At 60.5% G+C, this 56,128-nt stretch carries 51 protein-coding genes (1 of these 51 cut by a window edge); 23 read left to right on the top strand and 28 right to left on the bottom strand.

From position 1 onward, the window contains the following. The 9 genes from ACIOYV_RS20195 to ACIOYV_RS20155 all read left to right on the top strand — a co-directional run. A protein-coding gene (locus ACIOYV_RS20195) for a MotA/TolQ/ExbB proton channel family protein (protein ID WP_054047869.1) crosses the window boundary here: on the top strand, window positions 1-507 show its 3' portion. 219 nt of this gene lie to the left of the window's left edge; 507 of the gene's 726 nt are visible here — the last part of the coding sequence; the start codon falls outside the window, past its left edge; it ends in the stop codon at window positions 505-507. 1 nt (window position 508) lies between these two features. Further along, the gene (locus tag ACIOYV_RS20190) at window positions 509-910 is read left to right on the top strand and encodes a biopolymer transporter ExbD (protein ID WP_003220570.1); all 402 of its coding nucleotides are present in this window, start codon (window positions 509-511) and stop codon (window positions 908-910) included. Window positions 911-1,200: 290 nt separating this feature from the next. After that, the gene (locus ACIOYV_RS20185) at window positions 1,201-1,782 is read left to right on the top strand and encodes an alpha/beta hydrolase (protein ID WP_054047867.1); all 582 of its coding nucleotides are present in this window, start codon (window positions 1,201-1,203) and stop codon (window positions 1,780-1,782) included. Between the two features lie 51 nt (window positions 1,783-1,833). Further along, window positions 1,834-2,763 carry a sigma 54-interacting transcriptional regulator gene (locus ACIOYV_RS20180; protein ID WP_163907702.1) on the top strand — a complete coding sequence of 310 codons (930 nt, stop codon included), beginning with the start codon at window positions 1,834-1,836 and terminating at the stop codon, window positions 2,761-2,763. Between the two features lie 377 nt (window positions 2,764-3,140). Next, window positions 3,141-3,923: a MetQ/NlpA family ABC transporter substrate-binding protein gene (locus ACIOYV_RS20175; protein WP_054047863.1), complete on the top strand. Its 783-nt coding sequence runs from the start codon at window positions 3,141-3,143 to the stop codon at window positions 3,921-3,923. Window positions 3,924-4,484: 561 nt separating this feature from the next. After that, window positions 4,485-5,150: an amino acid ABC transporter permease gene (locus ACIOYV_RS20170; RefSeq protein WP_054047861.1), complete on the top strand. Its 666-nt coding sequence runs from the start codon at window positions 4,485-4,487 to the stop codon at window positions 5,148-5,150. After that, window positions 5,131-5,790, top strand: coding sequence for an amino acid ABC transporter permease (locus ACIOYV_RS20165; protein ID WP_054047859.1), 660 nt, complete (start codon window positions 5,131-5,133; stop codon window positions 5,788-5,790). Before ACIOYV_RS20170 ends, ACIOYV_RS20165 begins: the two co-directional genes overlap by 20 nt. Continuing rightward, on the top strand, window positions 5,787-6,569 hold the full coding sequence (locus ACIOYV_RS20160) for an amino acid ABC transporter ATP-binding protein (protein ID WP_401326398.1): 783 nt from the start codon (window positions 5,787-5,789) through the stop codon (window positions 6,567-6,569). The genes ACIOYV_RS20165 and ACIOYV_RS20160 overlap by 4 nt, the downstream gene beginning before the upstream one ends. Further along, complete coding sequence (locus tag ACIOYV_RS20155; protein ID WP_401326395.1) at window positions 6,566-7,447, top strand: transporter substrate-binding domain-containing protein; 882 nt, start codon at window positions 6,566-6,568, stop codon at window positions 7,445-7,447. The genes ACIOYV_RS20160 and ACIOYV_RS20155 overlap by 4 nt, the downstream gene beginning before the upstream one ends. A gap of 108 nt (window positions 7,448-7,555) precedes the next feature. On the opposite strand, the gene ACIOYV_RS20150 is transcribed toward ACIOYV_RS20155, so the two are convergent. Further along, complete coding sequence (locus ACIOYV_RS20150; RefSeq protein ID WP_054047852.1) at window positions 7,556-8,716, bottom strand: AAA family ATPase; 1,161 nt, start codon at window positions 8,714-8,716, stop codon at window positions 7,556-7,558. A gap of 309 nt (window positions 8,717-9,025) precedes the next feature. Here ACIOYV_RS20150 and ACIOYV_RS20145 point away from each other — a divergent pair, with 309 nt between their 5' ends. The 3 genes from ACIOYV_RS20145 to ACIOYV_RS20135 are packed head-to-tail and all read left to right on the top strand — an operon-like array spanning window position 9,026 to window position 14,243. After that, on the top strand, window positions 9,026-10,129 hold the full coding sequence (locus ACIOYV_RS20145) for an efflux RND transporter periplasmic adaptor subunit (protein WP_054047851.1): 1,104 nt from the start codon (window positions 9,026-9,028) through the stop codon (window positions 10,127-10,129). Further along, window positions 10,126-11,193, top strand: coding sequence for an efflux RND transporter periplasmic adaptor subunit (locus ACIOYV_RS20140; protein WP_401326391.1), 1,068 nt, complete (start codon window positions 10,126-10,128; stop codon window positions 11,191-11,193). Before ACIOYV_RS20145 ends, ACIOYV_RS20140 begins: the two co-directional genes overlap by 4 nt. Then, entirely contained in the window at window positions 11,190-14,243 is a 3,054-nt protein-coding gene (locus ACIOYV_RS20135; RefSeq protein WP_401326388.1) for an efflux RND transporter permease subunit, read from the top strand. Before ACIOYV_RS20140 ends, ACIOYV_RS20135 begins: the two co-directional genes overlap by 4 nt. Window positions 14,244-14,341: 98 nt before the next feature. Here the strand turns inward: ACIOYV_RS20135 and ACIOYV_RS20130 are convergent, their stop codons facing one another. The 12 genes from ACIOYV_RS20130 to ACIOYV_RS20075 all read right to left on the bottom strand — a co-directional run bounded on the left by ACIOYV_RS20130 (window position 14,342) and on the right by ACIOYV_RS20075 (window position 26,886). Continuing rightward, window positions 14,342-14,971, bottom strand: coding sequence for a class I SAM-dependent methyltransferase (locus ACIOYV_RS20130; RefSeq protein ID WP_401326386.1), 630 nt, complete (start codon window positions 14,969-14,971; stop codon window positions 14,342-14,344). Between the two features lie 167 nt (window positions 14,972-15,138). Further along, window positions 15,139-15,783, bottom strand: a complete 645-nt coding sequence (locus ACIOYV_RS20125) for a methionine ABC transporter permease (RefSeq protein ID WP_054047844.1) — start codon at window positions 15,781-15,783, stop codon at window positions 15,139-15,141. Next, on the bottom strand, window positions 15,773-16,894 hold the full coding sequence (locus tag ACIOYV_RS20120) for a methionine ABC transporter ATP-binding protein (RefSeq protein ID WP_401326383.1): 1,122 nt from the start codon (window positions 16,892-16,894) through the stop codon (window positions 15,773-15,775). Before ACIOYV_RS20120 ends, ACIOYV_RS20125 begins: the two co-directional genes overlap by 11 nt. 2 nt (window positions 16,895-16,896) lie before the next feature. Then, entirely contained in the window at window positions 16,897-17,706 is an 810-nt protein-coding gene (locus ACIOYV_RS20115) for a MetQ/NlpA family ABC transporter substrate-binding protein (RefSeq protein WP_401326380.1), read from the bottom strand. 121 nt (window positions 17,707-17,827) lie between these two features. Next, window positions 17,828-19,186 (bottom strand): LLM class flavin-dependent oxidoreductase, encoded by a 1,359-nt coding sequence (locus ACIOYV_RS20110; protein ID WP_401326377.1) that lies wholly within the window; start codon window positions 19,184-19,186, stop codon window positions 17,828-17,830. Then, on the bottom strand, window positions 19,186-20,379 hold the full coding sequence (locus ACIOYV_RS20105; RefSeq protein WP_401326375.1) for an SfnB family sulfur acquisition oxidoreductase: 1,194 nt from the start codon (window positions 20,377-20,379) through the stop codon (window positions 19,186-19,188). The genes ACIOYV_RS20110 and ACIOYV_RS20105 overlap by 1 nt, the downstream gene beginning before the upstream one ends. Window positions 20,380-20,399: 20 nt before the next feature. Further along, on the bottom strand, window positions 20,400-21,641 hold the full coding sequence (locus tag ACIOYV_RS20100) for an SfnB family sulfur acquisition oxidoreductase (RefSeq protein WP_054616551.1): 1,242 nt from the start codon (window positions 21,639-21,641) through the stop codon (window positions 20,400-20,402). A gap of 417 nt (window positions 21,642-22,058) precedes the next feature. After that, a complete protein-coding gene (locus ACIOYV_RS20095) occupies window positions 22,059-22,823 on the bottom strand; it encodes a hypothetical protein (RefSeq protein ID WP_401326373.1) in 765 nt (254 codons plus the stop codon). A gap of 502 nt (window positions 22,824-23,325) precedes the next feature. Continuing rightward, window positions 23,326-24,081, bottom strand: a complete 756-nt coding sequence (tcyN, locus tag ACIOYV_RS20090; protein ID WP_054047829.1) for an L-cystine ABC transporter ATP-binding protein TcyN — start codon at window positions 24,079-24,081, stop codon at window positions 23,326-23,328. A gap of 4 nt (window positions 24,082-24,085) precedes the next feature. Continuing rightward, entirely contained in the window at window positions 24,086-24,751 is a 666-nt protein-coding gene (tcyL, locus tag ACIOYV_RS20085) for a cystine ABC transporter permease (protein WP_054047827.1), read from the bottom strand. Next, window positions 24,751-25,551, bottom strand: a complete 801-nt coding sequence (gene tcyJ / locus ACIOYV_RS20080; RefSeq protein WP_054616549.1) for a cystine ABC transporter substrate-binding protein — start codon at window positions 25,549-25,551, stop codon at window positions 24,751-24,753. Before tcyJ ends, tcyL begins: the two co-directional genes overlap by 1 nt. A 342-nt stretch (window positions 25,552-25,893) precedes the next feature. Continuing rightward, window positions 25,894-26,886, bottom strand: a complete 993-nt coding sequence (locus ACIOYV_RS20075; RefSeq protein ID WP_401326369.1) for a D-cysteine desulfhydrase — start codon at window positions 26,884-26,886, stop codon at window positions 25,894-25,896. 191 nt (window positions 26,887-27,077) lie between these two features. On the opposite strand from ACIOYV_RS20075, the gene epsC reads away from it, so the two are divergent. Together epsC and betT are read left to right on the top strand one after the other, a co-directional pair. Continuing rightward, window positions 27,078-28,004, top strand: coding sequence for a serine O-acetyltransferase EpsC (gene epsC / locus ACIOYV_RS20070; RefSeq protein ID WP_054047822.1), 927 nt, complete (start codon window positions 27,078-27,080; stop codon window positions 28,002-28,004). A 418-nt stretch (window positions 28,005-28,422) separates the two neighbouring features. After that, a complete protein-coding gene (gene betT, locus ACIOYV_RS20065; RefSeq protein WP_177331475.1) occupies window positions 28,423-30,378 on the top strand; it encodes a choline transporter BetT in 1,956 nt (651 codons plus the stop codon). 17 nt (window positions 30,379-30,395) lie between these two features. Here betT and ACIOYV_RS20060 read toward each other — a convergent pair whose 3' ends face one another. The 3 genes from ACIOYV_RS20060 to ACIOYV_RS20050 form a co-directional block, all read right to left on the bottom strand. Beyond that, on the bottom strand, window positions 30,396-30,653 hold the full coding sequence (locus ACIOYV_RS20060; RefSeq protein WP_401326366.1) for a hypothetical protein: 258 nt from the start codon (window positions 30,651-30,653) through the stop codon (window positions 30,396-30,398). Window positions 30,654-30,768: 115 nt separating this feature from the next. Continuing rightward, complete coding sequence (locus ACIOYV_RS20055; protein WP_401326364.1) at window positions 30,769-31,656, bottom strand: SDR family oxidoreductase; 888 nt, start codon at window positions 31,654-31,656, stop codon at window positions 30,769-30,771. Between the two features lie 24 nt (window positions 31,657-31,680). Then, entirely contained in the window at window positions 31,681-32,421 is a 741-nt protein-coding gene (locus tag ACIOYV_RS20050) for an SDR family oxidoreductase (RefSeq protein WP_163907720.1), read from the bottom strand. A 129-nt stretch (window positions 32,422-32,550) separates the two neighbouring features. Between ACIOYV_RS20050 and ACIOYV_RS20045 the strand changes: the two genes are divergently transcribed. Further along, window positions 32,551-33,441, top strand: coding sequence for a LysR family transcriptional regulator (locus ACIOYV_RS20045; RefSeq protein ID WP_401326360.1), 891 nt, complete (start codon window positions 32,551-32,553; stop codon window positions 33,439-33,441). A 136-nt stretch (window positions 33,442-33,577) separates the two neighbouring features. On the opposite strand, the gene ACIOYV_RS20040 is transcribed toward ACIOYV_RS20045, so the two are convergent. Continuing rightward, window positions 33,578-34,618, bottom strand: coding sequence for a LacI family DNA-binding transcriptional regulator (locus tag ACIOYV_RS20040; RefSeq protein WP_401326357.1), 1,041 nt, complete (start codon window positions 34,616-34,618; stop codon window positions 33,578-33,580). 207 nt (window positions 34,619-34,825) lie between these two features. Here ACIOYV_RS20040 and ACIOYV_RS20035 point away from each other — a divergent pair, with 207 nt between their 5' ends. The 3 genes from ACIOYV_RS20035 to mgrA all read left to right on the top strand — a co-directional run bounded on the left by ACIOYV_RS20035 (window position 34,826) and on the right by mgrA (window position 39,537). Further along, window positions 34,826-37,072 carry a TonB-dependent receptor gene (locus tag ACIOYV_RS20035; RefSeq protein ID WP_401326354.1) on the top strand — a complete coding sequence of 749 codons (2,247 nt, stop codon included), beginning with the start codon at window positions 34,826-34,828 and terminating at the stop codon, window positions 37,070-37,072. A gap of 2 nt (window positions 37,073-37,074) precedes the next feature. Beyond that, complete coding sequence (locus ACIOYV_RS20030) at window positions 37,075-38,394, top strand: LLM class flavin-dependent oxidoreductase (protein WP_401326351.1); 1,320 nt, start codon at window positions 37,075-37,077, stop codon at window positions 38,392-38,394. Between the two features lie 105 nt (window positions 38,395-38,499). Beyond that, on the top strand, window positions 38,500-39,537 hold the full coding sequence (gene mgrA / locus ACIOYV_RS20025; protein ID WP_054047800.1) for an L-glyceraldehyde 3-phosphate reductase: 1,038 nt from the start codon (window positions 38,500-38,502) through the stop codon (window positions 39,535-39,537). Window positions 39,538-39,680: 143 nt separating this feature from the next. On the opposite strand, the gene tauD is transcribed toward mgrA, so the two are convergent. From tauD to ACIOYV_RS19990, 7 genes are all read right to left on the bottom strand, one after another. Next, window positions 39,681-40,523, bottom strand: a complete 843-nt coding sequence (gene tauD / locus ACIOYV_RS20020) for a taurine dioxygenase (RefSeq protein ID WP_054047798.1) — start codon at window positions 40,521-40,523, stop codon at window positions 39,681-39,683. Between the two features lie 55 nt (window positions 40,524-40,578). Further along, entirely contained in the window at window positions 40,579-41,412 is an 834-nt protein-coding gene (gene tauC, locus ACIOYV_RS20015) for a taurine ABC transporter permease TauC (protein WP_401326347.1), read from the bottom strand. After that, window positions 41,409-42,203 carry a taurine ABC transporter ATP-binding subunit gene (tauB, locus tag ACIOYV_RS20010; protein WP_401326345.1) on the bottom strand — a complete coding sequence of 265 codons (795 nt, stop codon included), beginning with the start codon at window positions 42,201-42,203 and terminating at the stop codon, window positions 41,409-41,411. Before tauB ends, tauC begins: the two co-directional genes overlap by 4 nt. A 15-nt stretch (window positions 42,204-42,218) precedes the next feature. Continuing rightward, on the bottom strand, window positions 42,219-43,196 hold the full coding sequence (tauA, locus tag ACIOYV_RS20005; protein ID WP_054047792.1) for a taurine ABC transporter substrate-binding protein: 978 nt from the start codon (window positions 43,194-43,196) through the stop codon (window positions 42,219-42,221). Between the two features lie 306 nt (window positions 43,197-43,502). Then, window positions 43,503-45,086 carry a glutamate--cysteine ligase gene (gene gshA, locus ACIOYV_RS20000; RefSeq protein WP_163907727.1) on the bottom strand — a complete coding sequence of 528 codons (1,584 nt, stop codon included), beginning with the start codon at window positions 45,084-45,086 and terminating at the stop codon, window positions 43,503-43,505. A 277-nt stretch (window positions 45,087-45,363) separates the two neighbouring features. Beyond that, the gene (locus ACIOYV_RS19995) at window positions 45,364-45,747 is read right to left on the bottom strand and encodes a PaaI family thioesterase (RefSeq protein ID WP_054047788.1); all 384 of its coding nucleotides are present in this window, start codon (window positions 45,745-45,747) and stop codon (window positions 45,364-45,366) included. Beyond that, window positions 45,747-48,071 carry a Tex family protein gene (locus ACIOYV_RS19990; RefSeq protein WP_401326341.1) on the bottom strand — a complete coding sequence of 775 codons (2,325 nt, stop codon included), beginning with the start codon at window positions 48,069-48,071 and terminating at the stop codon, window positions 45,747-45,749. Before ACIOYV_RS19990 ends, ACIOYV_RS19995 begins: the two co-directional genes overlap by 1 nt. 360 nt (window positions 48,072-48,431) lie before the next feature. Between ACIOYV_RS19990 and ompR the strand changes: the two genes are divergently transcribed. Both ompR and ACIOYV_RS19980 read left to right on the top strand, forming a co-directional pair. Beyond that, the gene (gene ompR, locus ACIOYV_RS19985; RefSeq protein ID WP_054047784.1) at window positions 48,432-49,172 is read left to right on the top strand and encodes a two-component system response regulator OmpR; all 741 of its coding nucleotides are present in this window, start codon (window positions 48,432-48,434) and stop codon (window positions 49,170-49,172) included. A gap of 103 nt (window positions 49,173-49,275) precedes the next feature. Next, window positions 49,276-50,589 (top strand): ATP-binding protein, encoded by a 1,314-nt coding sequence (locus tag ACIOYV_RS19980; protein WP_401326337.1) that lies wholly within the window; start codon window positions 49,276-49,278, stop codon window positions 50,587-50,589. A gap of 130 nt (window positions 50,590-50,719) precedes the next feature. Here the strand turns inward: ACIOYV_RS19980 and rimK are convergent, their stop codons facing one another. Genes rimK through ACIOYV_RS19965 form a run of 3 tightly spaced genes read right to left on the bottom strand, consistent with a single transcriptional unit; the run spans window position 50,720 to window position 52,898 of the window. Further along, entirely contained in the window at window positions 50,720-51,625 is a 906-nt protein-coding gene (gene rimK / locus ACIOYV_RS19975) for a 30S ribosomal protein S6--L-glutamate ligase (RefSeq protein WP_054047778.1), read from the bottom strand. Next, window positions 51,622-52,083, bottom strand: coding sequence for an ATP-dependent zinc protease (locus ACIOYV_RS19970; RefSeq protein ID WP_177331474.1), 462 nt, complete (start codon window positions 52,081-52,083; stop codon window positions 51,622-51,624). The genes rimK and ACIOYV_RS19970 overlap by 4 nt, the downstream gene beginning before the upstream one ends. A 35-nt stretch (window positions 52,084-52,118) precedes the next feature. Continuing rightward, window positions 52,119-52,898 carry an EAL domain-containing protein gene (locus tag ACIOYV_RS19965; protein WP_054047775.1) on the bottom strand — a complete coding sequence of 260 codons (780 nt, stop codon included), beginning with the start codon at window positions 52,896-52,898 and terminating at the stop codon, window positions 52,119-52,121. 116 nt (window positions 52,899-53,014) lie between these two features. Here ACIOYV_RS19965 and ACIOYV_RS19960 point away from each other — a divergent pair, with 116 nt between their 5' ends. Next, complete coding sequence (locus tag ACIOYV_RS19960) at window positions 53,015-53,422, top strand: RNA-binding S4 domain-containing protein (protein ID WP_123402683.1); 408 nt, start codon at window positions 53,015-53,017, stop codon at window positions 53,420-53,422. 128 nt (window positions 53,423-53,550) lie between these two features. Here ACIOYV_RS19960 and ACIOYV_RS19955 read toward each other — a convergent pair whose 3' ends face one another. Then, complete coding sequence (locus ACIOYV_RS19955) at window positions 53,551-54,351, bottom strand: phosphatase PAP2 family protein (protein ID WP_163907731.1); 801 nt, start codon at window positions 54,349-54,351, stop codon at window positions 53,551-53,553. 103 nt (window positions 54,352-54,454) lie between these two features. Between ACIOYV_RS19955 and hslO the strand changes: the two genes are divergently transcribed. Next, window positions 54,455-55,357, top strand: coding sequence for an Hsp33 family molecular chaperone HslO (hslO, locus tag ACIOYV_RS19950; protein ID WP_054616534.1), 903 nt, complete (start codon window positions 54,455-54,457; stop codon window positions 55,355-55,357). A gap of 182 nt (window positions 55,358-55,539) precedes the next feature. Beyond that, the coding region (locus ACIOYV_RS19945) for a phosphoenolpyruvate carboxykinase (ATP) (protein ID WP_401326331.1) at window positions 55,540-56,128 on the top strand (589 nt) is incomplete at its 3' end.

The following is a 56,128-nucleotide window of genomic DNA, read 5'->3' as shown; positions in this document are numbered from 1 at the left end:
GTGGCCCAGGCGGGTTACGCGGCAATCCAGGTCGGTGAAGCGCCGCCGGCGAATGACTTGAGCCAGGCGATCAATCATCAGGATCGCCTGGAGCGCGCCTTGCGTCAGCAGATCGTCCGCGAGCGCCGTTCGCTGGAAACCGGGCTGGCGGTGGTCGCAAGTATTGGCAGCACCTCGCCGTTCATTGGTTTGTTCGGCACGGTGTGGGGGATCATGGAAGCGTTGAAAGGCATCAGCGCAGCGGGTTCGGCGAGCCTGGAAACAGTCGCGGGGCCGATTGGCGCGGCACTGGTTGCCACGGGTGTGGGGATCGCCGTCGCGGTGCCGGCGGTGCTGGTTTACAACTACTTTTTGCGACGCCTGAAACTGACGGCGGCGGACCTGGATGACTTCGCCCATGACTTCTACAGCCTGGCGCAGAAGAGTTCGTTCCGCCTGCTGATTCACCCGACCTCGCACAAAGTGGTCGCTCAGGGCGGCGCGCAGAAAGTGAAGGAGGCGTCCTGATATGGCCTTCTCCACGCAAGACAGTGATGAGGTGCTGAGCGAGATCAACGTAACGCCGCTGGTGGACGTGATGCTGGTGCTGCTGGTGGTGTTTATCGTCACCGCGCCGCTGCTGACCAACGCGATCCCGATCAACCTGCCCAAGACCGAGGCCGTGGCCCCGGTGGAGCAGAAAGATCCGCTAGTGGTGAGCATCGATGGTGCCGGCAAGTTGTTTATCAACAAGGATGAAATCCAGCCGGACTTGCTGGAATTCAACCTCAAGTCGGCGAAGGCCAAGGACCCCGAAGTGCGCGTGCAATTGCAGGCCGATGACGGGGTGAATTACGGCGAAGTGGCGCGCGCGATGGCGTCCATTGAGCGGGCGGGGATTACCAAGTTGTCGGTGATTACCGCGCGCTAACAGATTTCAAGTTTTCCGGGGCCGTCTCCTTGGCAGGGTGCGGCCCTTTTTTTATTCCGCGATAGATGCCGCCCCACCGGACCCTGTGGGAGCGAGCTTGCTCGCGATAGCAGTAGTTCAGTCAGCATCAATGTTGAATGTCAGGGCCCCATCGCGAGCAAGCTCGCTCCCACAGGGGAATACTGTTCATATTCGATATAGGTCTTAATAAATAGCTTCTTATTCCTTAACGAATATAACTCTCATCCCTATACTCGATCAGGAACAGACAAGCAGCAGGAGAGCTCCCCATGCGCAACGAATCAATTCGCTACCTGATTGTGCCGGGCTGGCAAGGATCGCCAGAAGATCATTGGCAAACACATTGGCAGAACAGTCTGCCGAACAGTGCACGAGTGGAGCAGGCCGATTGGCTGACGCCGCGCCGTGAAGACTGGGTCGCGGCGCTGGCCGAGGCAATTGCCGCCGACAGCACGCCGGTGATCCTGATCGCCCACAGCCTGGGTTGCATCACCGTTGCCCATTGGGCGGCCACAGCGCCACTGAATTTCCTGCGTCAGGTGCGCGGTGCCTTGCTGGTCGCGCCCGCAGACGTCGAGCGTCCGGCCTGCGCACCGGCCTTGCGTAACTTTGCACCGATCCCGACCACGTTGCTGCCGTTCCCGAGCCAGGTTGTCAGCTCCGATAACGACAGCGCCGTCAGCGCGCCGCGTGCGATGGAGCTGGCCCGTAATTGGGGTGCCGAGGCGGGGATCCTGGCGGGTGCCGGGCACATCAACGTCAAGTCCGGTCACCAGCGCTGGGAGCAGGGCTTTGCCTATCTCTATCGCCTGCAAAACCGCATGGAGCATCACGCCCTGCGCCGCGCTTAAATTTTATTTTTAACGCCCCCGTCTCCCGGCGGCTTTGGGCGGGAGTCTGCCATGAGTTTTGAAACTTTCGGTCAGCCATTGCTGACCTTCCCCGACGCCGAAAAAAGTCCCCTGAGCATCCGCGCCAAGGCGCTGGTATTCGTCGATCCGCGTTCGCGGCAGTTGCGCCAGGAACTGGAGCAACTGGCCCCGCGCTCCATTTCCGTATTGATTCGCGGTGAAACCGGCAGCGGCAAGGAGTTGCTCGCGCGGCACATCCACCGAGCGAGTGATCGTGGCGGGTTGTTCGTCTCGGTCAATTGCGGCGCGATCAGCCCGACCTATGCCGATGCCGAATTGTTCGGTTATGCCGCCGGCAGTTACACCGGTTCGGCCAGCAGTCGTGCCGGTTGGTTCGGCTCGGCCAATGGCGGGACGCTGTACCTGGATGAGATCGGCGATTTGCCGCTGCCGATCCAGATCAAACTGCTCTCGGCGCTGGAAAACCACGAAGTCACCCGCGTCGGCGCGCACCAGCCGAGCCCGGTGGACGTGCGCCTGGTCGCGGCTACCAGCATCGACCTGGCTCAAGCGGTGGCGGCCGGGAAATTCCATGAACGGCTTTATCACTACCTCAGCGAAGGCCAGCTCGAATTGCCGGCGCTGCGTGAGCGGGTGGGCGACATCCTGTCCCTCGCGGAATACTTTCTGGGCATCTATAGCCAGCGCCTGGACCTGCCGGTGCCGTTGATCAGCGAAGCCGCGCAACAGGTGTTGGAGGCGCACAGTTGGCCGGGCAATACCCGGGAGCTGGAGAATGTCATCCACTTTGCGCTACTGGTCAGCACCGGGGATGAGATCTTGCCCGAGCATTTGAATCTGCCGGAAGCATTGCCGTCGTTGGCGCAGATTGAACGGCAACTCAAACAGATCCTCGCCAGTGGTTCCGCTGCGGAGCAAACAGCCCTGAAACAACTCCTCAACAACGCCGGACTCCTGTAGGAGCAAAGCTTGCTCGCGAACCAAGCAACGCGGTGTCTCAGGAAGGACGCCTCTCCCTGTAGGAGCGAAGCTTGCTCGCGAACCAGACAACGCGGTGTGTCAGGAAGGACGCTTTCCCTGTAGGAGCAAAGCTTGCTCGCGAACCAAGCAACGCGGTGTATCAGGAAGGACGCCTTCGCGGGCAAGCCTCGCTCCTACGGGGTAATGTGCGGGCCAGAGCTGTATGAACAAAATGGAATATGAAAGTGAATAAAAGATATTGTTCGGGAATAAAAAATCCCGGTATTGTCCGCTTCACGCCAGCGATAGCACTTCACTGGCACACGTACTAATAGCCGTCGCCATTGAGCGACCGTGATTTTCGATAAGGACACTGCATGAAAAAGGTTCTGTTGTTCACCGCATTGGCGGCTGCCCTGACTGCGGGCCTGGCCCAGGCTGGCGAGAAACTGGTGGTTGCGGCGACCCCGGTTCCACACGCCGAGATTCTCGAACTGATCAAACCGACCCTCGCCAAAGAAGGCGTGGATCTGGAAATCAAAGTCTTCACCGACTACGTTCAGCCGAACGTGCAGGTCGATCAGAAGCGTCTGGACGCCAACTACTTCCAGACCCTGCCGTACCTGAAGAGCTTCAACGAGGGCAAAGGCACCAACCTTGTCACCGTGATCGGCGTGCACGTCGAACCGTTCGGCGGCTACTCGAAGAAAGTCAAAACCCTGGCTGAGCTGAAAGATGGCGCAACCATCGCTATCCCGAACGAAGGCAGCAACAGCGGCCGTGCCCTGATCCTGCTGCAGAAGGCGGGCCTGATCGAGTTGAAAGACCCGAAAAACGCTTTGGCTACCCCGAAAGACATCGCCAAGAACCCGCACAACTTCAAGTTCAAGGAACTGGAATCGGCCATGCTGCCGCGTGTTCTGGACCAGGTCGACCTGGACATGATCAACACCAACTACGCGCTGGAAGCTGGCCTGAATCCGGCTAAAGATGCGCTGGTAATTGAAGGTGCAGATTCGCCTTACGTGAACTTCCTGGTGGCTCGTCCGGACAACAAGGACAGCGACGCAATCCAGAAACTGGCCAAGGCCCTGACCAGCCCGGAAGTGAAAGCGTTCATCGCCAAGAAGTACAACGGCGCGGTATTGCCGGCGTTCTGATTCGACGCAGCTTTAAACCCCTTCAAGGTTTCAACGCCGACGGCTTATATAGCGTTGGCGTTTTTTATTGGCCCGAAGATCAAGAGATCGCAGCCTCGTTTCACTCGACAGCTCCTACATTGAATGCGTATCCCTGTAGGAGCTGTCGAGTGAAACGAGGCTGCGATCTCTTGCTTTTTAAGGTCTAGGCCACCCCGGCCTTCAATGCCCGGCGCAACGCCACCAGCAATTTCACGATGTCCTGCGGGTCCAGCGGTTGCGGCACTTTTGCGTCAGCCATTTTCTCTTCCTTGTGATGGTTCGGCCGGGGGAGTCTGGCCAAAAGCTGTGCGTCCTTGGAGTGGCTTTTTGAAAAATAGATCCTTCCTACAGCGCAAAGGAAAATAGTCGTCTTCCGTTGTCGCCGCAAATCCGTGGGTTAGTTTTTTGCGTGATATCAATATGCTTTAACGGTATTTAAATTCTTCTTTTTATACCTTTAAAGTCGGTGCCTGCCGGGTGGTTATCCACTGCCCATGGACTGCACCACCGTCGCTTACCGAGCGGCGTCCAGGATGTTCAATGACCTTCGATTACGCTTTTATCCTCAGCACCCTGCCGGCGTTTCTCAAAGCCGTGGGCGTGACGCTGCAGGTCGGCTTCATCGCCATCGGCACGTCGCTGCTGGTGGCGCTGATCAACGCGACGATCCTGGTGTTCCGCACGCCTTACCTGCAGCGCCTGGTCGGGCTGTACGTGGAGCTGGCGCGCAACACCCCGCTGTTGATCCAGCTGTTCTTCGTCTACTTCGCCCTGCCGGCGCTGGGTATTAGCGTTTCCGGTTTTGCGGCAGCGATCATCACCATGACCTTTCTTGGCGGCGCTTACCTCACGGAAGTGCTGCGGGCCGGTGTGGACGCGGTGCCCCAGGCGCAACTTGAATCCGGTCGCTCCATCGGCTTGTCCCACGGCCAATTGCTGCGCTACGTGATCCTGCCGCAAGCCGGCATCCTCAGCTTGCCGTCGCTGTTCGCCAATTTCATTTTCCTGCTCAAGGAAACCACCGTGGTCTCGGCGGTGGCGGTGCCGGAGATTCTCTACACCACCAAAAGCTACATCGCGCTCTATTACAAAACCTACGAAATGCTCGCCGTGTTGACGCTGATTTGCGTGCTGTTGTTCTTGCCGCTGTCGCTGCTGCTCAGCCGTCTGGAAAGGAGGCTCCAGCATGGCCAGTTCGGGTCTTGAGTTGCTGTGGGTGTCGTTGCCGCAACTGGGCAAGGGCGCTGCGCAAACTTTGTCGATATCGTTTCTGAGCATCGCCATCAGCACCGTTGGCGGCGTGCTTTACGGTGTGCTGCGCACGCTGAATTCGAAATGGCTGAACGCGATCCTGCGGGTCTATCTGGAACTGTTCCGGGCGATCCCGGTGCTGGTCTGGCTGTACCTGCTGTTCTTCGGCCTGCCGATTTTCTTTGGCCTGAGCATCCCGAGCTTCTGGTGCGCGGTGCTGGTGTTGTCGCTATGGGGCGCGAGCGAGGTCGGCGAAGTGGTGCGTGGCGCGCTGTTGTCGTTGCCGCGCGGCCAGCGTGAGGCGGGGTTGTCGATTGGCCTGAATGGCCCGCAACTGTTCGGCTACGTGCTGCTGCCCCAGGCGCTGAAACGCATGACGCCGCCGACCATCAACGTCTACACGCGGATCATCAAGACCAGCTCCCTGGCGGTGCTGATCGGCGTGGTGGACGTGATCAAGGTCGGCCAGCAGATCATCGAGCGCACCTACGAATCGGTGCTGATCTACGGCGCTCTTTTCCTGTTTTTCTTTTTCATCTGCTACCCGCTTTCGGCCGCCTCGCGCGTGCTGGAGCGGCGCTGGACGCAAGCATGAGCGCATTGATCGAGTTCAAGGGTTTCAACAAGTTTTTCGGCGAGCAACAGGTGCTCAAAGAGATCGACCTGAGCGTGAAATCAGGCGAGGTGATCGTCATCCTTGGCCCCAGTGGCTGCGGTAAAAGCACTTTGCTGCGCTGCCTCAACGGCCTGGAAGTCGCTCACAGCGGCAGTTTGAACTTCAATGGCCGCGAGTTGCTCGACAAGGGCACTGACTGGCGCGACGTGCGCCAGCAGATCGGCATGGTGTTCCAGAGTTATCACCTGTTCCCGCACATGAACGTGCTCGAAAACTTGCTGCTCGGCCCGGTCAAAGTGCAGAAACGTGATCGCCGCGACGCCCGTGCCCAGGCCGAAGCGTTGCTCGAACGCGTGGGCCTGCTGGACAAGCGCGATGCCTATCCGCGCCAGCTCTCTGGCGGGCAGCAGCAACGCATCGCGATCGTCCGTTCGCTGTGCATGAACCCCAAGGTCATGTTGTTCGATGAAGTCACCGCCGCCCTCGACCCGGAAATGGTCAAGGAAGTGCTGGAAGTGATTCAGGGCCTGGCCCGCGAAGGCATGACCCTGTTGATCGTCACCCACGAAATGGCCTTCGCCCGCGCCGTGGCCGACCGCATCGTGTTCATGGACGCCGGGCGCATCCTCGAACAAAACCCTCCCGAGCTTTTCTTTACGAACCCGCAAACCGCACGAGCGCAGCAGTTCCTGGAGAAATTCTCCTACGTCGAAGCCCTGCCCAAAAAGACTCAAACAAAGGAACTGGAACCGCTATGAAAACTGCCAAGTCTTCACTCTTTTTACTGCCGCTGCTCGGCCTCGCGCTGCTGGCTGGCTGCAACAAATCCGAAGAAACGCCGAAGCCGAAAGTCGCCAGCGAAAGCGCGGCACCGGCCAGCTACCTGGACAAAATCAAAGCCCGGGACAAGCTGATTGTCGGCGTGTTTACCGACAAACCGCCGTTTGGTTTCGTCGACGAGGCCGGGCGCTATGTTGGCTTCGATACCGACATCGGCCGTCAATTCGCCAAGGATCTGCTGGGCGATGAAAACAAAGTCGAGTTCGTCGCGGTGGAACCGGCCAGCCGGATTCCGTTCCTGCAAAGCGACAAGGTCGACCTGATCCTGGCCAACATGACCGTGACCCCAGAGCGCAAGGAAGCGGTGGAATTCACCAACCCGAACCTCAAGGTCGCGGTGCAAGCGCTTGTCCCACAGGGCAGCTCGGTGAAAAACCTCGATGACCTGGCGAGCCGCACCACCATCGTCACCACCGGCACCACCGCCGATATCTGGCTGACCAAGAATCACCCGGACTGGAAACTGCTGAAGTTCGAGAAAAACTCCGAGTCCCTGCAAGCCCTGGCCAATGGTCGCGGCGACGCCTATGCGCAAGACAACCTGGTGCTGTTCAGCTGGGCCAAGCAGAACCCGGGCTATCGCGTGCTCGCACAAACCCTCGGTGCCGAAGCGCCGATTGCGCCGGCAGTGAAGAAGGGCAACATCGAACTGCGGGACTGGGTGAATGTCGAGTTGGCGAAGTTGGGTGAAGAGAAGTATCTGCTCAAGCTGTACGACCAATATGTGCGTAAAGAACTGAGCGATGACACCAAGCCTGAGAGCGTGATTGTCGAGGGTGGGAAGTGGCAGGGGTGATTCCTCGTTGACCTTGCGGCCGCCTTCGCGAGCAGGCTCGCTCCCACAGGAGTCAGGTAATCCCTGTGGGAGCGAGCCTGCTCGCGAAAGCGGTCTAACAGGCGCCGCTCAATCCGGCCAATGCCACGCCGGTTCATCCAGCATCCGCTGGCCGACGATCCCGGTCTGGCCCAGGGTCTTCTCCAGCACAATGCAATTGCACTCCGGGTCTTCCTGCAACGCCGAGATCAACCGCCGGGCATGGGACACCACCCACACCTGACACTGCCCGGACACCCGGATAATCAACCGCGCCAACGCCGGCAACAGGTCCGGGTGCAGGCTGGTTTCCGGCTCGTTCAGCACCATCAATGACGGTGGTCGCGGCGTCAGCAGTGCGGCGACCAACAGCAAGTAACGCAACGTGCCGTCCGACAACTCCGCCGCCGACAATGGCCGCAGCAATCCTTCCTGATAAAACTCGATGGCAAACCGTCCACCCTGCAACGGCGCGATGTTCAGCCTTGCGCCGGGAAACGCATCGCTGATCGCCGCTTGCAACGCTTCGGGATCGCCGATTTCACTGATCGTCTGCAACGCCGCCGCCAGGTCGCGACCGTCGTGGTGCAGCACCGGCGTGCGCGTACCCAGTTGCGGCTGACGCACCGGGGCATCGGCGTCGCTGCGAAAGTGATCGTAGAAACGCCAGCGGCGGATGAATTCACGCAAATGCATGACTTCCGGCGAGGTGCGAAAACTGCCGACCTGATCGAACAAACTGTCGAAATTCGGCGTGTGCTGGGCCAGCACGTCCCAATTGCGCCCTTCACGGGCGCGGATCATCGGGCCTTCACGGTCCACCAGCAGACTGGCCGGGCGATAGAGCGGTCCGGCCCAGATGCATTCCTTTTTGATTTCCGGGTCGAGGGAAAAATAGGACTGTGTCGGCGCAGGCAACCCCAGGGCAATCGAATAACTGAAGTCTTCCCCGGCAAATCCCAGGCGCAGACGTTTGACACCGTGGCGCACGCTGGACTCGATCGGCACTTCACCGTTGCGCATGCGTCGAGTGATGTTTTCCGGCCCGGCCCAGAACGTCGAATCCAGCCCACCCTCTCGGGCCAGCGCGTTGACCACGCCACCCTGGGCGGTTTCCGCCAACAGGCGCAAGGCGCGATAGAGGTTGGACTTGCCGCTGCCATTGGGGCCGGTGATCAGGTTCAGCCGGCCCAGCGGGATCACCAATTTGTTGATCGAGCGGTAATTGGCCACCGCGAGGGTTTTAAGCATAAGAGCTTCCTACTGCATAGGCGGCCAGTTTGCCTTATTGTCGGCCACATGGAGATCCCTTGTGGGAGCGGGCTTTTGTGGCGAGGGGGCTTGCCCCCGTTGGGCTGCGAAGCGGCCCCGCTGTTTTCTCAGATACACCGCATCTGCAGCTATTGCGACTGCTGCGCAGTCGAACGGGGGCAAGCCCCCTCGCCACAGGTTATTCGCTGGGTCACAGGGTTTGCAGCAAACCCGTGCGTGCGTGGAACCCTGTTCTAAGCTCACAGTCGTATCGTCACTTGCACGTTCGTACAACGAAAAGGAGTCTGCATGGCGGGTACCGGATTGAAAATTGTGGTGGGGCTGGGCGTGTTCGCGCTGCTGACCGCTTGCGGCGATAAGAAACCGGTCGAAAAAGACCTGCCGCGAGTCTTCGTGCAAGCGGTCAAACCCGCGGATTACGCCGCTTCGGTGACCCTCACCGGCGATGTCCAGGCACGGGTGCAGACCGAGTTGTCGTTCCGCGTTGGCGGCAAGATCATCCAGCGCATGGTCGATGTCGGTGACCGGGTGTCCGCCAAACAGGTGCTCGCCAAGCTCGATCCGAAGGATTTGCAGACCAACGTCGATTCGGCCCAGGCCCAGGTCGTCGCCGAACAGGCGCGGGTCAAACAAACCGCCGCCGCGTTCGTGCGCCAGCAAAAACTCCTGCCCAAGGGCTACACCAGCCAGAGCGAATACGATGCGGCCCAGGCTGCGTTGCGCAGTAGCCAGAGCGCCCTGACCGCCGCCCAGGCGCAACTGGCCAATGCCCGCGAGCAACTGAGCTACACCTCGCTGATCTCCGAAGCCCCCGGCGTGATTACCGCGCGCCAGGCTGAAGTCGGCCAGGTGGTGCAAGCCACGGTGCCGATTTTCAGCCTGGCCCGGGACGGTGAGCGCGACGCGGTGTTCAACGTCTACGAATCACTGCTGGCCGAACCGCCCTCGGACAAATCGTTGGTGGTCAGCTTGCTCGACAACCCCGCGATCAAAACCACCGGCACTGTCCGGGAAATCACCCCGGCGGTGTCCGCGCAGACCGGCACCGTGCAAGTCAAAGTCACCCTGCATGGCCTGCCCGATGGTATGCAACTCGGCTCGGTGGTCAGCGCCACAGCGAAGACGCCGGGCAAATCCGCGGTGGAATTGCCTTGGTCGGCCCTGACCAAAAACCTCAGCGACCCGGCCGTGTGGCTGGTGGACGCCGACGGCAAGGCGCAACTGCACACCGTCACCGTCGGCCGTTACCTGACCGGCAAAGTCATCATCAGCGGCGGCCTGGACGGTGGTGAAAAAGTCATCATCGCCGGCGGCCAGTTACTGCACCCGGGAATGAAAGTGGAAATCGCCGAAAACACCTACAAGGATTTGGCACCGGGAGCCGACCAATGAAGCGTCTGATGCTGTTGTCTGCCGGCCTGCTGCTGGCCGCCTGCTCCAAAGAAGAACCACCGCCGGAGCCGGTGCGCCCGGTGCTGTCCATCGAGGTCAAATCCCTGAATCAGGAAGACCTTGGGCGCTTCGCCGGCAGCATCCAGGCGCGCTACGAAAGCAATATCGGCTTCCGCGTGCCGGGCCGTATCGCCAGCCGTAATGTCGATGTCGGCGCTGAAGTCGAGAAGGGCGCGTTGCTCGCGACCCTCGACCCCACCGATCAGCAGAACCAGTTGCGCTCCGCCGAGGGCGATCTGGCGCGTATCCAGGCGCAGTTCATCAACGCCCAGGCCAACGCCCGTCGGCAGCAAGCGCTGTTTGATCGTGGCGTCGGCGCCCAGGCGCAACTGGACATCGCGCAGACCGACCTGAAAACCACCCAGGCGTCCCTCGATCAGGCCAAGGCTGCGGTCGATCAGTCCAAGGACCAACTCAACTACGTGCAACTGCGCACCGATCACAAAGCCATCGTCACCGCGTGGAACGCCGAGGCCGGGCAAGTCGTTACCGCCGGCCAGCAAGTGGTGACCCTGGCGCAACCGGACATCAAGGAAGCGGTGATCGACCTGCCGGACACCTTGGTCGATCAACTGCCGACGGACGTGGTGTTTCAGGTCGCCTCGCAACTGGACCCGAGCATCACCAGCACCGCGATCATCCGCGAAATCGAACCCCAGGCCCAAAGCGCAACCCGCACCCGTCGCGCCCGCCTGACCCTGACCGAAACACCGCCGGGCTTTCGCCTCGGCACGGCAATCAGCGTGACCCTCAGTTCGGCGATCAAACCGCGTCTGGAACTGCCGGTCAGCGCCCTGCAAGAAGTCGATGGCAAAACCCGCATCTGGGTGATCGATCCGCAAAACCAGACCGTTTCCCCACGGGACGTCAACCTGATCAGCCGCACCGATGCAACGGTGGTGCTGGCCGACGGCGTGAAGTCCGGTGAGCGCGTGGTCAGCGCCGGTGTGAACAGCCTGAAACCCGGGCAAAAAGTCAAAATCGACGAGGAAAGCCCGCGATGAAAGGGAGTTTCAACTTATCCGAATGGGCCCTCAAACATCAGTCGTTCGTCTGGTATTTGATGTTCGTCGCGCTGCTGATGGGCGTGTTCTCGTACATGAACCTGGGCCGCGAGGAAGACCCCTCGTTCACCATCAAAACCATGGTGATCCAGACCCGCTGGCCGGGTGCGACCCAGGAAGAAACCCTCAAGCAAGTCACGGACCGCATCGAGAAAAAGCTCGAAGAACTCGACTCCCTCGACTACGTGAAAAGCTACACGCGACCCGGCGAATCCACGGTGTTCGTCTATCTGCGCGACACCACCAGTGCCAAGGACATCCCGGAAATCTGGTACCAGGTGCGCAAGAAGATCAACGACATTCGCGGCGACTTCCCCCAAGGCCTGCAAGGGCCGGGGTTCAACGACGAATTCGGTGATGTGTTCGGTTCGGTGTATGCCTTCACCGCCGACGGCTTGTCGATGCGCCAGTTGCGCGATTACGTGGAGCAGGTGCGCGCCGCAATTCGTGACGTACCGGGGCTGGGCAAGGTCGAGATGGTCGGCGAGCAGGATGAAGTCCTCTACCTGAACTTCTCCACACGCAAACTCGCCGCGCTGGGCATCGATCAGCGTCAGGTAGTGCAAAGCCTGCAATCGCAGAACGCCGTGACCCCTGCGGGTGTGATCGAGGCCGGGCCGGAACGGATTTCCGTGCGCACCTCGGGGCAGTTCGCGTCCGAGAAAGACCTGGCCAACGTCAACCTGCGGCTCAACGACCGCTTCTATCGCTTGGCCGATATCGCTGAAATTAGCCGTGGTTACGTCGACCCGGCCACCCCGGAATTCCGCTTCAACGGTCATTCGGCCATCGGCCTCGCGATTGCGATGAAGAAGGGCGGCAACATCCAGGAATTCGGCAAGGCCCTGCACCAGCGCATGACCGACCTGACCGCCGACCTGCCGGTGGGCGTCGGCGTGCACAACGTGTCCGACCAGGCCGATGTGGTGGAAAAAGCCGTCGGCGGCTTCACCAGTGCGCTGTTCGAAGCGGTGGTGATCGTGCTGATCGTCAGCTTCATCAGCCTCGGCGTGCGCGCCGGCCTGGTGGTGGCGTGCTCGATTCCGCTGGTGCTGGCCATGGTCTTCGTGTTCATGGAATACAGCGGCATCACCATGCAGCGGATTTCCCTCGGCGCGCTGATCATCGCCCTCGGCCTGTTGGTGGACGACGCGATGATCACCGTCGAGATGATGGTCACGCGCCTGGAAATGGGCGAAACCAAGGAGCAGGCGGCGACGTTCGCCTACACATCGACCGCGTTCCCGATGCTCACGGGTACGCTGGTGACCGTGGCCGGGTTTGTGCCGATTGGCTTGAACGCCAGCTCCGCCGGTGAGTACACCTTCACGCTGTTTGCGGTAATCGCCGTGGCGATGCTGGTGTCGTGGGTGGTCGCGGTGCTGTTCGCTCCGGTGATCGCGGTGCACATCCTCAGCACCAACGTGAAACCGCATTCCGCCGAGCCGGGTCGCATCGGTCGGGCGTTCAATGGCGGGATGTTATGGGCCATGCGCAATCGCTGGTGGGCGATCGGCATCACCATCGCGCTGTTCGTGGCGTCGGTGTTTTCCATGCAGTTCGTGCAGAACCAGTTTTTCCCGTCCTCGGATCGCCCGGAAATCCTCGTCGACCTCAACCTGCCGCAAAACGCCTCGATCGACGAAACCCGCAAAGCCGTGGACAAGCTCGAAGCGACGTTCAAGGACGACCCGGACATCGTGCGCTGGAGTACTTACATCGGCGAGGGCGCGATTCGTTTCTACCTGCCTCTCGACCAGCAATTGCAGAACCCGTATTACGCGCAATTGGTGATCGTCAGCAAAGGACTGGAATCGCGCGCCGCGCTCAGCCAGCGCTTGAATGAGCGCCTGCGCAAAGACTTTGTCGGCATCGGCAGTTATGTCCAGGCCCTGGAAATGGGCCCGCCAGTGGGACGGCCGATTCAGTACAGGGTCAGCGGCAAGGACATCGATCAAGTGCGCAAACACGCGATCGAATTGGCCACCGAACTCGACAAGAACTCACACATCGGCGAGATCATTTACGACTGGAACGAGCCGGGCAAAGTCCTGCGTATCGACATCGCCCAGGACAAGGCGCGGCAACTGGGGCTGTCGTCGGAAGACGTGGCGAACCTGATGAACAGCATCGTCGTTGGTTCGCCGATCACTCAGGTGGACGATGATATTTACCTGATCAACGTCGTCGGTCGCGCCGAGGATGCTGAGCGTGGCACGCCGGAAACCTTGCAGAACCTGCAGATTGTGACGCCGAGCGGCACCTCGATTCCGTTGCTGGCCTTCGCCACGGTGCGTTATGAGCTTGAGCAACCGCTGGTGTGGCGCCGCGACCGCAAACCGACCATCACCATTAAGGCGGCGGTGCGCGACGAGATTCAGCCGACTGACCTGGTGAAACAGCTGCAACCGACTATCGATAAATTCGCTAGCGGTTTGCCGGTGGGTTACAAGGTCGCGACTGGCGGCACAGTCGAGGAAAGCGGCAAGGCCCAGGGGCCGATTGCCAAGGTGGTGCCGCTGATGCTGTTCTTGATGGCGACGTTCCTGATGATTCAGCTGCACAGCGTGCAGAAGCTGTTCCTGGTGGCCAGCGTCGCGCCGCTCGGCTTGATCGGCGTGGTGCTGGCGCTGATCCCGACCGGCACGCCGATGGGCTTCGTGGCGATCCTCGGGATCCTGGCGCTGATCGGCATCATCATTCGCAACTCAGTGATTCTGGTGACGCAGATCGATGCGCTGGAGAAGGAAGGCCTGGCACCGTGGGATGCGGTAGCGCAAGCGACGGAACATCGTCGCCGGCCGATCCTGCTGACGGCGGCTGCGGCGAGTCTGGGGATGATCCCGATTGCGAGGGAAGTGTTCTGGGGGCCGATGGCCTACGCGATGATTGGCGGGATTATCATCGCGACGCTGCTGACGCTGCTGTTTTTGCCGGCGCTGTATGTGGCCTGGTACAAAATCCGCGAGCCGAAGAAAGAAGCGCAGTAAGGCGAGCGCTTCGCGCTCTATTCGCGAGCAGGCTCGCTCCCACAGTGGAACGCATTCCAATGTGGGAGCGAGCCTGCTCGCGAAAGCGGCGGCCCTGCCTACGCTGATCTACGCCAAACACTCGCCAACCAAGGCTGTTGCTCCCGAGGCAACCCCGCCGGCCGGTAGTAATGCTCCAACTCGACAAAACCGGCTTCGGTCAGCAGTTCCTGCCACGCCTGCAAATCGTGATAAGCCCCATACCGCGGTCCGTTCCAGCCTTCCTGATTCTCACCACGTGGATTGGAACTGAACAACACCCCACCCGGTTTCAACGCCCCGCGTAATTCCTGCAACACACGAGGCAATTCCTGGCGCGGAATATGAAACAGCACCGCATTGGCGAAAATCCCGTCGAAGCGCTCAACCGGCAGATCCAGCTTCAGGAAGTCCTGCTGCCAGACCTCGCACCCACTGTCCTCCCGCGCCATCTGCGCAAACTTTTCCGAGCCATCAAGCCCAACGGCGATATGGCCCATGCGCGTAAACATCTGCAAATCCCGCCCCGGCCCGCAGCCGAAATCGAGAATGCTGAACGGTGCCTCACCCTGGATGTGCCGCAGCAACGCATCAATGTTCTGGCTGACATCGTGATCACGCGTGCCTTCACGAAAACCTTCGGCCACCGAGTTGTAATGGCCTAGGGTGGTGGCGGTGATTTGCTGGAGGTCGTCGGGGGTTTGTTTCATGGTCGGCTGCGCAGGCAATGGGGATTTGCCGAATATACGCCATCAACCTTGGGGCTGCTGCGCAGCCATTCGCGGGCAAGCCTCGCTCCTACAGTTGAGCGCACTCCCCTGTAGGAGCGAGGCTTGCCCGCGAAGGCGATATCACTGACGACAAATGACTTCCCCGCTCAGCGTTTGTTAAGCCCCCGTGCGAGGCGATCCCCGCCGAGTTGAATAATCGCCACCAACACCACCAGCAACACAATCACCGTCAACATGATCTGGCTGTCAAAGCGCTGATACCCGTACCGATACGCGATGTCCCCGAGCCCGCCCGCACCAATCGCCCCGGCCATGGCCGAGGAGTTGATCATCGTCACCAGCGTAATGGTGAAACCGCCGACAATCCCCGGCAGCGCCTCAGGCAACAGCACATGCCAGACGATATGCCAGCGCCGGCAACCCATCGCTTGCGCCGCTTCGATCAAGCCGTGATCGACCTCGCGCAAGCTCACTTCGGCAATCCGCGCAAAGAACGGCGTAGCGGCAATGGTCAACGGAACAACCGCAGCCCACACGCCGTAAGTGGTGCCGACGATCAACCGCGTAAACGGAATCAGCGCCACCATCAGAATCAAAAACGGAATCGAGCGAAACAGGTTCACGAACGCGCCCAGCACGCGGTTCAACGCGGGTGCCTGGTAGATGCCGCCCTTGTCGCTGGTGACCAAGATCACCGCCATTGGAATCCCCGCCAGCAGCGCGATCAGCGATGACACGCCAACCATCAGGAAGGTGTCGATAAAGCCCTGAAGCAAGCGATCAAACCACATAACCCAGCACCTCCACCTGTTGCGCCCAGTTGCCGGCGCGCTGACGCAATTCCTCGGCGCCCAGGGACGAACCTGCCACCGCCAACAGCAATTGCCCTAGCGCGTGCCCCTGAATCCGCTCTACGCCGCCCTGCAGCAGGCGCACGCGGCCACTGAGGGCGGCAAACAGCGCTGCCAGATCCGGTTCGTCCGTGGCGCTGCCGGTGAATTGCAAGCGCAGCACAACCGCTGCGGCAGAAGATTGAGGCTGAGCTTGTAGGCGACTCTGCAATTCCTCCGGCAAGGCGTGTTGCAGCGGCGCGAGCAAGGTCTTGCTGACCTCATGCTGCGGATTGCCAAACACTTCCCACACCGGCCCTTGCTCGACGACACGCCCGTGCTCGAGCACTACAACGCGGTCGCAGATGTCGCGAATCACTGCCATCTCGTGAGTGATCAGCACGATGGTCAAACCCAGGCGCTGATTGATCTCGCGCAGCAAGCCGAGGATCGATTGCGTTGTCTCAGGATCCAGCGCCGAAGTCGCTTCGTCGCACAGCAGAATTTCCGGGTCGTGCACCAATGCGCGGGCGATGCCGACGCGTTGTTTCTGTCCGCCGGAAAGCTGCGCCGGGTAGGCCTTGTGCTTCTCTTGCAGGCCTACCAGTTCCAGCAGTTCGCGGACTTTCTGCTCGCGTTTTTCCTTGGGCACACCGGCGACTTTCAACGGCAACTCAACGTTCTGCCAAACCGTCTTGGCCGACATCAGGTTGAAGTGCTGGAAGATCATGCCGATCCGCCGACGCAGCGCGACCAAACGGTCTTCATCGAACTCGCCGATATCGATCTGATCGATCAGCACGCGCCCGGTGCTCGGTTGCTCCAGGCGATTGATGGTGCGGATCAACGATGACTTGCCGGCGCCGCTGCGGCCGATGATGCCGAACACTTCACCGCGCTGGATCGCCAGATCGATGCCGTGCAACGCCGCCACCGGACCTTGCTGACCGTTGTAGGTTTTGCCCAGGCCAATGAAGCGCACGTGAGCGCGATTCAGGTCCGGGTGCAGTTCGGCTTGTGCGGCTTTATGGGGCTCTGGAATATCCAGTCGCCGTTGAATCGCGGCCGTCATTTTCAGCTTTCCCAACCGGCTTGATACAGCTTGCCATGGGCCTTATCTAACGCGGCACGTACGGCTGGCGAGTGCTGGTAGATGTCGACGAATTTGATCAGGCGCGGATCGGTTTTGCTTTTTGGCTGGATCACGAACTGGATCACATATTCCTTGTGATCGAGGCCGTCGAACAGCAGCGCCGAGCCGGCATCGAAGGTCTTCGCCAGGCGAATGTAGGCCGGGTAGCCCTGGACCAGATCGGCGTCGTCATAGGCGCGCACCAGTTGCACGGCTTCGACCTGGAGGATCTTGATCTTCTTCGGGTTGGCGATGATGTCTTCTTCGGTGGCCTTGTAGCCAACACCCGGCTTGAGCGTGATCAGCCCGGCCTTGGCCAGCAGTTGCAGGCCGCGACCGCTGTTGATCGGGTCGTTGGCGATGGCCACGCTGGCGCCTTCTGGCAACTCGTCGAAGCTTTTGTATTTCTTCGAGTAGAGGCCGACGTTGTTGATGATCCCCGGCGCGAACGGCACCAGGTCAAACCCGGCGGCAGCCTTGGCGTTCTCCAGGAACGGCACGTGCTGGAAGTAATTCACGTCGATGTCGCCAGCGGCGAGGCTGACGTTCGGGGCGATCCAGTCGGTGAACTCCACGAGCTCGACTTTCAGGCCTTGTTTGGAGGCCTCTTCGACGGCGGCCTCCAGCGGAACGGCGAATGCGGCGGTGGTGCCGACTTTCAGCGGTGCATCGGCGGCGAAGGTGACGGAGCTGAAGAGGCCGAGGGCCAGGGCCAGTGCTTTGACTGGGTGGGAGAGGAGCTTCTTGGTCATGATGGTTATTCCAGTCAGTGCATAAAATTTGGGGTGTTTGGGCGGGCCTCTTCGCGGGCAAGCCTCGCTCCTACAGGGGATTGCAGTGCCCTTGTAGGAGCGAGGCTTGACCGCGAAGCTTCTAGCGGCGAAACGCTGCGCCGGTATGTTGCTCAGGCAAATGCGCTTCACCGTGAAACAGCTTCTCCCGCAGGCTGCCGCTGTCATAAGCCGTCTTGTACGACCCACGACGCTGCAACTCCGGGATCACCAGATCGATGAAATCCACATAGCTTTCCGGCGTGACGATCCGCGTCAGGTTGAAGCCGTCGAGGCCGGTTTCGGCGATCCACGATTCCAGCTCATCAGCCACTTGTTCCGGCGAGCCGACCACGGTGATGTAGCGGCCACCGAGGGCGTGTTGTTCGAGTAATTTGCGCCGGGTCCAGTCGTTGTTTTGCAGGTTCTTGGTCGCCGACTGGATCGCGTTGCTCTTCACGTACTGGATCGGTTCGTCGATCTCGTACTGGGAAAAATCGATCGCGGTGGACGCCGAGAAATGCGCCACGCCGGCCTCCGCACTCGCGTAGCTCAGGTACTCGGCGTGCTTGGCCCAGGCCAGTTCTTCGGTGGCGCCGACGATCACGTTCAGCCCCATGAACACCTTGATGTCCTCGGGATTACGTCCGGCCTCGACCGCGCTGGCGCGGACTTTGTCCACTTGCACCTTGGTCGACGGTTTGTTCTGGCCGCTGATAAACACGCACTCGGCATGCCGCCCGGCGAACAGTAAACCGCGATCCGAACTGCCGGCCTGGAACAGCACCGGTGTGCGCTGCGGTGAAGGTTCGCAGAGGTGATAACCCTCGACCTGATAGAACTCGCCCTTGTGCTCGACCTTGTGCACTTTCTCCGGTTGCGCGTAGATGCGCTGCTTGGGATCGTTGAGCACCGCGCCGTCTTCCCAGCTACCTTCCCAGAGTTTGTAGAGCACCTGCAGGTACTCGTCGGCCTGGTCATAGCGACGGTCATGCTCGACCTGTTCGCTGAGGCCCATGGCCTTGGCGGCGCTGTCGAGGTAGCCGGTGACGATGTTCCAGCCCACGCGACCGCGACTCAGATGGTCGAGGGTCGACATGCGCCGGGCGAACAGATACGGCGGCTCATAGGTCAGGTTGGCGGTGAGGCCGAACCCCAGGTTTTTCGTCACCGCAGCCATGGCCGAAACCAGCAACAACGGGTCGTTGACCGGCAGCTGGATAGACTCTTTCAGCGGCACGTCCACCGAGTTCTGGTAGACGTCGTACACGCCGACGATATCCGCGATAAACAAACCGTCGAACAGTCCGCGTTCCAGCAGTTGCGCCAGTTCGGTCCAGTATTCGATGGTTTTGTATTGGGTCGAAGTGTCCCGTGGATGCGTCCACAGGCCATGGTTGATGTGCCCGATGCAGTTCATGTTGAACGCGTTGAGCAAGATCTTCTTTTTCGCATCAGCCATCAGATGGTCCCCCGCAGTGGCGGGTTTTCATCGTTGAGGTAGTAATTGCCCACCGCGTGATACTTCCAGCGCACCGGGTCGTGCAGCGTGTGTACCCGGGCGTTGCGCCAGTGGCGATCCAGACCGTGTTCGATCAGGGTCGCCTGGCTGCCGGCCAGTTCGAACAGCGTGGTGCCGGCGGCGAGGGAGATTTCGGTGCTGATGGCCCGGGCTTCGGCAACGGCAATCGATGCGGCTGCCACCGTCTCGGCGTTCATGTTGGCCTGGGCTTTGTCGAGGAATTCGCCGGAGCGTTCCAGCAGCGCTTCGGTGGCGTGCAAGCGAATCGCCAGGTGGCCGAAGCTCTTGATGGTCAGCGGGTCATCGATGGCTTTTTCGTGGGTCGCGTCGATCCATGGCCGGGTCTTGGTGCGCACGAAATGCAGGGCATCTTCGTAAGCCGCGCGGGCAATGCCGGTGTCGATGGCGGCGTGAAGAATCTGTGCCAGCGGGCCAACCGTAGTCGGGCGCTCGAAAGCGCTTTGAAACGGGATCACATCTTCGGCGGCAACGTAGACGTCTTCGAACACCACCGAACCGCTGCCGGTGGTGCGCTGGCCGAAACCGCTCCAGTCGTCGATGACCGTCAGGCCTTGGCTGTCGCGAGGCACGAAGGCCAGTTGCTGCACGCCGTTTTCATCCACGACTGACGTCGGAATGCGCTGGGCGTAGATCGCGCCCGTGGCGTAGAACTTGCGGCCATTGATCCGATAGCCGTCGCCGTTACGGGCGAGGCTGGTGACGCGGTCATGCGCGGTTTTAGTGCCGAGCTCGGCGAGGGCATTGCCGAAACGCTGGCCGGCCAGGACTTCGGCGTACAGGCGTTTCTTCTGCGCGTCGCTGCCGTTCACACGCAGCACTTCGAGGGCGTAGAAATGGTTCTGCGGGATCTGTCCGAGGGAGCCGTCGGCCTGGGCGATCAGGGCAATGACTTTGGCCAGGGTGACGTTGGACACGCCAGCGCCGCCGTATTCTTTTGGCACGCTGATGCCCCAGAGACCCGAACGGGAAAACACTTCCAGTTCCGGGTGCGGCAAACGGCGTTCGCGGTCGCGCAGGGCGCTGTCGCGTTTGAAATCTTCGGCCAGGTCACTGGCGACGATCAGGGCTTGCTCATCGCTGGTTATGACCGCGACGTGGTGAGAAAGAGTCATGTGTTTCTCCAGAGGTCTGGTCAAATCCAGGAGTGGCGAGCAGGTAGCGTGCCGTTGAGGTGATAGGTGCCGACGGCGTAATACTTCCAGCGAACGGGGTCGTGCAGGGTGTGCACGCGGGCGTTGCGCCAGTGACGATCGAGGTTGAATTCGGCGAGGGTGGCGCGGCTGCCGGCCAGCTCGAAGAGTTTTTCGCTGGCGAGCAATGCGATCTCGGTGGTCAGCACTTTGGCTTCGGCCACGGCAATCGAAGCGCGGGCAGCGGACTCGGCGGTGAGCGGCGCGGCGTTGACCTGGTCGAGCACTTTCCCGGCCTTGCGCAGCAGCGCTTCGGCGGCGTGCAGTTCGATTTTCAGTTTGCCGATGTCGGCGATCACGTACAGGTCATCGCTGGCCCGTTCGACCTTGGCGTCGATCCATGGCCGGGCGCGGGTTTTGACGAATTCGATAGCGTCATCGATGGCGCCGCGCGCGATGCCGGCGTCGATGGCCGCTTGAATCAATTGCGACACAGCGCCCTGGATGTTCGGGCTGTCGTTGATCTTCCAGTTATCCACCACCAGCTCGGCGTCGACCCGCACGTTGTTGAGCAAAATGGTGCCGCTGGCGGTGGTGCGCTGGCCGAAACCGGACCAGTCATCGACGATGCGCAAACCTGGCGTGCCACGGCGGACGAAGGCCAGCACTTGCTTGCCGTCATCGTTCAGCGCCTTGACCGCCACCCAGTGCGCGAACAGTGCGCCGGTGGAGTAAAACTTCTGACCGCTGATAACGAAACCGTCACCGTCAGCGGTAATGCGCGCCTTGAGTTCGAGGGTGTTCTTGGTGCCGCGTTCTGGCCCGGCGTTGCCGATGCGCCAGCCTTCGAGCACGCTTTTGAACAGCTGTTTTTTCTGCGATTCCGTGGCGCTGCCCAGCACCAGATTCAGGATGCCGAACTGGTTCTGCGGGATTTGTCCGAGTGCCGGATCCGCCGCGGAAATGATCGCGAAGACATCCGCGATGGTCACAAAGGAAACCTGCGGGCCACCGTATTCGCGCGGGATGGCAATGCTGCCCAGGCCGCTGCGGGTGAACTGTTCGATTTCCGACCACGGCAGCTTGCGCTGTTGGTCGCGTTTGGCCGCTTGCAGGCGGGCGGTTTGCGCCAGCTCATGGGCAGCCTTGATGGCTTGTGCGTCGTTGCGCAAAACCTGCGCGGGCAACAACAGGGGGGCGATATCCAGATCACTCTGGATGGTGGCTTCTGCCAGACTGGACATCAGTGCCGCTCCTTGGCTGCACGCAATGCCCTGGCGATCTGCACTGGGGTGATTGTGTTGTGGACCATACCTACCTCACATCTCATGGAAACGCCGCGATGGTGGCGGCGAATGAATATCAAGAATGTCCGGTGGTCCGGTGCATATACCCTAAGCGTGTATAAATAATTAATAAACTAACTTTTGGGAATATGCATAGAAGGGCGTCTGTCCGCAGGGCAACAGTTGTTTGTGGAGCAACAGTCGGCGTTTGGGTTGGGCTGTTTAGCAGCTGTCGAGCAACGCGAGGCAGCGTTCGGCGGCGAAGCCGTCGTCAACCCTAAGCACGCGGTCTATCTGAAACACCGCGTTAGCTGATTTTGCGACGGCTGCGCCGCCGAACGCTGCCTCGCGGTGCTCGTCAGCTGCTACGGGATTTCAGGGTTTGCGGGGTTCTGCTGCTTTCAGTTCTTCTTTGAGCGGCACTTTCAGGTAAGGATTGGCACAGCCGATCTTCAACATCCGTGGCGGTGCCCAGCGGGAGTTATTGCCCACCCGGTCGAGGATGCAGTAGGTCACTTCCAGACGCAGGTCTTCGCCCGCTTCGAGAATGATCGCCGGCGGCACCCAGACCTGGATCGGCTGGCCGATATCCCCGGCCGTCAGCTTCGGCAGGTCCATGCGCACATCGCCCCATTGCAGGGTGATCTCGTCGTCGATGGCCATGTTCAGGTAGGGCTCGATAGTCAGCGGTACGCCGCGTTTGAGCTGGTTCGAGTTGACCCCTTGGCGGCGGATGGTTTCGGGGAGGTTCACCGGGGCCAGGCTCTGGTTTTCGTCACCGGAAAGGGCTGGCGCCTGGCCTCCCGGGCAATCGAGCTTGATCTGCACCCGCGTGGTCGGCGACAGCGCCGGGTCGTGTCCGACCTGCATGACGCGGTAGTGGACGTGTGAGGTGCCATTGATGACAAAGCTCTCGGGTACTCGCAGTTGCACGGGTCGTTTGACGTCGTCGACGATCAGGGCCTTTGACGCCACGTAGCAGTCGTCCCAGTAGAGTTCGATCAGATCGCCTTCGTCCATGCCGGGGTAGGGCGCTACCGCGATCAGCAAATGCGCGGCGGAAGTGATGTTGATGCCGCTCCTGTGGGATTGCGCCAGGGTCGGTGCCGCAAGTTCGGTTTTGTTCGAGATGCTTGTCATGGGTTTTCTCCTTGAAGCCTTGCAGCGAAGTCCGTTTCTGGAAGATCAAAAGGCGTGAATCACCGAGCAACAAAACAGCGAGTTATGGATGATTGTTGATAACGAATGAGTTGGGTAATTGGCGCCTGCTGGGGACTAGATAAGAGTGCGCCGGAATAGGTGTCAATAGAGTTTGTTAGTTGAGAGTTGGATTTAGTGTGATTCAGAAACTTCCCACAACGATGGGTTAATTAGCGGCATCCTCCTGTCGAACTTTCCCCAGTTTTTGTCCAGATTTCGTGCGTTGCTTGCGTTGAAGTAAGGAGCCGAAGCGAGTGGGTTTTGGCTAGATTTTAGGCGGCAGGATTCTGTTGCAGGACATATATATGTACTGCATGTGGAGAGAGGAAGTTATATATCTTCGGTGCGAGGGAGAATAAAGGTTTGGCGATAATGAGGTGTTTGTATCGGAGGGTAAGTGTCACTTCCTTCCCTGGAAGTTGACAAGTTTCAAGTCTGGGTTTCAGTGGTGTGCGTTATTCAGGAACTTGCTGAGAAACTGCTTCGTCCGCTCTTCTTTCGGGTTCGCAAACAACGCTTTGGACTCACCTTGCTCGACGATCACACCCTTGTCGAAAAACACCACGCGGTTCGCCACATCCCGGGCAAAGCCCATTTCGTGGGTGACGATAACCATGGTGCGATTCTCTTCGGCCAGGCTGCGGATGGTCGCCAGCACTTCACCGACCAGTTCCGGGTCGAGTGCCGAGGTGGGTTCATCGAACAGAATCACTTCCGGCTCCATCGCCAGCGCCCGGGCAATCGCCACGCGCTGTTGCTGACCACCGGACAGACGACGCGGATACGCGTCTTCCTTGCCCGCCAGACCAACCCTGGCCAACAGCTTCTTGCCCAGGGCAACGGCTTGGGCGTGGGGCATCTTCTTCACGATGATCGGGCCTTCGATGACGTTTTCCAACGCCGTACGATGCGGGAACAGGTTGAAGTTCTGGAACACGAAGCCCACGTGCTGGCGCAGACGTCGCACCAGGCCTTGCTGCTGATTCAGCGGGCGGCTGCCATCGATTTCGATGTCGCCGACCTTGATCCGGCCGCTGGTAGGTTCTTCGAGGAAATTCAGGCAACGCAGGAACGTGGTCTTGCCCGAGCCGCTCGGCCCGATAATCGCCACGACCTCGCCTTCCTTCACTTCCAGATCGATGCCGTTAAGCACCACTTGACCCTTGAACTGCTTTGTCAGTTTTTCCACGACAATCATTGGGTCAGGACTCCTGGTCGTGCCGATTGACCCGCTCTTCCAACTTGTTCTGCAGGTGCGAGAGCACCGTGGCCAGAATCCAGTAGATCAGGGCGGCGGCCAGATACATGGTGAAGATTTCGAAAGTACGAGCGGTGATCAATTGCGCCTGGCGGAACAGTTCCGGCACCTGGATGGTAGCGGCCAGCGCCGTGTCCTTGACCAGCGAAATGAAGCTATTGCCCAGCGGCGGCAGGGCCGTGCGCATCGCTTGCGGCAGGATGGCCCGGCGCAGGGTCTGCGCGCGGGTCATGCCGATACTCGCGGCGGCTTCCCACTGGCCACGTTCGATGGAGCTGATCGCGGCACGCAGGATTTCACAGGCGTAGGCGGCCATGTTCAGCGAGAAGCCGATCAGGGCGGCTGGCAGTGGATCGAGTTCGATGCCCAATTGCGGCAAGCCGTAATAGATCACGAACAACTGCACCAGCAACGGCGTGCCGCGAAAGAACGACACGTAGATGCGGGCCAGCCAGCTGACCGATTTGAAACGCGACAAGCGCATCAACGCCAGGCCGAAGCCCATCACCAGGCCGAAGAACATTCCGCCCAGGCTCAGGATGACCGTGTAATACGCGCCCTTCAGCAGGAAGGGCGCGGAGTCCAGCGCAAGTTGGAAAGCTTCTTCCATTATTGAGTGACGTCAGCGCTGAAGTATTTTTCCGAAAGCTTTTTCAGCGTACCGTCGGCGCGCAGCTTGTCGATGGCCTTGTTCACGGCAGCCAGCAGTTCAGGCTCGCCTTTGCGCAGGGCAACACCGGCTTCCTGGCGGGAGAAGGCTTCGCCGGCAGCGGAGGTGTCCTTGGCTTTCTTGGCGTATTCGAGAGCAGCGAGGCGGTCGATCAGAATGGCATCGGTGCGGCCGTTACGCAGGTCGGCGAACTTGCTCGGATCATCTTCATAGGTACGCACGTCAGCGGTCGGCACGTTGGCTTTGACCCATTGCTCGTAGTTGGTGCCCAGGCCTACGCCGACTTTCTTGCCACCCAGGTCGGCGGCGGTCTTGATGTTCAGCTCCGCAGCTTTCTTGGTCAGCACCAGCGCCTGAATCCCGGAAACGGTGTACGGCTCGGAGAAGTCATACTTCTTCTTGCGCTCGTCCGAGATGGTCACTTGGTTGATCACGGCGTCCAGACGCTTGGATTCCAGCGCCGCGAGGATGCCGTCCCATTTGGTCGGTTGCAGTTTGACCTTCACGCCCAGCTCTTTGGCCAGGGCTTCGGAGAACTCGACTTCGAAGCCGGCCAGTTTGCCGTCGGCGTCGACGAAACTGAACGGTGGATAAGTGCCTTCCAGGCCGACGTTGATCACGCCTGCGTCCTTGATTTTTTGCAGCTGCTCACCGGCAACCGCTTGCCCCAACAGGCCGGCGCTCAGTGCCAGGCCCAGCGAACCAACCAGCAGGTTTCGACGTAGTGCGGAAAAATTCATGACAAGCCCCTGTGTTTTCTTATGGAAGACGCTATTAGGAATGTTGGCAAAATCGGGATTTGAACGATTGCGATATCCTGCCCTAAAGCAGCTTATGCGTCTCGCGCCAAATTCGCCTTCGGCGCGACTATATGATGGTGTGTATAGATAGGAAAATACTAAATATTCAGTTTGTTATGCCTTAATTGAATATGAGGCTGGCGCGGTTCCTTGTGGCGAGGGGGCTTGCCCCCGTTCGGCTGCGAAGCAGTCGTAAAGTCTGCTCACTCGGTATGACTGATGGACGAAAGGGGCCGCTGCGCGACCCAACGGGGGCAAGCCCCCTCGCCACAAGGTCACGGCTTATAGAAAATCCTTATAGGCAAACAACGCCGGCGCCCCGCCGGTGTGCAGGAAGATGATCGGGCCGTCATCAAAGCGCCCACGCCCGATGCCATCGAGCAACCCGGCCATGGCCTTGCCGGTGTACACCGGGTCCAGCAGCAAACCTTCCTGACTCGCCAGCAACTTCACCGCCGACAACGTCCCGGCATTCGGCTCGCCATAACGCGGGCCGAAGTATTCGTCCCACAGTTCAACCTTGAAATGCTCCGGCAAACTCACACCCAGCAACTCAGCCGTGCGTTCGGCCAGGCCCTGAACTTTCGGCCGCTGATCTTCTTCGCTGCGGGAAACCGTCACGCCAATCACTGGCAAATCCGGGAGTGCTTCGCTCAAGGCCAGCGCCAGACCGCTGTGGGTGCCGGCACTGCCCGATGCCAGGACCACGGCGGCGAATTGCAGGCCGGTGTCCTTGATCTGTTCAGCCAATTCCAATCCTGCACGTACGTAACCCAATGCGCCCAATGCATTCGAGCCACCAATCGGCACCACATACGGCGTCTTGCCGTTGTTGCGCAGACGATCGGCCAAGGCTTGCAGTTGGTCGTCGGCGTTGTCGAGGTTCTCCACCAGTTCGACCTTGGTGTCGAACAGGTCCAGCAGCAGGCGATTGCCGTTGCCGACATAGTTGGCATCGTCGGTACCCAGCGGGTTTTCCAGCAACGCCACGCAACCCAGCCCAAGCTTGGCGGCGATGGCGGCAGTCTGGCGTACGTGGTTGGATTGCAGAGCACCCGCGGTGATCAACGTGTCGGCGCCCTGGGCCAAAGCATCGGCGGCCAGGTATTCGAGTTTGCGCAGCTTGTTGCCGCCCATGGCCAGCGGTGTCAGGTCATCGCGCTTGACGTACACATCGCGGCCCAACCAGGTCGACAGTCGTTCAAGTTTTTCCAGGGCGGTGGGATGGCCGAGCAGGTCGAGGCGGTTAAAGCGGGCAAGCGATTGTTTGATCATGGGTCCGTACTGGCGGGAAGAGATGTCAGGACTATAGGCACGCCCATTTGTACGGGCAACCGCCAATCGCTTATATCCGAATGTATTGGTCACAGCACAATTGGTTCTTAATTCGGCTTCGAGCCCTTGCCGTAAAGTAATCGCCGTCAACGCGGCCAGACAGTCCGGCCGCCCGTGAGGAGTTTTTTACCGTGAGCGAGCGTTCCAGCCATTGGCAATTGCAGACCATCGTCAGCCAACTGCGCACCGCGCGTGATCAATGGCGTGCACAAAACGGCCGCGCCAGCGGCGAGCAGGGCGGTCGCGAGTTGCCGTCCCGGGCGGCCATGGCGGAGATTCTCGAAGCCCTGTGCGGTGCGTTGTTCCCGATGCGCTTGGGGCCGGTGGATTTACGTGAAGAGAGTGAAGACTTCTACGTCGGCCACACCCTTGATGTCGCGCTGAATGCGTTGCTGGCCCAGGCGCGGCTTGAGCTGCGTTATGCCGCTCGCCACAGCGACCAGGCCGATACCGAAGTCGAGGCCAAGACGATTCAGATCATCCAGGACTTTGCCCTCGCATTGCCGGGGCTGCGCAGTCTGTTGGACACCGACGTGCTGGCGGCTTATCACGGCGACCCGGCGGCCCGCAGCGTCGATGAAGTGTTGCTGTGCTATCCGGGGATTCTGGCGGTGATACACCATCGCCTCGCCCACCATTTGTACCGCGCCGGGTTGCCGTTACTGGCGCGGATCAGCGCGGAAATCGCTCACTCCGCCACCGGTATCGATATCCACCCGGGCGCGCAGATCGGCCGCAGCTTCTTTATCGATCACGGGACGGGTGTGGTGATCGGCGAGACGGCGATCATTGGCGAGCGGGTGCGGATTTATCAGGCCGTGACCCTGGGCGCCAAGCGTTTCCCTTCGGACGAGGACGGGCAGTTGCAGAAGGGCCATCCGCGGCATCCGATCGTTGAGGACGATGTGGTGATCTACGCCGGAGCGACGATTCTCGGGCGGATCACCATCGGCAAGGGTTCGACCATTGGCGGCAACGTGTGGTTGACCCGCAGCGTGCCGGCGGGGTGCAACCTGACGCAGGCGAATTTGCAGCATGATGATGGGACGCAGAAGTAAGTTTCGAAATCTTGGCTGACTGAGCGGGCCTCTTCGCGGGCAAGCCTCGCTCCTACAGGTCGTGCGCCATTTTCATATCGGCACACGAACTGTAGGAGCGAGGCTTGCCCGCGAATGGTTTCAAGCCGAACCGCGATAATGGCATTCCGCCAATTTTCCAGTGAACGAATCCTCCAAACCCCGCGTCATACCCTTCCTTGAGCTAGCGTAGGAAAGCGACCGCCGAGCCCTGCGATTAGTCCTTAGCACGCTATTCATGTTTAACTTGAACGCTCATTCAAGTTAAACCGCCGGTTTGCTGCCCGCTCACAACAGGAGGCTTGCCCTTGCCGAGTCCGTTATTGATTGCCCTGTTTCACCCCCTTGAGGCGCACTGTTCATGAGTGCACCGTCCACCTCCCCCAGCGGCCAGGTCCGCATGAATCCGCCGGTGTTCTACTTTGCGGCGGGTTTCATTCTGCTGTTCGGCATCGTCGTCATGGCCATGCCTAAACAGGCCGGTGCCTGGTTACTGGAAGCGCAAAACTGGGCGGCCAATACGGTCGGCTGGTATTACATGCTCGCGATGACCCTGTATCTGGTCTTCGTGGTGGTCACCGCGTTGTCTGGCTACGGCAAGATCAAGCTCGGTGCCGACCACGACGAGCCCGAATTCAGTTATCTGTCCTGGGCCGGCATGCTGTTCGCCGCCGGGATCAGCATCACGCTGTTTTTCTTTTGCGTGTCCGAACCGCTGACACACCTGGCACAGCCGCCCCAAGGCACCGCCGGTACGCCGGAAGCGGCGCGGCAGGCGATGCAGATTCTGTTTCTGCACTGGGGCCTGCATGGCTGGGGCGTGTTCGCTTTCGTCGGCATGGCGCTGGCCTACTTCGCCTATCGGCATAACCTGCCGCTGGCCCTGCGCTCGGCGCTGTACCCGCTGATTGGCAAACGCATCAACGGCCCGATCGGCTACGCGGTGGATGGCTTCGGCATCATCGCCACGGTGTTCGGCCTCGGCGCGGACATGGGCTTCGGGGTCTTGCACCTGAACTCGGGGCTCGACTACCTGTTCGGCATCGCCCACACCCACTGGATTCAGGTCGGCCTGATCACCCTGATGATGGGCGCGGCGATCATTGTCGCGGTGTCCGGCGTCGATAAAGGCGTGCGGGTGATGTCCGACATCAACATGCTGCTGGCCTGTGCGCTGCTGCTGTTCGTGTTGTTTGCCGGCCCGACGCAGCACCTGCTCAACACCTTGATCCAGAACATCGGCGACTACCTCGGCGCGTTGCCGATGAAGAGTTTCGACCTCTACGCCTACGACAAACCCAGCGACTGGCTGGGCGGCTGGACGGTGTTCTACTGGGCCTGGTGGATTGCATGGTCGCCGTTCGTGGGCCTGTTCATCGCACGGATTTCCCGTGGCCGGACCATCCGCGAATTCGTCTTTGGCGTGTTGCTGATTCCGCTCGGGTTCACCCTGGCGTGGATGTCGATCTTCGGCAACAGTGCCATCGATCAAGTCCTCAACCACGGCATGACAGCGCTGGGTATGTCGGCCATCGATAACCCGTCGATGACCTTGTACCTGCTGCTCGAAACCTACCCGTGGAGCAAAACCGTGATCGCGGTGACGGTGTTTATCAGCTTCGTGTTCTTCGTCACGTCCGCCGACTCGGGCACCGTGGTGTTGTCGACGCTCTCTGCCAAGGGCGGCAACCCGGATGAAGACGGGCCGAAATGGCTGCGGGTGTTCTGGGGTGCGATGACGGCCTTGGTGACCAGTGCGCTGCTGTTCTCGGGCAGCATCGATGCGTTGAAATCAGCCGTCGTGCTGACCTCGTTGCCGTTCTCGATGATCCTGCTGCTGATGATGTGGGGGCTGCACAAGGCGTTCTACCTGGAGTCCCAGAAGCAGATTGCGCAGATGCATTCCCTGGCACCGGTCTCCGGTTCCAAGCGGGGCGGCTGGCGTCAGCGCTTGAGTCAGGCGGTGCATTTCCCGTCGCGGGATGAGGTTTATCGCTTCCTCGAAACCACGGTTCGTCCGGCGATAGAAGAAGTGACGGCGGTGTTTGTCGAGAAGGGTTTGAACGTGGTCGCTCAGCCGGATCCGGCGAACGACAGCGTCAGCCTGGAAATCGGGCATGGCGAGCAGCATCCGTTTATCTATCAGGTGCAGATGCGTGGTTACTTCACGCCGTCCTTCGCCCGTGGCGGCATGGGTTCCAAGCAACTCAACAACCGTCGCTACTACCGGGCCGAAGTGCATTTGAGCGAGGGCAGTCAGGACTACGATCTGGTGGGTTACACCAAGGAGCAGATCATCAACGACATCCTCGACCAGTACGAACGGCACATGCAGTTCCTGCATTTGGTTCGTTGATCGGGAGCCGGTGGCGACTAGGTTTTGCTCAGCACCATGAACAGAACCAGCGCCGCCACCGGCACGCTGAACACCACCGTGCCGACCCCCAGTTCCGAGCTTACGGACTGGCGGGCCGTGACCACGCCCACCGCGCCGTTGATCACCGTCAACGCCAGCCACAGCACGACGAAACTGTACGTCAGCGTCTGGCGGCTGAAGCCGACTCGCTCGCCGATGTAGAGCATCAGCGCCAGCAGGACCAGGCCGAAGAAAATGATGATGGTGGTGTGCATGGTGTGGTCCGTCCTTTAGATGTTTGGTGCCTGATAGGCCGCTTTCGCGGGCAAGCCTCGCTCCTACAAGGGGGGGCGCGTTCCGTAGGAGCGAGGCTTGCCCGCGAAGGCGTCCTTACTGACTCACGCGAAGCAAATCATCAATCCCGATCCGCTTGGCAAACTCGATCCGCACCCGCTCCGACACTTCCAGCACCACCGCCGCGCCATCCCCGACAAAATCGATCACCGAGCGCGCCGGCCGCGAGCCTTGCGGCAGTCCGACAATGCGCACGATGTCATCGGCCACTGCTTGCGGATCGGCATCGTCCGGGGTCAATGCGCTCAATCGTTCGCCGACTTTATCCATCACCCCGTCATATCGAGCATAGGCTGCGTTGCGCGCGATGTCGGCCGGTTTGCCGGCGCTTGGGAAATGATCGGTGCCACGGGTGAACGCGCCGGGCACCACGATCGAGGTTTCGATGCCGAAGCGGGTCAGTTCATAGGACATGCTCACCGCGAGGGAATCCATCGCTGCTTTCGCGGCGGCGTACGGCCCCATGAACGGTGGGTAACCGCCCTTGGTTGTGGAGCTGCTGATCCACAACACCAACCCCGAAGCCTGGGCGCGCATCTGTGGCAACACCGCGCGGCTGACCCGATGGGCGCCGTAGAAGTTGGTGTCGAAGACCTTCATGATTTCTTCGGCGGTGAAGGCTTCGCTCGGGCCGATCACCAGGTGCCCGGCGTTCTGGATCACCACGTCGAGGCGACCTTGCTCCTTGACGATGGTGGCAACCGCCGCGTCCGCCGAATCCTGGGACAACACGTCCAGCTCCAGCGGATGCAACTCGACGTTCTGCGCCTTCGCCCATTGGCGAATGGCGTCGGCCCGCGTGGCGTTGCGCCCGTTCACGTCACGCATGCTGGCGTAAACGATGTGCCCGGCCCGGGCGAGGGATTCAGCGGCGACTTTGCCGATACCGGTACCGGCGCCCGTGATGAGGATGACGTTTTTCATAAGGTTCTCCTTGATTCGGCTGGCTTAAACCAGACCACCGTTGACCCGCAGGATCTGCCCGTTGACCCAGCCCGAATCCGGGCCTGCCAGGAAAGACACGACGCGGGAGATATCTTCTGGCTGAGCCAGGCGTTCCAGCGGCGCCATTTTGGCGAAGGTCTGGATCTGTTCTTCGCTCTTGCCGTGCAGGAACAGGTCGGTGGCGACCGGGCCTGGCGCGACTGCATTGACCGTGATGTTGCGACCGCGCATTTCCTTGGCGAACACTTGGGTCAGGGATTCCACCGCCGCTTTGCTGGCGATGTACACCGCGTAGCCCGGCAGGTTCAGGCCGACGGTGCTGCTGGAGAAGTTGATGATTCGGCCGCCACTGTTCAGGCGCGTGGCGGCTTCACGCAAAGCGTTGAACGTGCCACGGGTGTGGATGTTGAAGTTCTGGTCGAACAGTTCGTCGCTGTGCTGCGCCAGTGGCAACACCTTGAGGATCCCGGCGTTGTTGACCAGCACATCGACCTTGCCCAGTTGCGTTTCGGTCTCGTCGAACAAACGGCGAACGTCGTCGGCACTGGAAACGTCGGCCTTGATCGCTATGGCCTGGTGGCCAGCCTGCCGCAGCTCGACTACCAGTTTCGAGGCTTCGGTGGCGCTGCTGGCGTAGTTGATCGCGACGGCAAATCCTTCGTTGGCCAGTTGTCTGGCGATCACCGCGCCGATGCCGCGGGAGGCACCGGTGACGATGGCTACTTTCGAAGTTTGAGTGGTCATGGCGGTGGTTCCTGTGAAGTGGTTGGCTTGGAGTGGAGCCAACTTCACATGTTTACTCAGGGCGATAAATGCACGAGAGTTGCCTTGACTGTTCAATAATCGCCAACAATCGAAGGCCAGGAGCCGAACGTGGATCAAGTCAAAGCGATGAAGGTTTTCGTGCGGATCTACGAGCGCAGCAGCTTCACCCTGGCCGCCGATGACCTGAACCTGCCACGGGCCACGCTGACCCACACGCTGAACCAGTTCGAAGCCTGGCTCGGTACGCGACTTCTGGAACGCAGTACGCGCAAAGTGCGCCCGACCCTGGATGGCGAGGCGTATTACCAGCGTTGCGTGCAGTTGTTGGCAGAGCTGGAAGAAGCCGAACTGGCGTTCCGCAGCGTGGCGCCGAAAGGGCGGCTGCGCGTGGATTTGCATGGCACCTTGGCCAAGCACTTTGTGATCCCGGCGTTACCGCAATTCATGGCCCGTTATCCGGACATCGAGCTCTCGATCAGCGAGGCCGACCGTTTTGTCGACTTGATCGCTGAAGGCGTCGATTGTGTGCTGCGCGCTGGCACGCTGAGTGACTCGGCATTGATCGGCAAACGCGTGGCCAACCTGCGCCAGATCACCTGCGCCAGCCCCGCGTACCTGCGCAAATACGGCGAACCGAAAAGCCTCGAAGACCTGAAACATCACCGCGCGGTGAACTACGTGTCGCGCACCACCGCCAAGCAGTTTCCGTTTGAATTCATGGTCGATGGCGAGCTGCAGGAAGTGACCATCGATGGCGCGCTGTCGGTATTCGGCGCCGAGATCTACGCCGCCTCGGCGATTGCCGGGCTCGGCATCATCCAGTGCCCGCACTACCGGATGGAAACCCAGATAGCCCAAGGCCTGGTGCAGGAAATCCTCACCGACACACCGCCACCACCGATGCCGGTTTCAGTGCTGTACCCACACAACCGCCACATGTCGCCACGGGTCCGGGTGTTTGTGGATTGGTTGGGGGAAGTGTTTGCGGGGGCGCGGTAGCCAAGGCTACCAAGCCTGGCAAATAAACCTGTGGGAGCGGGCTTGCTCGCGAAAGCGTTCTGGCATTCAACATTGATGTCGTCTGATACGCCGCCTTCGCGAGCAAGCCCGCTCCCACAGGTATTGTGCAATTCCGTCAGGCGCTTTCGCGCTCGATCACGTGGCACTCCAGCAGGTTCAGCCGCCGCACCTCATCCTCCACCGGCAACACCCCCAAGCTCTCCAGCACCCGCGTCGCCGCCATTACGCCAATCTCCAGCGCGGGCGGTTTGATGGTGCTCAAACTCGGCAGCAGCATTTCGGCGAACGGGTAATCGCCGAACCCAAGGACAGCGCAGTCTTCAGGAATTTTCAGCCCAGCACGTTGCCCGGCCAGCAAGCCGCCGGCGGCGAGGTTGTCGTTGGCGAAGATGATGGCGTCGGGGCGCGGTGAGGCGCTCATCAGGGCTTCCATCGCCTGTTTGCCGGCCTCGAACGGCGCGCGGTCCGCATCCGGGGCGAACACCCACGGTTCCAGCCCCAACTCGCGAACGGTGGCCGCGTAGCCATCCCGTCGCTCCAATGCACTGAGATCCCCGGGTGCGCTGTTCTGCACGAAGGCTATCCGCCGATAGCCTTTGCCGTGCAGATACCGTGCAGCTGTCACACCGACTTCGAAATGCGAAAAACCAATCTGCAGCGGCTCGCGTTCGGGTTGGTAATCCCAGGTTTCAATCACCGGGATGTCCGCTTCGGCGATCATCTTTTCGGTGCCGGCGCTGTGGAAGTGACTGGTCAGCACCAGCGCTGCCGGCGACCAGCCGAGGAACGCTCGCACGGCGCTTTCTTCCTGCTCGGCGCTGAAGTAGCTCGACGCCAGCAACAGCTGATAACCGTGGCGGCTGAGGGTGTCGCTGAAGCCCTGGATGGTGTTGGCGAAGATTGGCCCGGAGATGTTCGGAATCACCATGCCGACAATCTTGCCGCGCGCCGATGCCAGCCCACCGGCCACCAGGTTCGGCACATAACCCAACTCCGCCACCACCGCCGCGATGCGCTCGCGCCGCTCCGGTGAAACCTGTTCCGGCTGATTGAAATAACGCGAGACGGTGATCGCCGAAACCCCGGCCTGCCGCGCCACGGTATTGAGCGTTACACGGCCGGCGCCACGGCGTTTGCGGGGCTTGTCTTCACTCAATGGGTGATCCCTATTCAAAACAAAAACGCATATAAAAGTAATTTTTCAGTATTGGACGGTCTATGCCAGGCTTGCTGATACTGGCGATGTTAGCGCTAACAAAGCGTTCTGTCTGCTACTCGCTCGAGCGAATGCCCAAGACACATTCACAGGCGCTGTCTTCGCAGAAGGGCAGCGGTTCAGGGCAATTTTTCGAGCGGGCAGACCATGCACAGCATTCCTGGGGAATCACACAAACTGGCGCGATCGATTCGCGCCGCTACACCACGCCGGCCGCATTTGGGCTGGCTGCTCGCCGGGTTGACCGCGCTGCCTGTGCCCGGCGCTTTCGCCGCCGACAGCGCAGACCAGGAACCCACCCTCAAGTCCGTCACGGTCACCGCTACTCGGCGCGAAGAGTCGTTGCAGAAAGTCCCGGTGGCGGTGTCGGTGCTGGATGGCGAGCAACTTGAGCGCGACAACCGCAATGGCGTGGCCAGCATCGTCCAGCAAGTGCCGTCGTTGAATTTCCGCACCGGTGCGTCGAACAAGGACACCTCGCTATTCGTTCGCGGTGTGGGCACGATTTCCACGTCGCCAGGCGTAGAGCCGACCGTGGCCACGGTGATCGACGGCGTGGTCTATGCCCGTCCCGGGCAGGCGACCCTCGACCTGCTGGATTTGGAGCGCATTGAAGTCCTGCGCGGCCCTCAGGGCACGCTGTTCGGCAAGAACGCCTCGGCCGGCGTGCTCAACATCACCAGCAAAGCGCCGACCGCCGAGACCCACGGTTTCATCGATCAGTCGTACTACAGCGGCAACGAAAGCCGTACCCGTTTCGGCATCGGCGGCAGCCTGATTCCGGACACGCTGAAAGGCTCGATCACCACGCTGTTCGGCAGCTACGACGGCAACGTCGACAACGAACACAACGGTCAGGAGGTCAACGGCTACAACCACAAAGGCGCGCGCGGCAAACTGGAATTCACCCCGAACGACGACCTCAAATTCACCCTGATTGCGGACTACATGCAGTCCCACGACGACGCGCCCAACGGCGTGGTCAGCAAATCCCTGACCCCGGCGTTCGCCAATGCCTTGAACCCGGTGCGGGCATCCAGCGACAACCGCGACATCAACACCGACACCCGCAGTCACGTGGATGACATCAACAAGGGCCTGTCCGGCCAGCTCGACTGGAACCTCGGCGATTACACCCTGACCTCGATCACTGCGTGGCGCGGCTGGGACAACACGCAGTATCAGGACGGCGATCGCCTCGGCACCGTGACCGCTGCGTTCCCTGGCACCGCCGACAAGGGCGATCTGGCGTTCGATCAGTATTCCCAGGAGCTGCGTCTGGCGTCGCCGAAAGGCAAATTCCTCGAATACGTTGGCGGCCTGTTCTACATGCACGGCAAGGACGAGGAAACCTATCAGCGCACGCTGACCACGCCGACCAGCGTCAACCGTGGCGTCGCCGATTACAGCACCACCAGCGACAGCTACGCGGTGTTCGGCGAAAGCACCCTCAACTTCACCTCGAACTTGCGTGGTATCGCCGGTCTGCGCTGGACACACGACGATCTGGAATACGATCACCGTCGGGTTTCCACCTCAGCCACCACCGTCAGCGGCATTCAGCCGGGCACCCGCAGTTCGGGTTCGGTGGACGAAGACGGCTGGTCCGGGCGGCTCGGTGTGCAGTACGACTTGAGCGATACGGTCACCACTTACCTGACCTATTCGCGCGGCTACAAAGGCCCGGCCTACAACGTGTTCTTCAACATGCAGCCACGGGACACCGAGGCGCTGAAACCGGAGACTTCAAACACTTGGGAGGCCGGGATCAAAGCCACTTCCTGGAACAATCGCCTGACCACCAACCTGGCGGTATTCCACAGCGATTACGACAACTATCAGGCGAACTTCTTCGACACTGTTGCCGGGCAAGTGGTGACCCGTTTGATCAACGCCGGCAGTGTCAGCACCGAAGGCGTCGAGCTCGATTACGCCTTGCAGGCCACCCAGCAATTGAAGTTCTCCGGCGCCCTGGCCTACACCCGCGCGCGCATCGACGAGTTCGCCTGCCCGGCTGGTGCGGCGGCGTCGTGCAACGTCAATGGCAAGCCGCTGCCGTTCAGTCCTGACTGGAAAAGCTATGTGCGTGCCGACTACAGCATCCCGCTGGATAACGGCCTGGATATCGAACTCGGCACCGACTACAGCTGGCAGAGCGAAGTGCAGTACGACATCAGCCAGAACGTCGACACCAAGCAGGGCGCCTACGGTTTGTGGAACGCCAGCGTGGCCCTGGCGGATTACAGCAACGGCTGGCGCGTCGCGCTGCTGGGCAAGAACCTCGCCGACAAGTCCTACTCGCCACTGCTGGCCAGCGGCGGCAGCTACATCTACCGCGCCGTGCCACGGGACGATGAGCGCTACTTCGGCGTGCAACTGCGCAAGGATTTCTGACCATGTCTCGACAGCTCAAGCTTGGCGCGTTCCTGATGGCCACCGGGCACCACGTCGCTGCCTGGCGTCATCCCGACGTGCCGGCCGACGCCGGACTCGACTTCGCCCACTACAAGCACCTGGCGCAGATCGCCGAGGCGGCGAAGTTTGACGCGTTGTTCATCGCCGACAGCCTGGCGGCTCCAACCGGAGCGATTGCCAGCCACATGGCGCGCTCAGACCACTTTGAACCCCTGACTTTGCTCGCTGCATTGAGCGCTGTGACTGAGCGTCTCGGGCTGATTGCCACCGCTACAACCAGCTATAACCAGCCGTACCACGTAGCACGAAAGTTCGCTTCCCTGGACCATCTTTCCGGGGGGCGCTCGGGGTGGAATCTGGTGACTTCCGACAATGCCGCCGAAGCGCAAAATTTCGGTCGTGACGAGCATATCGGTCACGCCGACCGCTACTGCCGGGCCCGGGAGTTTTATCAGGTGGTCACCGGACTCTGGGACAGTTGGCAGGACGATGCCTTCGTGCGCGACAAAGCCAGCGGTACGTACTACCACCCGGAAAAAGTACACGTACTGGATCATGTCGGTGAGTACTTCCGGGTCAAAGGCCCGCTGAACGTGGCGCGCTCACCCCAGGGACAACCGGTGATTGTGCAGGCCGGTTCTTCCGAGCTCGGTCGTGAACTGGCGGCGCAAACTGCTGAAGTGGTGTTCACCGCGCAGACTTCTCTGGCCAATGCCCAAGCGTTTTATACGGACCTCAAAGGACGCTTGAGTCGCTACGGTCGCAGTGACGATTCGCTGAAAATCATGCCCGGTGTTTTTGTGGTCGTCGGGCAGACCGAAAGCGAAGCGCAGGAGAAATATGAAACGTTTCAGCAATTAGTCGAACCCGGGGTTGGCGTCGCATTACTTGGGCGTATGCTGGGCAACTTCGACTTGTCGAAGTACCCGTTGGACGGACCGCTGCCGGAATTACCATTGACCGAAAGCGGCCAGCAAAGCCGTCAGAAACTGCTGACCGAACTGGCAGGCCGGGAAAACCTCAGCCTCGCTGAACTGGGCCGCAAGATTGCCGGTGGCCGTGGGCATTACAGCCTGGTGGGCACGCCGGTACAGATTGCCGACCGTTTGCAGGAATGGTTCGAACAGGGCGCGGCGGATGGCTTCAACGTGTTGGTGCCGCATCTGCCGGGTGGGCTGGAAGACTTTGCCAATGGCGTGGTTCCGGAACTGCAACGCCGAGGCTTGTTCAGAACAGAGTACGAAGGCCGGACCTTGCGCCAGAACCTTGGGCTCGCCAGGCCAGGCAATAGATTTACGTAACACCCTGTAGGAGCGAGGCTTGCCCGCGAAGGCAATCTTGAATACGCCTTCGCCAGCAAGCTTGGCTCCCACAGACTCCAGACAAAACAGACAAGAGAGGATTCGATGACTTACACCGCTGCCGAAAACCGCTATGACTCCATCCCTTACCGCCGCGTAGGCCGCAGCGGGCTGGTGCTGCCGGCGCTGTCCCTGGGCCTGTGGCATAACTTCGGCGACAGCACGCCGATCGACACCCAGCGCTCGTTGCTGCGCACCGCATTCGACCTGGGCATCAACCACTTCGACCTGGCCAACAACTACGGCCCGCCGTATGGCAGCGCCGAAATCAACTTCGGTCGCCTGCTGCGCGAAGACTTCAAGCAGTACCGCGACGAGCTGATCATCTCCAGCAAGGCCGGTTGGGACATGTGGCCAGGCCCGTACGGCCAGGGGGGCGGTTCGCGCAAATACGTGCTGGCCAGCCTCGACCAGAGCCTGCAACGCCTGGGCCTCGATTATGTGGATATTTTCTACTCCCACCGCTTCGATCCGGACACCCCACTGGAAGAAACCGCCAGCGCATTGGCCACTGCGGTGCAGCAGGGCAAGGCGTTGTACATCGGCATCTCGTCGTATTCCGGGGTAAAAACCCGCGAAATCGCCGCGCTGTTGCAAGAGTGGAAAGTGCCGCTGCTGATTCACCAACCGGCCTACAACCTGCTCAATCGCTGGGTGGAAAAGGATCTGCTGGACGTCACCGACGAACTCGGCGCCGGCGTGATTGCCTTCACTCCGTTGGCCCAGGGGCTGTTGACCGACAAATACCTCAACGGCATTCCGAAGGACGCGCGGGTCAATCGTCCGGGCGGTGGTTCGTTGCAGGAATCGCATCTGTCCGAAGCCAACATCGCCCATGTGCGTGGGCTCAACGAAATCGCCAAGCGTCGCGGCCAGAGCCTGGCGCAACTGGCGTTGGCCTGGACCCTGCGCGACCCACGCGTGACCTCGGCCCTGATCGGTGCGAGCCGGCCGGAGCAGATTATCGAAAACGTCGGTGCGTTGAAGAACCTGAGCTTTAGCGCGGAAGAGTTGGCGGAGATCGATCGGTTTGCCCAGGAAGGCGGGATCAATCTTTGGGAGAAGCCTTCGACGGCTGAGTAAGTGTTTGGCGCTGGATCTTCCGGCGCCTTTTGGATCGCCATCGCGAGCAAGCTCGCTCCCACAGGTTTTGCATCAACGCAGATCCACTGTGGGAGCGAGCTTGCTCGCGATGGGGCCAGATCGGGCAATGAAGAAATCAATGCTCACCGAAAAAACGGCACATCCCCCAACACCGTCGCCCGCTGCATCACCCGCCGCGCCGGGCGGTAGTCGTCCACCGCGTAATGCTGGGTCACGCGGTTATCCCAGAACGCCACGTCGTCCTTCTGCCAGCGCCAGCGAATGGTGAATTCCGGCCGGGTCGCGTGGGCGAACAGCAGCTTCAGAATCGCCTCGCTTTCGGTCTCCGACAATTCATTGATCTTCGACGTGAACCCTTCATTGACGAACAGCGAACGGCGCCCGCTCACCGGGTGCGTACGGATCACCGGGTGCGACAGCGGCGGATTCTTGCGCCGGGCTTCTTCCCACTGCGCCAATGCCTCAGGCGTGTTGCCATAGCGTTCCAGCGGAAATGAGCGCGTGAAATCGTGAGTCGCGGTCAGGCCTTCGAGCAAGGTTTTCATCGGCGCCGACAACGCCTCATACGCCGCGATCCCGCTGGCCCACAAGGTGTCGCCGCCGAACTCCGGAAGCAACTTGGCGCTGAGTACCGCGCCCAGGGCCGGGGTTGGCAGGAAGGTCACGTCGGTGTGCCAGATCGCGTTGTCGCGCACGTCGGTGACGGCGGTGTCGAGGATCAGCACTTCCGGTTGTTCCGGCACGTTCGGGTAGATCGGATGAATGTGCAGGTCGCCGAAATTCGCGGCGAATCGCGCTTGTTGCTGCGGCGTGATCGGCTGGTCGCGAAAGAACAGTACTTGGTGTTTGAGCAGCGCCTGTTCGATGGCGTCGCGCTGTTCCTGGTCCAGCGGCTGGCTGATGTCGATGCCGCTGATTTGCGCACCGAGGGCCGAGCTTAGAGGGACGATGGTCAAGTTGCTCATGGTGGTTCTCTTCAATCTTGGGTGCCAAGCTGTTGGCATGGTCAATGACAAATCTTCAGTGCGCCTGGCCGTGCCACGGCACCAGTTTGCGTTGCAGTGCGCGCAGGCCCATTTCCATGGCAAAGGCGATCAGTGCGATCACCAGAATCCCCAGCACCACCACATCGGTGACCAGGAACTGCGCAGCCGACTGCACCATAAAGCCCAGGCCGCTGGTGGCGGCGATCAACTCGGCGGCAACCAGCGTCGACCAACCCACGCCCAGACCAATCCGCACGCCGGTCAAAATATCCGGCAGCGCACTCGGCAGAATCACATGCCGAATCAGCTGCGCCCGGGTCGCGCCTAACGACTGCGCGGCGCGCAACTTGGCCGGATCGACCGTGCGTACGCCCGTCGCGGTGGCGATGGCAATCGGCGCGAAGATCGCCAGGTAGATCAGCAAGACTTTCGACAACTCACCGATACCGCACCAGATTACGATCAGTGGCAGGTAGGCCAGCGGTGGAATCGGGCGGTAGAACTCGATCAGCGGATCGAGAATCCCGCGCGCGATGCGGTTGTGACCGATGGCAATCCCGACCGGCACGGCGGTCAGTACCGCGAAGCCAAGGCCCAGCCCAATGCGACTCAGGCTCGCGCCCAAATGCTGCCACAAGGTTGAATCCATGTAGCCCGTGGTCGCCAGCAACCAACCTTTTTGCAGCACGGAGGAGGGCGGCGGCAGGAACAGGGGTTCGATCATTCCAGTGGCCGTGACAGCCCACCAGATAAACACCAAAGCGAACAGCGTCAGCACGCTGATCCAGCGAGTGTTGAGACTGCGACGCACCGGAATCACCGTTGAACCGGGTTTCACCGTCACGGCCGGAACTTCATAGCTGCTCATGCGCGCTCCTGCCGCGTGGCGGCGCTGCGTTGGGAGAACACTTTGGCGAGCACGTGTTCGCGGGTTTCGATAAAGCGCGGGTCGGATTTGATCGCCCGTGCCGACTCGCCAGCGGAATAACGCTGACCGAAATCCAGGCTCAAACGCTCGACGATTTGCCCGGGGTTCGGCGCCAGCAGAATCAGATCCGTGGCGAGGAACACCGCTTCTTCGATGTCGTGGGTAATCAGGAATACCGGTTTGGCGGTGCGCTGCCAGACTTGCAGCAGCAGCTCCTGCATCTGTTCGCGGGTGAAGGCGTCGAGGGCGCCGAAGGGTTCGTCCATCAGCAACACGCGCGGGTCGGCGGCGAGCGCTCGGGCCAGGCCCACTCGTTGCTTCTGGCCGCCCGAGAGCTGCCAGATGCGGCGATTTTCAAAACCCGAAAGGTCCACCAGCGCGAGCATTTCTCTCGCGCGGATTTCGCGTTTGTCTTTGGCGATGCCGGCCAGTTCCAGACCGAAACCTACATTGGCCAACACGTCCTGCCAAGGCAGCAGCGCGTCGTCCTGGAACACCACGCCGCGTTCGGCGCTCGGGCCTTTGACCGGCGCGCCGTCAAGGGTAATGCGCCCGGCGCTGGGCTCGACGAAACCGGCAATCAGGTTCAACAGCGAAGTCTTGCCACTGCCGGACGGGCCGAGGGCCACCAGCAATTGCTGGGGCCCCAGGCTCAAGGAAATATCCGTCAGTACCGGTTCCGGACTGCCGGGGTACTGTGCGCTGATGCGCTCCAGCTGTAGCAAAGCCATCGCAGTTAACTCCGATCAGTTGGTGATGTATTTGGCGCTGACATACGGGGCGTAGTCCGGCAGCACGGCCTCGACTTTGCCTTGTTCTTTCAGGAACACGGCGGTGTCGGTGATGGCCTTGGTGGTCGGTGCGCCGAGGGTGATCACTTGATCAGCCGCCAGCGGGTAGACGTTGCCTTGCAGCAGCAATGGAATGTCAGAAGCCTTGGCGCCGGAGAGCTTCACCAGTTTGTCGACGTTGCTCTGGTTGGCGAGCCAGGTTTTCGGATCCTTGCGGTACTCGGCGTAGGCGTCGAGGGTCACTTTGGCGAACGCGGTGACGATTTCCGGGTGCTTCTCGGCGAAGTCTTTACGCACGATCCAGGCATCGAAGGTCGGTGCGCCGAACTTGGCCAGTTCGCCGGAGGTAATCAGCACCTTGCCGTTTTCCTTGGCCACGCCGAGGGCTGGGTCCCAGACGTAAGTGGCGTCGATGTCACCGCGTTTCCACGCAGCAACGATGGCTGGCGGTGCGAGGTTGAGGATGGTGACTTTCGATGGGTCGATGTTCCAGTGCTTCAGCGCGGCCAACAGGCTGTAGTGGCCGGTGGACACGAACGGCACGGCGATTTTCTTGCCGATCAGGTCTTGCGGGGTCTTGATTCCGGAACCGTCGCGGGCGACCAGCGCCTCGGCGGCGCCGATCTGGGTAGCGATGAGGAAGGTTTCAACCGGAACTTTGCGGGTGATCGCGGCGGTCAGCGGGCTGGAACCGAGGTAACCGATCTGCACATCGCCGGAAGCGATGGCGGCAATGATGTCGGCCCCGTTGTCGAATTTGCGCCAGTCGATCTTGGCGTTGGTGGCTTTTTCGTATGCGCCGTCGGCCTGGGCGACTTTGGCCGGGTCCACGGTGGTCTGGTAGGCGACGGTGACGTCAGCCGCCTGGGCAAACAAACTCGCCGCAGCCAAAGACGCGGCCGCCAGGAGGCGAAGAGGGAAATTCAGTTTCATTGGAGAAGCTCCTTGTCAGGCGACCGAGGATCGGCGTGAAAAGGAGACTAAATGATATAAGAATCCGAAAATAAATAACTTTTTCGAATGAGCTTATGAGCGGAAAATTCTAAGGAAGACTGCGGTGCGGCCTTCGCGGGCAAGCCTCGCTCCTACAGATTGAGGGTAGTCTCAGAATCAGCGATGTGATGCATAACCGTAGGAGCGAGGCTTGCCCGCGAAGAGGGCGTGTCAGCCGACATTAACGTTGACTGGCACACCGCCTTCGCGAGCAAGCCCGCTCCCACAGGGAACCTGCTTTGCAGGTTAGTTACTGATCGCCAGAATGCTCGCCTGATACGACCCGACAAACACGTCGAAATCGCCGACTTCGTTCTGCTCCAGCTCGGCCTGTTCGGCCAGCGACGAACGCGCTCGCGATTCAAACTTTGCCTGGTCTTCAATGCTCAGCGGCTCACTGCGGAAGTACTCCGCATGTACCCGGCTCTGACGCAGGGAGAACTGGGCAAAGCTTTCCTTGTGCTCGGCCATCGCCGCCAGCACCTGGGCCGATGGGGTTCGGGACGAATCCTTGACCTTCTCCAGCTGCACGTCCAGCGCCTTGCTGTGCGCATCGCCGCCATGGCTCTGATCGAGCAGCGCCGCCAGTGGAGCAATCTTCTCCAGCAGTTCGGTGGCCCATTCCTTCATGTCCACCGGCTGACCGTCGCGCTGCAATTGCAGGCCCGGACGACGACCTTCCTTGACCACGCTGAGGAAGTTCGAAGTCGCGTTACCGCAGCTGCCATTGGTCAGCAGCGGGCTGTCGTTCAGCGCGCAGTACAGCAGGAACGCGTCGAGGAACCGTGATTCGGTCAGGTCGATGCCCATCGGCAGGAACGGGTTGATGTCCAGGCAGCGCACTTCGACGTACTGAATGCCGCGAGCCACCAGCGCCTGGATCGGCCGTTCGCCGGTGTAGGTCACGCGTTTCGGGCGGATGTTGGAGTAGTACTCGTTTTCGATCTGCAGGATGTTGGTGTTGAGCTGAACCCACTCACCGTCCTTGTGCGTGCCGACTTCAACGTACGGCGCGTAAGGCGTGGCGACTGCCTTGCGCAGGCTGTCGGTGTAGCTCGCCAGATCGTTGTAGCACGGCGTCAGGCCGGCCTGGGCGTTGCTCTGGTAACCGAGGTCGCTCATGCGCAGGCTGGTGGCGTAGGGCAGGTACAAGGTGTCCGGGTCCAGTTGTTCCAACTGGTGCGAACGACCGCGCAGGAAACCGGCGTCCAGGGCCGGGGAGGCACCGAACAGGTACATGAGCAGCCAGCTGTAGCGACGGAAGTTGCGGATCAGCGCGATGTAGGCCGACGACTGATAGTCGCGGTCGGTGCCGACAAAGCCTTCAGCCTCTTTGAGCAGCGGCCAGAGCTTTTCCGGCAGGGAAAAGTTGTAGTGGATCCCGGCGATGCACTGCATGGTCTTGCCGTAACGCAGGGCCAGGCCCTTGCGGTAGACGTACTTGAGCTGACCGATGTTGGACGTGCCGTAATAGGCGATCGGGATGTCTTCCTCGGCCGGCAACGGGCACGGCATCGATGGACTCCACAGAAACTCGCTACCGAGCTTGCTGTAGGCAAAACGGTGAATGCTGTCGAGGCTCGCCAGGGTGTCTGCCGGATCGGGCAGGGCAGGCGTGATGAACTCCAGCAGCGATTCGGAATAATCGGTGGTGATTTGTTCGTTGGTCAGCGCGGAACCCAATTCTTCCGGGTGCGGCGTTTGCGCCAGGCGACCTTCGCCGGTCACGCGCAGGCATTCACGTTCGATGCCGTGAAGGCACTGTTCGAGCAGAGAGAGGTTAGCGCGCTCGCCAAGCAGAGCCAGGCGGCGGTTGAGAAGTTCGCTCAAGTTGGATTCCTTCACGCGTCAGTCGCCCCAATATGGGGGTGGGCAAGACGGTCTACAAGGGTGAAGTTAAAACTGGCGTTTTCGCCTGGTTTTTGAGCAGCACAGACCTCATGCCAGTCAGTTAAGAATCGATCACCGCAAACCCTGTGGGAGCGAGCTTGCTCGCGATGAGGGTATGTCAGTCAACATTGACGTCGTCTGACACACCGCCATCGCGAGCAAGCTCGCTCCCACAGGTTGCATTGCGCTGAAATTAACTCAAATCGATGACGTCTAGCTACAGGACAGCGAACGTGCCTTGTGCTTTTGCGACCAGTTTGTCGCCTTGCATCACGTCGGCCTCAACTACTAACGTACGCCGGCCCGGGTGGATCACCCGCGCCGTGCACATCACTTCGCCCTCGGAAACCGCGCGAATGTAGTTGATCTTGCATTCGATGGTCGCACTCTGCTGGTCAAAGCCGTGGGTGCTGGAACACGCCAGCCCCATGGCAATGTCCACCAGGCTGAACAACGCCCCGCCGTGCAGCTTGCCGCCGCGATTGCGCAGCTCTGGCTCAAGCCCCAGGGCGACTTGCGCCACCCCGGTTTCCAGGCTGTGCAAGCGACACCCCAGCAACTTGAAAAAAGCGCTTTCGGTCAGCCCTGCAGGGATTTCCATCAGCGTTTCTTCAACTGCTTGGCGTTGGCAAACAGCGAAGCCATGGCGTTGTTGGCCGGGGCCGCTGCCGTGGTTTCCTTGCGCGCTGCGCTGTTCTGGGACTGGCGCGGGGCCGAACCCGGACGCGCACCACGGGCACCGTCGATTTTCTCGCCCGGCGTGTCGCTCATGCGCATCGACAGGCCAACGCGTTTGCGCGGGATGTCGACTTCCATGACTTTCACTTTCACCACATCACCGGCCTTCACCGCTTCACGCGGATCCTTGATGAACTTCTCCGAAAGCGCGGAGATGTGCACCAAACCGTCCTGATGCACGCCGATGTCGACGAACGCGCCGAAGTTGGTCACGTTGGTCACCACGCCTTCGAGGATCATGCCCAGTTGCAGGTCCTTGAGGTCTTCGACGCCTTCCTGGAACTCGGCGGTCTTGAACTCGGGACGCGGGTCACGGCCAGGTTTTTCCAGCTCTTGCAGGATGTCGGTGACCGTTGGCAGACCGAAAGTCTCGTCGGTGTACTTCTTCGGATCGAGGCGCTTGAGGAAGCTCGCGTCGCCGATCAGCGAACGGATATCACGGTCGGTTTCAGCGGCAATGCGTTGCACCAGCGGATAGGCTTCCGGGTGAACCGCCGACGAATCCAGTGGGTTGTCGCCGTTCATGACGCGTAGGAAGCCGGCGGCCTGTTCGAAGGTTTTTTCGCCCAGACGCGCGACTTTCTTCAGCGCTGCACGGGTTTTGAATGCACCGTGCTCGTCGCGGTGGCTGACGATGTTCTGCGCCAGGGTCGCGTTGAGGCCGGAGATGCGCGCCAGCAGCGCCACGGAAGCGGTGTTCACGTCCACGCCCACGGCGTTTACGCAGTCCTCGACCACCGCGTCCAGGCCGCGCGCCAGTTTCAGCTGTGACACGTCGTGCTGGTACTGGCCGACGCCGATGGATTTCGGATCGATCTTCACCAGTTCGGCCAGTGGATCCTGCAAGCGACGGGCGATGGACACCGCGCCACGGATCGACACGTCGAGGTCCGGGAATTCCTTGGAAGCCAGTTCCGACGCCGAGTAAACCGATGCACCGGCCTCGGAGACCATGACCTTGGTCATCTTCATCGCTGGGTATTTTTTGATCAACTCAGCGGCGAGCTTGTCGGTTTCACGGCTGGCGGTGCCGTTGCCGATGGCGATCAGGTCCACCACATGCTTGGCGCACAGGGCGGCCAGAATCGCGATGGTCTGGTCCCACTTGTTGTGCGGCACGTGCGGGTAAACCGTGGCGTGATCCAGCAGCTTGCCGGTGGAATCGACTACGGCGACCTTGCAACCGGTGCGTAAACCCGGGTCGAGGCCCAGGGTAGCGCGCGGACCGGCCGGGGCCGATAGCAGCAAGTCGTGCAGGTTGTGCGCGAACACGTTGATCGCTTCGGTTTCCGCGCCGTCGCGCAGTTCGCCCAGCAGGTCGGTTTCCAGGTGGGTGTAGAGCTTGACCTTCCAGGTCCAGCGCACCACTTCGCCCAGCCATTTGTCGGCGGCGCGGTTCTGGTTCTGGATGCCGAATTGCTGGCCGATCATGCCTTCGCACGGGTGCATGGTGCCGGGCAGTTCGTCGCCGACTTTCAGCGCGGAGCTGAGAATGCCTTCGTTGCGGCCACGGAAAATCGCCAGCGCGCGGTGCGACGGCATGCTTTTCAGCGGTTCATCGTGTTCGAAGTAGTCGCGGAACTTGGCGCCTTCCTCTTCCTTGCCGGCGATCACGCGGGCACTGAGAGTGGCTTCCTGCTTGAGGTAGCTGCGCAGCTTGTCCAGCAGGCCGGCGTCTTCGGCGAAGCGTTCCATCAGGATGTATTTGGCGCCTTCGAGGGCGGCTTTCACGTCGGCCACGCCTTTTTCGGCGTCGACGAAGCGTGCGGCTTCGGCGTCCGGGGTCAGGCTCGGGTCGTTGAACAGGCCGTCGGCCAAGTCGCCGAGGCCGGCTTCCAGGGCAATCTGACCCTTGGTGCGGCGCTTCTGCTTGTACGGCAGGTACAAGTCTTCGAGGCGGGTCTTGGTATCGGCGAGGTTGATGTCGCGTTCGAGTTGCGGGGTCAGCTTGCCTTGTTCCTGGATGCTCGCCAGGATGCTGATGCGCCGTTCGTCGAGTTCTCGCAGGTAGCGCAGACGCTCTTCCAGGTGCCGCAACTGGATGTCATCGAGGCTGCCGGTCACTTCTTTCCGGTAGCGGGCGATGAAGGGAACGGTAGAGCCTTCATCGAGTAGCGCGACGGCCGCTTCGACCTGTTGTGGGCGTACACCGAGTTCCTCGGCGATGCGGCTGTTGATGCTGTCCATAAAACCACCTGACAAATTGTGAAAGCAGGCTCGCAGGCGCAGGGATAAAGGCTCGGCGAGACTGGTTGAGCGGCCTGGCCTGCGCCGCTACCTGGGTCAACAGGCATCCCGTTGACCCGTGAAATCGAACAATTACTGCGCTGGCCATGAAAATAAAAAGGGCCGTCCACAGTAACGATCAGACGTTGCCTGACACAAAACGCCGCGCATTATAACCAGCGTTCTGTCATTCGGGGGCATTGCGCTCTGTAGGCAAAAAGGCCGGTTTTCTGGCAGTGAAGGAAAAATCTGCTAACAATGCACACGGTGCGTATAACGGCAGCTACGCCATAATGCGCGCCGAGCTAAAAGGAGCATCTAATGAGCAGCACTGCAAACAATGCTGAAGGCGAAAAAATTCTTATTGTTGATGACGATCCAGGGCTGAGCAGCCTGCTGGAACGCTTTTTCGTCAGCAAGGGCTACCGTGCCCGCGCCGTACCGAACACCGAACAAATGGATCGCTTGCTGGCGCGTGAAGTGTTCAACCTGGTTGTTCTCGACCTGATGCTGCCGGGCGAAGACGGTTTGACCGCCTGCCGCCGTCTGCGTGGTGCGAACAATCAGATTCCGATCATCATGCTCACCGCCAAGGGTGATGAGCTGAGCCGCATCAAGGGCCTGGAGCTGGGTGCCGACGATTACCTGGCCAAGCCGTTCAACCCGGACGAGCTGATGGCCCGGGTCAAAGCGGTCCTGCGTCGTCAGGCTGCGCCAGTGCCGGGTGCACCGGGCAGCGAAGACGAAAGCGTGACCTTCGGTGACTACGAACTGTCCCTGGCCACCCGCGAACTGAAGCGCGGCGATGAAGTGCACATGCTCACCACCGGTGAGTTCGCGGTGCTCAAGGCCCTGGTCATGAACGCTCGTCAGCCACTGACGCGCGACAAGCTGATGAACCTGGCCCGTGGCCGCGAGTGGGATGCCCTGGAGCGTTCCATCGACGTGCAGATTTCCCGTCTGCGCCGGATGATCGAGCCTGATCCATCCAAACCACGCTACATCCAGACTGTCTGGGGCGTGGGCTACGTGTTCGTTCCGGATGGCGCCGCCACAAAGTGATCGGCGATTTGTAGGAGCGGGTCTTGCGGACGAGTTTGTCCGCAGACTCGCGATCCGCAATATGCGAGCATCGCTCGCTCCTGCAAGTGTGTAGCGGTTATCCATGAAAACCCCCGTTTGGTTCCCCCAGAGTTTCTTCTCCCGCACCCTGTGGCTGGTGCTGATCGTCGTGCTGTTCTCCAAGGCGCTGACCCTGGTTTATCTGTTGATGAACGAGGACGTGCTGGTGGACCGCCAATACAGCCACGGCGTCGCCCTGACGCTGCGCGCCTATTGGGCCGCCGATGAAGAAAACCGCGCGAAAATTGCTGATGCCGCGACCCTGATCCGGGTGGTCGGCGCCGGTGTGCCGGAAGGCGAACAACACTGGCCGTACAGCGAGATTTATCAGCGGCAGATGCAGGCGGAGCTGGGTGCCGACACCGAAGTCCGGTTACGCATGCATTCCCCGCCGGCGCTGTGGGTCCGGGCGCCGAGCCTGGGCGATGGCTGGTTGAAAGTGCCGCTGTACCCGCATCCGCTACGTGGTCAGAAAATCTGGAACGTACTCGGCTGGTTCCTCGCCATCGGCTTGCTGTCCACCGCCTCGGCGTGGATTTTCGTCAGCCAGCTCAATCAACCTTTGAAGCGTTTGGTCTATGCCGCAAGGCAACTCGGCCAGGGCCGCAGCGTGCGCCTGCCGATCAGCGACACGCCGAGTGAAATGGCCGAGGTTTACCGCGCCTTCAACCAGATGGCCGAAGACGTCGAGCAGGCCGGTCGCGAGCGTGAGTTGATGCTGGCCGGGGTGTCCCACGATTTGCGTACGCCGCTGACCCGTTTGCGGTTGTCTCTGGAGTTGATGGGCGATCACAGCGATCTGTCGGACGACATGGTCCGCGATATCGAGGACATGGACGCGATTCTCGATCAGTTCCTGGCGTTTATTCGCGACGGTCGTGACGAGTCGGTGGAAGAGGTGGACCTGAGCGACCTGGTGCGCGAAGTCGCCGCGCCGTACAACCAGAACGAAGAGAAAGTGCGCTTGCGCCTGGAACCGATCCAGCCGTTTCCGTTGCGTCGGGTGTCGATGAAACGCTTGCTGAACAACCTGATCGGCAACGCCTTGCACCATGCGGGCAGTGGCGTTGAGGTGGCAGCCTATGTGTCCGGCGACACCAGCGCGCCGTATGTGGTGCTGAGCGTGATGGACCGTGGGGCGGGGATTGATCCGTCAGAGCTGGAGGCGATCTTCAATCCGTTTACCCGTGGGGATCGCGCGCGGGGCGGCAAGGGCACCGGGTTGGGCCTGGCGATCGTGAAGCGGATTGCTTCGATGCATGGCGGGAATGTTGAGTTGCGTAACCGGTCGGGTGGCGGGCTGGAAGCGCGGGTGCGGTTGCCGTTGGGGTTGATGTTGCCTCGGGATGCGGTTTAAGAGACTGGCATCATCGTTGGGGCTTCGGGCCTCTTCGCGGGCAAGCCTCGCTCCTACAGATGATCACAAATTCGTGTAGGAGCGAGGCTTGCCCGCGAAGGCGGCCTTCCAGCCGCCATAAATTTGAGGTTTAACCCTTGCCTTTGGTCCGCGTCATATTCGGCCCGCCATTTTTCTCCAGATGCTCAATGATGATCCCCGCCACGTTCTTGCCGGTGGTGGTTTCAATCCCTTCCAGCCCAGGCGACGAGTTCACTTCCATCACCAGCGGTCCGTGATTGGAACGCAGGATATCCACACCCGCCACCGCCAGCCCCATCACCTTGGCTGCCCGCAACGCCGTCATGCGTTCTTCCGGGGTGATCTTGATCAGGCTCGCGCTGCCGCCGCGATGCAGGTTGGAGCGGAACTCCCCAGGCTTGGCCTGGCGCTTCATCGCCGCGATCACCTTGTCGCCGACCACGAAGCAGCGAATGTCCGCACCGCCGGCTTCCTTGATGTATTCCTGGACCATGATGTTCTGCTTCAGGCCCATGAACGCTTCGATCACCGACTCCGCCGCCGTCGCTGTTTCACACAGCACCACGCCGATGCCTTGGGTGCCTTCCAGCACCTTGATCACCAGCGGTGCGCCGTTGACCATGTCGATCAGGTCGGGAATGTCGTCCGGCGAGTGGGCAAACCCGGTGACCGGCAAACCGATCCCCCGGCGCGACAGCAATTGCAACGAACGCAGTTTGTCCCGCGAACGGGCGATGGCCACCGATTCGTTAAGCGGGAACACCCCCATCATTTCAAACTGACGCAACACCGCGCAGCCATAAAACGTCACCGAGGCACCGATCCGGGGGATCACCGCATCAAAACCTTCCAGCGGTTTGCCGCGGTAGTGGATCTGCGGCTTGTGGCTGGCAATGTTCATGTAGGCGCGCAAGGTGTCGATCACCACCATTTCATGGCCACGCTCGATACCGGCTTCGACCAGACGACGGGTGGAATACAGACGCGGGTTTCGCGACAGCACAGCGATCTTCATGCAACACCTGTGGAGGAGGTAGATACCGGGAACACCGGCTTGTCTTGTACATATTTAATCCCCGGATTGACCACCAACTGGCCGTCGATCAGGGCTTTGGAACCGAGTAACAGGCGATAACGCATGGACTTGCGGCAGGCGAGCGTGAATTCGACCCGCCAGACCCGATCACCAAGGGCCAGGGTGGTGCTGACCACGTAGCGCATCTGCGCGTGGCCGTTGGAGCTTTTAATGGTTTTCATCGTCACCAGCGGCGCCTCGCAGCGGCGGTGGCGCAATTGCACCACCGTGCCCAGGTGCGCGGTGAAGCGCACCCACTCCTGCCCGTCACGCTCGAATGTCTCGATGTCGGTGGCGTGCAGGCTGGAGGTGCTGGCGCCGGTGTCGATTTTCGCCCGAAGGCCCGCGACTCCCAGATCCGGGAGCGCCACCCACTCGCGCAGACCGACAACGGTCAAATGGTCAAATGTCTTCAATAGGAAAAAACCGGCGATTAACGCGTCCAGGCTTCAGGCGTTACCTGAGCCAACGCTTTGAATGCAGGTTTGGCGAACCAGTAACCCTGCATCAGAAATATTCCACAGTCCGCCAGGAAATCCCGTTCACCAGCGCTCTCAATGCCTTCGGCAATGACTGTAACGTCCAACTCCGCACAGATTGTGACAATCCCCCGAACGATAGCCTGACGAACACGGTCGCGATCGACATCGCGGATCAGCGCCATGTCGAGTTTGATCAAGTCCGGTTGGAAATCAGCCAGCAGATTGAGCCCCGAATAACCGGCACCGAAATCATCGATGGCGGTCTTGAAGCCGAATTCGCGGTATTCACGCAGAATATTGGTCAAATGGCGATAGTTATCTACGTGCTCGCTTTCCAGTGTTTCGAAAATCAGTCGGTCAATCGGGAAATTGTGTTTTTTCGCCGCCTCCAGGGTGCTGCGAATGCATAGCTCTGGACGATAGACGGCGTTGGGCATGAAGTTGATCGACAAGTGTGTCTGCATATTTAGATTCGCCGCGCCTTCGATGGCGCGGGTCCGGCAGAGCTGGTCGAAGCGGTAACGGTTCTCTTCTGTAACCTGATCTAACACGGACAACGCGCCTTCACCCGCCAGCCCACGGACCAGCGCTTCGTGGGCGAAAATCGATTGGTCACGCAGGTCGACGATCGGTTGGTAGGCGAAGGCAAAATCGAAGCCCAGCGCCTCGCTTTGCTGGCAGCCCTGGCAACCGGTTTTGGGTGAGGTCAAAGAAGAGGGGAATATAGTCACTCGATCACTCCATGCCGGTGAACCGGCCACGATCACATTCTATCTGGAGGGCCGAGTTCTTGCGCCCGACAGAAACGGTAGTACAGTTCCGACTACTGGCGGATAGAGGAATTCATATGGCACAAAAACAGGAAGAGGACGACAAGGTCCGTCTCGATAAATGGTTGTGGGCCGCGCGTTTTTACAAAACCCGTGCGTTGGCCAAATCGGCGATCGAGAGTGGCAAGGTGCACTGTCGGGGCGAGCGTTGCAAACCGGGCAAGGAACCGCGCATTGGCGACGAGTTTCAGATCCGCGTAGGGTTCGAGGAAAAGACCGTGGTGGTCCAGGCACTGTCGATCGTGCGCCGTGGCGCGCCCGAGGCGCAGACGTTGTATGCGGAGACCGAAGCGAGCGTCGCCAAGCGCGAAGCGGCCGCGGCGATGCGCAAGGCCGGGTCGCTGGGTGTGAGCACCGATGGCAAACCGAGCAAGAAACAGCGGCGGGATTTGTTCAAGTTTCGCGGCAGTAGCAACGACGAGTGAGTCAGTTGTTTATGGTGAGTCAGTTGTTTATGTGTCGGCTGGGCTGACGCCTTCGCGGGCAAGCCTCGCTCCTACAGGTTCGGTGATCACCTGTGGGAGCGAGCCTGCTCGCCGGCCGCCGCGGAGTATCAGGCGCTACGCACCACACTCATCCGCGAAACCACCGGCAATTTCCCCAGCAACCCAAACAGCGGTGCCGTCACTTTCAGGAAAAACTCCGAAACGTGATACGCAAACGGCGTGTAGTAACCCCAGCCCAACGCCCACACCGCCAGCAACACGCCGCCGATGTAATCGTCCTGGCCCCAATGTGCACCCGCCACCAGGCGCGGCATCATGAACAGTAGCGCCAGGCCCCAGATCGTCAGGGTCTGTCCGGTGCCACGGCTGAATACCGTCATGAACATCGCCCAGATCAACAGCACGGAAGCGTGATCACCGGGGAAGCTCTGGCTCGAGCGGTCCTTCAGTTGCCACGTCCTCTCAAGCTCGGGGAAATAGTCGCTCATGTGCACGGCGCCGTTGATCATCATCGACGGGCTGCTGTGCTGCCAGTCCATGTAGTCGGCGAATTTCGAGAACAGCATGCGGATAAACAGCAGCAACAGCAGAATCGCCAGAAAGCCGAAAAACGCCCGGCGTACATCGATGGCATCGAACACCCAATCGCCTTTGATCAGCAGCGTCAGCAGGATCACCCCAACCACCGCATCAAATGGACGCAGACTTGCAATTGCCCAGATGTGGAGCCATATCGGGTTGCTGGCCAATGGAGCATTGAGCAGGTGAAACAGCCACTCGTCGAAAATCACGCACAACATCTGACCCGTAGGCCATAACCAGAATGCCAACAGTGCCAAAGGCACAAAATTGCACAAAACCAGCCGGCGCAGGTTCCACCTTGCTTGGAACAAACCCGGATTGTTCATAAAATGCCTCCAATGGCTGAACATTGCGCACCAAAGCGGTGCCGCAAAGACGTAATTGTCACTACTTGTAACTAAATTGTCATCACTTCAGATACCCAGACCTATGACCGATCTACCGGATTCCGACTTCACCCAACGCTTCATCTTCGATGACAGCGACACCCGCGGCGAGCTGGTGGCGTTGGAACGTAGCTATGCCGAAGTGCTGGCAAAACACCCCTACCCAGAGCCGGTCGCGCAACTGTTGGGCGAGCTGATGGCCGCCGCCGCGTTGCTGGTCGGCACCCTTAAGTTCGATGGACTGCTAATCCTGCAAGCGCGTTCCGATGGACCGATCCCGTTGCTGATGATCGAGTGCTCCAGCGAGCGCGAAATCCGTGGCCTGGCCCGTTACGAAGCCGACCAGATCGCCCCCGACGCGACCCTCGCCGACCTCATGCCCAACGGCGTGCTGGCGCTGACCATCGACCCGACCCAGGGCCAGCGTTACCAGGGCATCGTCGACCTCGACGGCGAAACCCTGTCCGAGTGCTTCACCAACTATTTCGTCATGTCCCAGCAGGTCGGCACGCGCTTCTGGCTGTACGCCGATGGCCGTCGTGCCCGTGGCCTGCTGCTGCAGCAATTGCCCGCCGACCGTCTGAAAGACGAAGAAGAACGCGCCGCCAGCTGGCAGCACATCACCGCGCTGGGCAGCACCCTGACCGCCGATGAATTGCTCAGCCTGGACAATGAAACCGTGCTCCATCGCCTCTACCACGAAGAGCAGGTTCGCCTGTTCGATGTGCAAAGACTGCGCTTCCGTTGCAGTTGCTCGCGCGAACGTTCTGCCAATGCGCTGGTCAGCTTGGGTCTGGAAGATGCCCAGTCGCTGGTGATCGAACACGGCGGCCACATCGAGATTGATTGCCAGTTTTGCAACCAGCGCTACCTGTTCGATGCAGCGGATATCACTCAATTGTTCGCTGGCGCGGGTGTCGATACGCCGTCAGATACCCGGCACTAAAACGGTTCAGCGCAGGTAAATTCACTGGTTGGCGCCGGAATAACGCCGTTACGACGGGAGGGCCCTACTCTTTTTGGGCTTTTCTGGCATAATCCGGCCCACTTTTTGTCGCGGTAGTAGTGCACGACTTTCTACTACAAAACGTTTGGAGCACACTCGGCCACTGGCCGACGGGGAATCTCATGACGCAAGCCAATAACGCCGTGTACACCGATCTGAGTGTTGATGATCTGGTAAAAGAAGCCTTGAATCGCGGTGAAGGCGAGCTTGCCGATACCGGCGCGCTGGTTGTTCGCACCGGTCACCGCACCGGCCGCTCGCCAGTCGATCGGTTCATCGTTGACGAGCCGTCCACTTCGGCTTCCATCGCCTGGGGCCCGATCAACCGCAAGTTCCCGGCCGACAAGTTCGATGCCCTGTGGGCTCGCGTCGAGGCGTTCAACAATGCGCAAGAGCATTTCGTTTCCCACGTGCATGTAGGTGCGGCTGAAGACCACTACCTGGCCGTGAAGATGACCACCCAGACTGCCTGGCAGAATCTGTTCGGTCGTTGCCTGTTCATCAACCCGGAAAAGTACAACCCGGCTGACCGTGATGAGTGGCAAGTACTCAACGTAGCCAACTTCGAATGCGTGCCTGAGCGTGACGGCACCAACTCCGACGGTTGCGTGATCCTCAACTTCGCACAGAAGAAAGTGCTGATCGCCGGCATGCGTTACGCCGGTGAAATGAAGAAAGCCATGTTCTCCGTGCAAAACTTCCTGCTGCCGG

Source organism: Pseudomonas sp. NPDC087342 (assembly GCF_044744265.1).
GTDB classification, from domain to species: domain Bacteria; phylum Pseudomonadota; class Gammaproteobacteria; order Pseudomonadales; family Pseudomonadaceae; genus Aquipseudomonas; species Aquipseudomonas nunensis.
This window is presented reverse-complemented; position numbering and strand designations above follow the sequence as displayed.

What these genes read in the sequence shown, in the direction of transcription:
- ACIOYV_RS20190 (WP_003220570.1), top strand. Translation starts at nt 509, where the DNA reads ATGGCCTTCTCCACGCAAGACAGTGATGAGGTGCTGAGCGAGATCAAC.
- ACIOYV_RS20185 (WP_054047867.1), top strand. Translation starts at nt 1,201, where the DNA reads ATGCGCAACGAATCAATTCGCTACCTGATTGTGCCGGGCTGGCAAGGA.
- ACIOYV_RS20180 (WP_163907702.1), top strand. Translation starts at nt 1,834, where the DNA reads ATGAGTTTTGAAACTTTCGGTCAGCCATTGCTGACCTTCCCCGACGCC.
- ACIOYV_RS20175 (WP_054047863.1), top strand. Translation starts at nt 3,141, where the DNA reads ATGAAAAAGGTTCTGTTGTTCACCGCATTGGCGGCTGCCCTGACTGCG.
- ACIOYV_RS20170 (WP_054047861.1), top strand. Translation starts at nt 4,485, where the DNA reads ATGACCTTCGATTACGCTTTTATCCTCAGCACCCTGCCGGCGTTTCTC.
- ACIOYV_RS20165 (WP_054047859.1), top strand. Translation starts at nt 5,131, where the DNA reads ATGGCCAGTTCGGGTCTTGAGTTGCTGTGGGTGTCGTTGCCGCAACTG.
- ACIOYV_RS20160 (WP_401326398.1), top strand. Translation starts at nt 5,787, where the DNA reads ATGAGCGCATTGATCGAGTTCAAGGGTTTCAACAAGTTTTTCGGCGAG.
- ACIOYV_RS20155 (WP_401326395.1), top strand. Translation starts at nt 6,566, where the DNA reads ATGAAAACTGCCAAGTCTTCACTCTTTTTACTGCCGCTGCTCGGCCTC.
- ACIOYV_RS20150 (WP_054047852.1), bottom strand. Translation starts at nt 8,716, where the DNA reads ATGCTTAAAACCCTCGCGGTGGCCAATTACCGCTCGATCAACAAATTG.
- ACIOYV_RS20145 (WP_054047851.1), top strand. Translation starts at nt 9,026, where the DNA reads ATGGCGGGTACCGGATTGAAAATTGTGGTGGGGCTGGGCGTGTTCGCG.
- ACIOYV_RS20140 (WP_401326391.1), top strand. Translation starts at nt 10,126, where the DNA reads ATGAAGCGTCTGATGCTGTTGTCTGCCGGCCTGCTGCTGGCCGCCTGC.
- ACIOYV_RS20135 (WP_401326388.1), top strand. Translation starts at nt 11,190, where the DNA reads ATGAAAGGGAGTTTCAACTTATCCGAATGGGCCCTCAAACATCAGTCG.
- ACIOYV_RS20130 (WP_401326386.1), bottom strand. Translation starts at nt 14,971, where the DNA reads ATGAAACAAACCCCCGACGACCTCCAGCAAATCACCGCCACCACCCTA.
- ACIOYV_RS20125 (WP_054047844.1), bottom strand. Translation starts at nt 15,783, where the DNA reads ATGTGGTTTGATCGCTTGCTTCAGGGCTTTATCGACACCTTCCTGATG.
- ACIOYV_RS20120 (WP_401326383.1), bottom strand. Translation starts at nt 16,894, where the DNA reads ATGACGGCCGCGATTCAACGGCGACTGGATATTCCAGAGCCCCATAAA.
- ACIOYV_RS20115 (WP_401326380.1), bottom strand. Translation starts at nt 17,706, where the DNA reads ATGACCAAGAAGCTCCTCTCCCACCCAGTCAAAGCACTGGCCCTGGCC.
- ACIOYV_RS20110 (WP_401326377.1), bottom strand. Translation starts at nt 19,186, where the DNA reads ATGGCTGATGCGAAAAAGAAGATCTTGCTCAACGCGTTCAACATGAAC.
- ACIOYV_RS20105 (WP_401326375.1), bottom strand. Translation starts at nt 20,379, where the DNA reads ATGACTCTTTCTCACCACGTCGCGGTCATAACCAGCGATGAGCAAGCC.
- ACIOYV_RS20100 (WP_054616551.1), bottom strand. Translation starts at nt 21,641, where the DNA reads ATGTCCAGTCTGGCAGAAGCCACCATCCAGAGTGATCTGGATATCGCC.
- ACIOYV_RS20095 (WP_401326373.1), bottom strand. Translation starts at nt 22,823, where the DNA reads ATGACAAGCATCTCGAACAAAACCGAACTTGCGGCACCGACCCTGGCG.
- tcyN (WP_054047829.1), bottom strand. Translation starts at nt 24,081, where the DNA reads ATGATTGTCGTGGAAAAACTGACAAAGCAGTTCAAGGGTCAAGTGGTG.
- tcyL (WP_054047827.1), bottom strand. Translation starts at nt 24,751, where the DNA reads ATGGAAGAAGCTTTCCAACTTGCGCTGGACTCCGCGCCCTTCCTGCTG.
- tcyJ (WP_054616549.1), bottom strand. Translation starts at nt 25,551, where the DNA reads ATGAATTTTTCCGCACTACGTCGAAACCTGCTGGTTGGTTCGCTGGGC.
- ACIOYV_RS20075 (WP_401326369.1), bottom strand. Translation starts at nt 26,886, where the DNA reads ATGATCAAACAATCGCTTGCCCGCTTTAACCGCCTCGACCTGCTCGGC.
- betT (WP_177331475.1), top strand. Translation starts at nt 28,423, where the DNA reads ATGAATCCGCCGGTGTTCTACTTTGCGGCGGGTTTCATTCTGCTGTTC.
- ACIOYV_RS20060 (WP_401326366.1), bottom strand. Translation starts at nt 30,653, where the DNA reads ATGCACACCACCATCATCATTTTCTTCGGCCTGGTCCTGCTGGCGCTG.
- ACIOYV_RS20055 (WP_401326364.1), bottom strand. Translation starts at nt 31,656, where the DNA reads ATGAAAAACGTCATCCTCATCACGGGCGCCGGTACCGGTATCGGCAAA.
- ACIOYV_RS20050 (WP_163907720.1), bottom strand. Translation starts at nt 32,421, where the DNA reads ATGACCACTCAAACTTCGAAAGTAGCCATCGTCACCGGTGCCTCCCGC.
- ACIOYV_RS20035 (WP_401326354.1), top strand. Translation starts at nt 34,826, where the DNA reads ATGCACAGCATTCCTGGGGAATCACACAAACTGGCGCGATCGATTCGC.
- ACIOYV_RS20030 (WP_401326351.1), top strand. Translation starts at nt 37,075, where the DNA reads ATGTCTCGACAGCTCAAGCTTGGCGCGTTCCTGATGGCCACCGGGCAC.
- mgrA (WP_054047800.1), top strand. Translation starts at nt 38,500, where the DNA reads ATGACTTACACCGCTGCCGAAAACCGCTATGACTCCATCCCTTACCGC.
- tauD (WP_054047798.1), bottom strand. Translation starts at nt 40,523, where the DNA reads ATGAGCAACTTGACCATCGTCCCTCTAAGCTCGGCCCTCGGTGCGCAA.
- tauC (WP_401326347.1), bottom strand. Translation starts at nt 41,412, where the DNA reads ATGAGCAGCTATGAAGTTCCGGCCGTGACGGTGAAACCCGGTTCAACG.
- tauB (WP_401326345.1), bottom strand. Translation starts at nt 42,203, where the DNA reads ATGGCTTTGCTACAGCTGGAGCGCATCAGCGCACAGTACCCCGGCAGT.
- tauA (WP_054047792.1), bottom strand. Translation starts at nt 43,196, where the DNA reads ATGAAACTGAATTTCCCTCTTCGCCTCCTGGCGGCCGCGTCTTTGGCT.
- ACIOYV_RS19995 (WP_054047788.1), bottom strand. Translation starts at nt 45,747, where the DNA reads ATGGAAATCCCTGCAGGGCTGACCGAAAGCGCTTTTTTCAAGTTGCTG.
- ACIOYV_RS19990 (WP_401326341.1), bottom strand. Translation starts at nt 48,071, where the DNA reads ATGGACAGCATCAACAGCCGCATCGCCGAGGAACTCGGTGTACGCCCA.
- ompR (WP_054047784.1), top strand. Translation starts at nt 48,432, where the DNA reads ATGAGCAGCACTGCAAACAATGCTGAAGGCGAAAAAATTCTTATTGTT.
- ACIOYV_RS19980 (WP_401326337.1), top strand. Translation starts at nt 49,276, where the DNA reads ATGAAAACCCCCGTTTGGTTCCCCCAGAGTTTCTTCTCCCGCACCCTG.
- rimK (WP_054047778.1), bottom strand. Translation starts at nt 51,625, where the DNA reads ATGAAGATCGCTGTGCTGTCGCGAAACCCGCGTCTGTATTCCACCCGT.
- ACIOYV_RS19960 (WP_123402683.1), top strand. Translation starts at nt 53,015, where the DNA reads ATGGCACAAAAACAGGAAGAGGACGACAAGGTCCGTCTCGATAAATGG.
- ACIOYV_RS19955 (WP_163907731.1), bottom strand. Translation starts at nt 54,351, where the DNA reads ATGAACAATCCGGGTTTGTTCCAAGCAAGGTGGAACCTGCGCCGGCTG.
- hslO (WP_054616534.1), top strand. Translation starts at nt 54,455, where the DNA reads ATGACCGATCTACCGGATTCCGACTTCACCCAACGCTTCATCTTCGAT.